General features: G+C 74.4%; 54 protein-coding genes (1 of these 54 running past the window's edge). 5 read left to right on the top strand and 49 right to left on the bottom strand.

The features are described from left to right. A protein-coding gene (locus IEW03_RS08990) for a proline--tRNA ligase (RefSeq protein ID WP_188523328.1) crosses the window boundary here: on the bottom strand, positions 1-626 show its start. The gene continues 1,177 nt to the left of window position 1, outside the view; only the first 626 of its 1,803 coding nucleotides appear in the window; the start codon lies at positions 624-626; its stop codon lies beyond the left edge, outside the window. A 107-nt stretch (positions 627-733) separates the two neighbouring features. Between IEW03_RS08990 and IEW03_RS08985 the strand changes: the two genes are divergently transcribed. Then, entirely contained in the window at positions 734-1,636 is a 903-nt protein-coding gene (locus IEW03_RS08985) for a DNA-formamidopyrimidine glycosylase family protein (RefSeq protein WP_188523327.1), read from the top strand. A gap of 6 nt (positions 1,637-1,642) precedes the next feature. Here the strand turns inward: IEW03_RS08985 and IEW03_RS08980 are convergent, their stop codons facing one another. The 6 genes from IEW03_RS08980 to dxr form a co-directional block, all read right to left on the bottom strand. Next, positions 1,643-2,833, bottom strand: coding sequence for a glycine C-acetyltransferase (locus IEW03_RS08980; protein ID WP_188523326.1), 1,191 nt, complete (start codon positions 2,831-2,833; stop codon positions 1,643-1,645). Continuing rightward, the gene (gene tdh, locus IEW03_RS08975) at positions 2,833-3,930 is read right to left on the bottom strand and encodes an L-threonine 3-dehydrogenase (protein WP_188523325.1); all 1,098 of its coding nucleotides are present in this window, start codon (positions 3,928-3,930) and stop codon (positions 2,833-2,835) included. Before tdh ends, IEW03_RS08980 begins: the two co-directional genes overlap by 1 nt. 91 nt (positions 3,931-4,021) lie before the next feature. Further along, positions 4,022-4,975, bottom strand: a complete 954-nt coding sequence (locus tag IEW03_RS08970) for a GNAT family N-acetyltransferase (RefSeq protein ID WP_188523324.1) — start codon at positions 4,973-4,975, stop codon at positions 4,022-4,024. A 143-nt stretch (positions 4,976-5,118) separates the two neighbouring features. Next, complete coding sequence (gene ispG / locus IEW03_RS08965; protein WP_188523479.1) at positions 5,119-6,261, bottom strand: flavodoxin-dependent (E)-4-hydroxy-3-methylbut-2-enyl-diphosphate synthase; 1,143 nt, start codon at positions 6,259-6,261, stop codon at positions 5,119-5,121. Positions 6,262-6,366: 105 nt separating this feature from the next. Beyond that, complete coding sequence (locus IEW03_RS08960) at positions 6,367-7,686, bottom strand: M50 family metallopeptidase (RefSeq protein ID WP_188523323.1); 1,320 nt, start codon at positions 7,684-7,686, stop codon at positions 6,367-6,369. A gap of 67 nt (positions 7,687-7,753) precedes the next feature. Continuing rightward, a complete protein-coding gene (gene dxr, locus IEW03_RS08955; RefSeq protein WP_188523322.1) occupies positions 7,754-8,944 on the bottom strand; it encodes a 1-deoxy-D-xylulose-5-phosphate reductoisomerase in 1,191 nt (396 codons plus the stop codon). Positions 8,945-9,097: 153 nt separating this feature from the next. Here dxr and IEW03_RS08950 point away from each other — a divergent pair, with 153 nt between their 5' ends. Continuing rightward, positions 9,098-9,904, top strand: coding sequence for a DUF8814 domain-containing protein (locus tag IEW03_RS08950; protein ID WP_188523321.1), 807 nt, complete (start codon positions 9,098-9,100; stop codon positions 9,902-9,904). Positions 9,905-9,917: 13 nt separating this feature from the next. Here the strand turns inward: IEW03_RS08950 and IEW03_RS08945 are convergent, their stop codons facing one another. Next, complete coding sequence (locus tag IEW03_RS08945; RefSeq protein WP_229737853.1) at positions 9,918-11,180, bottom strand: MFS transporter; 1,263 nt, start codon at positions 11,178-11,180, stop codon at positions 9,918-9,920. 124 nt (positions 11,181-11,304) lie between these two features. Between IEW03_RS08945 and IEW03_RS08940 the strand changes: the two genes are divergently transcribed. Next, complete coding sequence (locus tag IEW03_RS08940) at positions 11,305-11,697, top strand: MerR family transcriptional regulator (RefSeq protein ID WP_188523319.1); 393 nt, start codon at positions 11,305-11,307, stop codon at positions 11,695-11,697. A 16-nt stretch (positions 11,698-11,713) separates the two neighbouring features. Here the strand turns inward: IEW03_RS08940 and IEW03_RS08935 are convergent, their stop codons facing one another. The 7 genes from IEW03_RS08935 to rpsB all read right to left on the bottom strand — a co-directional run bounded on the left by IEW03_RS08935 (position 11,714) and on the right by rpsB (position 17,930). After that, complete coding sequence (locus IEW03_RS08935) at positions 11,714-12,265, bottom strand: DivIVA domain-containing protein (RefSeq protein WP_188523318.1); 552 nt, start codon at positions 12,263-12,265, stop codon at positions 11,714-11,716. Next, positions 12,262-13,461, bottom strand: a complete 1,200-nt coding sequence (rlmN, locus tag IEW03_RS08930; protein WP_462937367.1) for a dual-specificity RNA methyltransferase RlmN — start codon at positions 13,459-13,461, stop codon at positions 12,262-12,264. Before rlmN ends, IEW03_RS08935 begins: the two co-directional genes overlap by 4 nt. 22 nt (positions 13,462-13,483) lie before the next feature. Next, positions 13,484-14,374, bottom strand: a complete 891-nt coding sequence (locus IEW03_RS08925; protein ID WP_188523317.1) for a phosphatidate cytidylyltransferase — start codon at positions 14,372-14,374, stop codon at positions 13,484-13,486. After that, the gene (gene frr / locus IEW03_RS08920; RefSeq protein WP_188523316.1) at positions 14,374-14,931 is read right to left on the bottom strand and encodes a ribosome recycling factor; all 558 of its coding nucleotides are present in this window, start codon (positions 14,929-14,931) and stop codon (positions 14,374-14,376) included. Before frr ends, IEW03_RS08925 begins: the two co-directional genes overlap by 1 nt. A 111-nt stretch (positions 14,932-15,042) precedes the next feature. Continuing rightward, entirely contained in the window at positions 15,043-15,798 is a 756-nt protein-coding gene (gene pyrH, locus IEW03_RS08915; RefSeq protein ID WP_229737887.1) for a UMP kinase, read from the bottom strand. Positions 15,799-16,012: 214 nt separating this feature from the next. Continuing rightward, entirely contained in the window at positions 16,013-16,852 is an 840-nt protein-coding gene (tsf, locus tag IEW03_RS08910) for a translation elongation factor Ts (RefSeq protein WP_188523314.1), read from the bottom strand. Positions 16,853-16,958: 106 nt separating this feature from the next. Then, complete coding sequence (gene rpsB / locus IEW03_RS08905) at positions 16,959-17,930, bottom strand: 30S ribosomal protein S2 (protein ID WP_188523313.1); 972 nt, start codon at positions 17,928-17,930, stop codon at positions 16,959-16,961. A gap of 470 nt (positions 17,931-18,400) precedes the next feature. On the opposite strand from rpsB, the gene IEW03_RS08900 reads away from it, so the two are divergent. Beyond that, on the top strand, positions 18,401-19,003 hold the full coding sequence (locus IEW03_RS08900; RefSeq protein WP_188523312.1) for a murein hydrolase activator EnvC family protein: 603 nt from the start codon (positions 18,401-18,403) through the stop codon (positions 19,001-19,003). Positions 19,004-19,065: 62 nt separating this feature from the next. On the opposite strand, the gene IEW03_RS08895 is transcribed toward IEW03_RS08900, so the two are convergent. The 32 genes from IEW03_RS08895 to IEW03_RS08740 form a co-directional block, all read right to left on the bottom strand. Beyond that, on the bottom strand, positions 19,066-20,007 hold the full coding sequence (locus IEW03_RS08895) for a tyrosine recombinase XerC (RefSeq protein ID WP_188523311.1): 942 nt from the start codon (positions 20,005-20,007) through the stop codon (positions 19,066-19,068). A gap of 129 nt (positions 20,008-20,136) precedes the next feature. Further along, the gene (dprA, locus tag IEW03_RS08890; RefSeq protein ID WP_188523310.1) at positions 20,137-21,423 is read right to left on the bottom strand and encodes a DNA-processing protein DprA; all 1,287 of its coding nucleotides are present in this window, start codon (positions 21,421-21,423) and stop codon (positions 20,137-20,139) included. After that, a complete protein-coding gene (locus IEW03_RS08885; protein ID WP_188523309.1) occupies positions 21,416-22,954 on the bottom strand; it encodes a YifB family Mg chelatase-like AAA ATPase in 1,539 nt (512 codons plus the stop codon). Before IEW03_RS08885 ends, dprA begins: the two co-directional genes overlap by 8 nt. Further along, a complete protein-coding gene (locus IEW03_RS08880) occupies positions 22,954-23,325 on the bottom strand; it encodes a YraN family protein (RefSeq protein WP_188523308.1) in 372 nt (123 codons plus the stop codon). Before IEW03_RS08880 ends, IEW03_RS08885 begins: the two co-directional genes overlap by 1 nt. Before the next feature lie 144 nt (positions 23,326-23,469). After that, positions 23,470-23,769, bottom strand: a complete 300-nt coding sequence (locus IEW03_RS08875; protein WP_013838354.1) for a DUF2469 domain-containing protein — start codon at positions 23,767-23,769, stop codon at positions 23,470-23,472. Further along, entirely contained in the window at positions 23,766-24,536 is a 771-nt protein-coding gene (rnhB, locus tag IEW03_RS08870; protein ID WP_229737886.1) for a ribonuclease HII, read from the bottom strand. The genes IEW03_RS08875 and rnhB overlap by 4 nt, the downstream gene beginning before the upstream one ends. Before the next feature lie 122 nt (positions 24,537-24,658). Continuing rightward, on the bottom strand, positions 24,659-25,441 hold the full coding sequence (gene lepB / locus IEW03_RS08865) for a signal peptidase I (protein ID WP_229737852.1): 783 nt from the start codon (positions 25,439-25,441) through the stop codon (positions 24,659-24,661). A 196-nt stretch (positions 25,442-25,637) separates the two neighbouring features. Then, positions 25,638-25,997 (bottom strand): 50S ribosomal protein L19, encoded by a 360-nt coding sequence (rplS, locus tag IEW03_RS08860; protein ID WP_188523307.1) that lies wholly within the window; start codon positions 25,995-25,997, stop codon positions 25,638-25,640. 174 nt (positions 25,998-26,171) lie between these two features. Further along, on the bottom strand, positions 26,172-26,996 hold the full coding sequence (trmD, locus tag IEW03_RS08855; protein WP_188523306.1) for a tRNA (guanosine(37)-N1)-methyltransferase TrmD: 825 nt from the start codon (positions 26,994-26,996) through the stop codon (positions 26,172-26,174). A gap of 1 nt (position 26,997) precedes the next feature. After that, on the bottom strand, positions 26,998-27,579 hold the full coding sequence (gene rimM, locus IEW03_RS08850; protein ID WP_188523305.1) for a ribosome maturation factor RimM: 582 nt from the start codon (positions 27,577-27,579) through the stop codon (positions 26,998-27,000). A gap of 184 nt (positions 27,580-27,763) precedes the next feature. Continuing rightward, positions 27,764-28,003 carry an RNA-binding protein gene (locus tag IEW03_RS08845; RefSeq protein ID WP_188523304.1) on the bottom strand — a complete coding sequence of 80 codons (240 nt, stop codon included), beginning with the start codon at positions 28,001-28,003 and terminating at the stop codon, positions 27,764-27,766. Further along, positions 28,003-28,422 (bottom strand): 30S ribosomal protein S16, encoded by a 420-nt coding sequence (gene rpsP / locus IEW03_RS08840; RefSeq protein WP_188523303.1) that lies wholly within the window; start codon positions 28,420-28,422, stop codon positions 28,003-28,005. The genes IEW03_RS08845 and rpsP overlap by 1 nt, the downstream gene beginning before the upstream one ends. A gap of 262 nt (positions 28,423-28,684) precedes the next feature. Continuing rightward, positions 28,685-29,788: an amidohydrolase family protein gene (locus tag IEW03_RS08835; RefSeq protein WP_188523302.1), complete on the bottom strand. Its 1,104-nt coding sequence runs from the start codon at positions 29,786-29,788 to the stop codon at positions 28,685-28,687. A gap of 87 nt (positions 29,789-29,875) precedes the next feature. Then, on the bottom strand, positions 29,876-31,516 hold the full coding sequence (gene ffh / locus IEW03_RS08830; protein ID WP_188523301.1) for a signal recognition particle protein: 1,641 nt from the start codon (positions 31,514-31,516) through the stop codon (positions 29,876-29,878). A gap of 78 nt (positions 31,517-31,594) precedes the next feature. Beyond that, on the bottom strand, positions 31,595-33,454 hold the full coding sequence (locus tag IEW03_RS08825) for a [protein-PII] uridylyltransferase family protein (RefSeq protein WP_188523300.1): 1,860 nt from the start codon (positions 33,452-33,454) through the stop codon (positions 31,595-31,597). A gap of 1 nt (position 33,455) precedes the next feature. Then, positions 33,456-33,794: a P-II family nitrogen regulator gene (locus IEW03_RS08820; protein WP_188523299.1), complete on the bottom strand. Its 339-nt coding sequence runs from the start codon at positions 33,792-33,794 to the stop codon at positions 33,456-33,458. Then, positions 33,791-35,065, bottom strand: coding sequence for an ammonium transporter (locus IEW03_RS08815; protein ID WP_188523298.1), 1,275 nt, complete (start codon positions 35,063-35,065; stop codon positions 33,791-33,793). The genes IEW03_RS08820 and IEW03_RS08815 overlap by 4 nt, the downstream gene beginning before the upstream one ends. 188 nt (positions 35,066-35,253) lie before the next feature. Further along, entirely contained in the window at positions 35,254-36,411 is a 1,158-nt protein-coding gene (ftsY, locus tag IEW03_RS08810) for a signal recognition particle-docking protein FtsY (RefSeq protein ID WP_188523297.1), read from the bottom strand. A 63-nt stretch (positions 36,412-36,474) separates the two neighbouring features. Further along, positions 36,475-36,807: a hypothetical protein gene (locus IEW03_RS08805; RefSeq protein ID WP_188523296.1), complete on the bottom strand. Its 333-nt coding sequence runs from the start codon at positions 36,805-36,807 to the stop codon at positions 36,475-36,477. 10 nt (positions 36,808-36,817) lie between these two features. Continuing rightward, positions 36,818-40,390, bottom strand: coding sequence for a chromosome segregation protein SMC (smc, locus tag IEW03_RS08800; RefSeq protein ID WP_188523295.1), 3,573 nt, complete (start codon positions 40,388-40,390; stop codon positions 36,818-36,820). A gap of 119 nt (positions 40,391-40,509) precedes the next feature. Next, the gene (gene ndk / locus IEW03_RS08795; RefSeq protein WP_188523294.1) at positions 40,510-40,977 is read right to left on the bottom strand and encodes a nucleoside-diphosphate kinase; all 468 of its coding nucleotides are present in this window, start codon (positions 40,975-40,977) and stop codon (positions 40,510-40,512) included. Between the two features lie 124 nt (positions 40,978-41,101). After that, positions 41,102-42,082 (bottom strand): type IV toxin-antitoxin system AbiEi family antitoxin domain-containing protein, encoded by a 981-nt coding sequence (locus IEW03_RS08790; RefSeq protein WP_188523293.1) that lies wholly within the window; start codon positions 42,080-42,082, stop codon positions 41,102-41,104. 180 nt (positions 42,083-42,262) lie between these two features. Next, positions 42,263-42,703, bottom strand: coding sequence for a DUF4233 domain-containing protein (locus tag IEW03_RS08785; protein ID WP_188523292.1), 441 nt, complete (start codon positions 42,701-42,703; stop codon positions 42,263-42,265). After that, the gene (locus IEW03_RS08780; RefSeq protein ID WP_188523291.1) at positions 42,700-44,451 is read right to left on the bottom strand and encodes an MDR family MFS transporter; all 1,752 of its coding nucleotides are present in this window, start codon (positions 44,449-44,451) and stop codon (positions 42,700-42,702) included. Before IEW03_RS08780 ends, IEW03_RS08785 begins: the two co-directional genes overlap by 4 nt. A 97-nt stretch (positions 44,452-44,548) precedes the next feature. Next, positions 44,549-45,163 carry a TetR/AcrR family transcriptional regulator gene (locus tag IEW03_RS08775; RefSeq protein WP_188523290.1) on the bottom strand — a complete coding sequence of 205 codons (615 nt, stop codon included), beginning with the start codon at positions 45,161-45,163 and terminating at the stop codon, positions 44,549-44,551. Between the two features lie 90 nt (positions 45,164-45,253). Further along, positions 45,254-46,015: a dihydroxyacetone kinase phosphoryl donor subunit DhaM gene (gene dhaM / locus IEW03_RS08770; protein ID WP_188523289.1), complete on the bottom strand. Its 762-nt coding sequence runs from the start codon at positions 46,013-46,015 to the stop codon at positions 45,254-45,256. Then, positions 46,012-46,662: a dihydroxyacetone kinase subunit DhaL gene (dhaL, locus tag IEW03_RS08765; protein WP_188523288.1), complete on the bottom strand. Its 651-nt coding sequence runs from the start codon at positions 46,660-46,662 to the stop codon at positions 46,012-46,014. Before dhaL ends, dhaM begins: the two co-directional genes overlap by 4 nt. 54 nt (positions 46,663-46,716) lie before the next feature. Further along, the gene (gene dhaK / locus IEW03_RS08760) at positions 46,717-47,712 is read right to left on the bottom strand and encodes a dihydroxyacetone kinase subunit DhaK (RefSeq protein WP_188523287.1); all 996 of its coding nucleotides are present in this window, start codon (positions 47,710-47,712) and stop codon (positions 46,717-46,719) included. A gap of 127 nt (positions 47,713-47,839) precedes the next feature. Continuing rightward, the gene (locus tag IEW03_RS08755; protein WP_371870611.1) at positions 47,840-49,276 is read right to left on the bottom strand and encodes a bifunctional folylpolyglutamate synthase/dihydrofolate synthase; all 1,437 of its coding nucleotides are present in this window, start codon (positions 49,274-49,276) and stop codon (positions 47,840-47,842) included. 33 nt (positions 49,277-49,309) lie between these two features. Then, positions 49,310-49,525, bottom strand: a complete 216-nt coding sequence (locus tag IEW03_RS08750) for a nitroreductase/quinone reductase family protein (RefSeq protein ID WP_188523286.1) — start codon at positions 49,523-49,525, stop codon at positions 49,310-49,312. An 81-nt stretch (positions 49,526-49,606) separates the two neighbouring features. Beyond that, complete coding sequence (gene ileS / locus IEW03_RS08745) at positions 49,607-52,939, bottom strand: isoleucine--tRNA ligase (protein ID WP_188523285.1); 3,333 nt, start codon at positions 52,937-52,939, stop codon at positions 49,607-49,609. A gap of 297 nt (positions 52,940-53,236) precedes the next feature. Continuing rightward, positions 53,237-53,572: a YnfA family protein gene (locus IEW03_RS08740; protein ID WP_188523284.1), complete on the bottom strand. Its 336-nt coding sequence runs from the start codon at positions 53,570-53,572 to the stop codon at positions 53,237-53,239. Between the two features lie 85 nt (positions 53,573-53,657). Between IEW03_RS08740 and IEW03_RS08735 the strand changes: the two genes are divergently transcribed. Then, entirely contained in the window at positions 53,658-54,299 is a 642-nt protein-coding gene (locus tag IEW03_RS08735; RefSeq protein ID WP_188523283.1) for a LysE family translocator, read from the top strand. A gap of 86 nt (positions 54,300-54,385) precedes the next feature. Here IEW03_RS08735 and IEW03_RS08730 read toward each other — a convergent pair whose 3' ends face one another. Together IEW03_RS08730 and IEW03_RS08725 are read right to left on the bottom strand one after the other, a co-directional pair. After that, complete coding sequence (locus IEW03_RS08730) at positions 54,386-55,975, bottom strand: molybdopterin-dependent oxidoreductase (protein WP_188523282.1); 1,590 nt, start codon at positions 55,973-55,975, stop codon at positions 54,386-54,388. Between the two features lie 51 nt (positions 55,976-56,026). After that, complete coding sequence (locus tag IEW03_RS08725) at positions 56,027-56,725, bottom strand: winged helix-turn-helix transcriptional regulator (RefSeq protein ID WP_188523281.1); 699 nt, start codon at positions 56,723-56,725, stop codon at positions 56,027-56,029. Positions 56,726-56,820: the final 95 nt, after the last annotated feature.

The following is a 56,820-nucleotide window of genomic DNA, read 5'->3' as shown; positions in this document are numbered from 1 at the left end:
GAGACGATGACGTACTCGAAGCCCATGCGGTCGAAGATGCGCTGGTAGGCGGCGCGGTGCTTCGCGTAGCTGGCGTCCAGGCCGGCGTCGTCGACGTCGAAGGAGTACGAGTCCTTCATGATGAACTCGCGCCCGCGGATCAGGCCGGCGCGCGGCCGCGCCTCGTCGCGGTACTTGGTCTGGATCTGGTACAGCGACAGCGGCAGGTCCTTGTACGACGAGTACAGGTCCTTCACCAGGAGGGTGAACATCTCCTCGTGCGTGGGCGCGAGGAGGTAGTCGGCCTCCTTGCGGTCCTGCAGGCGGAAGAGGTTCGGCCCGTACTCGGTCCACCGGCCGGACTGCTCGTACGGCTCGCGCGGCAGCAGCGCCGGGAAGTGCACCTCCTGCGCGCCGATCGCGTCCATCTCCTCGCGGACGATCCGCTCGACCTTCGCCAGCACCCGCAGCCCCAGCGGCAACCAGGTGTAGATCCCCGGCGCGGCCCGCCGGATGTAGCCCGCGCGCACGAGCAGCCGGTGGCTGGCGACCTCGGCGTCGGCCGGGTCCTCGCGCAGCGTGCGCACGAAGAGGTGGGACAGGCGGAGCAGGTCGCCCTTGGGCTGACGGGCGGACGCGATCGACATGGGGGCCAGCCTAGCGGCGGCGCGCCACCCCTCCGCCCGCCGTGTCCGCACCGCGCGCGACCCCGGCCACGATGGCCGCGACGGCGGCCTGCTGGCACGATGACGACATGCCCGAGCTTCCCGAGGTCGAGGCGCTCGCCGGCTTCCTCGCCGAGCGGACGGCGGGGCGCGCCGTCGTCGCCGCCGACGTCGCCGCGATCGCCGCCCTGAAGACGTTCGACCCGCCCGTCACCGCCCTCGTCGGGTGCACGATCGCCGGCTGGACGCGCCACGGCAAGTGGCTGGACATGCGTGCCTCGCCGGCGGGCGGCGCCCCGGGCGACGACCTCCACCTGGTGTTCCACCTGTCCCGCGGCGGCTGGGTGCGGTGGAAGGAGCAGGCGCCGACCACGCCCGTGCGGCCGCGGATGGGCGGCGGGACGAAGGGCCCAGCGCTCGCGCTGCGCGTGCGGCTCGACGACGGGGCGGGCTTCGACCTCACGGAGGCGGGCACCCGCAAGCGGCTGGCCGTGCACGTGGTGCGCGACCCCGAGGAGATCGAGCAGGTCCGCACCCTCGGCGTCGACCCCCTCGCGGACGGCTTCGACGTCCCGGCGCTCGCCGGCCTCCTCGCGGCGAAGAACCAGCAGGTCAAGGGCCTGCTGCGCGACCAGCACGCGATCGCGGGGATCGGCAACGCCTACTCCGACGAGATCCTGCACGTCGCACGGTTCTCCCCGTTCAAGCTCACGCGGTCGTTCACCGACGCCGAGGTCGCCGCGCTGCACGACGCCACCGTGGCCACGCTGCGCGACGCCGTCGCGGCGGCCGCCGGCAAGCCCGCCGCCGAGCTCAAGGACGCGAAGCGGCGCGGCATGCGCGTGCACGGCCGCACCGGCGAGACCTGCCCGGTGTGCGGCGACGTCGTGCGCGAGGTGAGCTTCGCCGACCGCTCCCTGCAGTACTGCGCCACGTGCCAGACGGGCGGGCAGGTGCTCGCCGACCGGAGGATGTCGAAGCTGCTCAAGTAACGCCCGTCAGGCCGGCCCGACCGCCTCCCGCGACGCGACGAACGCGTCCACGCAGGCGCGGACCTGCTCGGGTGTGTGCGCCGCCGACAGCTGCACGCGGATGCGCGCCTTGCCGCGCGGCACCACCGGGAAGCTGAACGCGGTGACGTACACGCCCCGCTCCCCCATCGCGTCCGCCATCCTCGCCGCCAGCACGGCGTCGCCGAACATCACGGGCACGATCGGGTGCTCGCCGGGCAGCAGGTCGAAGCCCGCGTCGGTCATGAGCCGGCGGAACAGCGCGGCGTTCTCGGTCAGTCGGGCCCGCAGGTCCGCCGACCCCTCGACGAGGTCGAGCGCCACGAGGGTGCCCGCGACGATCGACGGCGCCAGCGTGTTCGAGAACAGGTACGGCCGCGCGCGCTGGCGCAGGAGGTCGACGATCTCGGCGTGCGCGGCGACGTAACCGCCCGAGGCCCCGCCCAGCGCCTTGCCGAACGTGCCCGTGAGGATGTCCACCCGGTCGGCCACGCCGCACAGCTCGGGCGTGCCCCGGCCGCTTTCGCCCATGAACCCGACCGCGTGCGAGTCGTCGACGAGGACGAGCGCCTCGAAGCGGTCGGCCAGGTCGCAGATCTCCGTGAGCGGGGCGAGGTAGCCGTCCATGGAGAAGACGCCGTCGGTGACGATGACGACGTGCCGCGCCCCGCCGTCGCGCGCCTCGACGAGCCGGGCCTCGAGGTCGGCCATGTCGCGGTTGCGGTAGCGGAACCGCGCCGCCTTGGACAGCCGGATGCCGTCGATGATCGAGGCGTGGTTGAGCTCGTCGGAGACGATCGCGTCCTGCGGGCCGAAGAGCGTCTCGAACACCCCGCCGTTGGCGTCGAAGCAGGAGGAGAAGAGGATCGAGTCGTCGGTGCCCAGGAAGCCGGCGAGCCGGCGCTCGAGCTCGCGGTGCTGGTCCTGCGTGCCGCAGATGAAGCGCACGCTCGCCAGCCCGTACCCCCAGGTGTCCAGGGCGTCACGCGCCGCGGCGACGATGCGCGGGTCGTCGGCCAGGCCGAGGTAGTTGTTGGCGCAGAAGTTGAGCAGCTCGGCGCCGTCGGCGCGGATGAGGGCGCCCTGCGGCCCGGCGATCCCCCGCTCGTGCTTGGTCAGCCCCGACCGCTCGATCTCGTCGAGCCGCTCGGCGACGTCCTGCTGGAAACGTCCGTACATCAGTGCGCCTTCTCTCCCTCGCCCGTCCCGGCGTCCGTTGCGGCCGGCCCGTCCGTCCAGTCCGTCCAGTCGAGCACGACCTTGCCGCCGTGGGCGGAGGCCGCCGCGGCGAACCCGTCCGCCCACCGGCTCGCCGGCAGGCGGTCGGTGACCACGGACGCGATGGCGGAGCGCAGGGTCTCGCTCGTGCGGAGCATCGCGTCCATCGCCTGCCACGTCTCGAACATCTCGCGGCCGTAGATCCCCTTGAGGGTGAGCATGTGCGTCACGACCGTGCCCCAGTCGACCGCGACCGGCTCCGACGGCAGACCCAGCATCGCGATGCGTCCGCCGTGGTTCATGTTCGCGATCATCTCGGGCAGCGCGCCCGGGGCGCCGCTCATCTCGAAGCCCACGTCGAAGCCCTCGCGCAGCCCCAGGTCGCGCTGCGACTGCGCGACGCGGCCCGTGCGCACGTCGACCGCCGCGTCCGCACCCATCGCCCGCGCCATCTCGAGCCGGTCGGGGCTGACGTCCGTCCCGACGACCAGGTGGGCGCCGGCGTGCCGGGCGACCGCGATCGCCATCAGGCCGATCGGCCCGCACCCCGAGACCAGCACGTCCTCGCCGATCACGGGGAACGCCAGCGCCGTGTGCACCGCGTTGCCCAGCGGGTCGAAGATCGCCGCGACGTCCAGGTCCACGTCCGAGTGGTGCACCCAGACGTTGGTGGCGGGGAGCACGATGAACTCCGCGAACGCCCCGTCCCGGTGCAGGCCCACGCCCTGCGTGCGGATGCACATCTGGCGGCGCCCCGCCCGGCAGTTGCGGCAGGTGCCGCAGACGATGTGCCCCTCGCCGGAGACGACGTCGCCCACGGCGACGTCCTGGACCATGGGCCCGACCTCCACGACCTCCCCGACGAACTCGTGGCCCGGCACCAGCGGCGTCGTGATCGTCTGGGCGGCCCAGTCGTCCCAGCGCTCGATGTGCAGGTCCGTGCCGCAGATGCCGGTGCGCAGCACCCGGATCTTCACCTCGCCGATGCCCGCGACAGGCTCGGGCCGGTCCACGAGCTCCAGCCCGGGCCCGGGGCCGGGCTTGAACAGCGCCTTCACTGTGCGTCCTTCGTCGGGTGCGTCCTCACGCGCCGTACCATCTCATGATCCGGACGGGACCGACGAACCGGCGCGCGCCTCGCCGGCCTGCTCAGAACAGGACGGTCGCGAACGTCCCGACCTGCTCGAAGCCCACCCGTCGGTACGTCGCCAGCGCCGGGGCGTTGTAGGCGTTGACGTACAGCGAGACCACCGGGGCGACGTCACGACGCGCCGCCGTCACCACGGCGGCCATCCCCGGCGCGGCCAGGCCGCGGCCGCGCAGCGCAGGAGCGACCCACACCCCCTGGACCTGGGCGACACCGCCGGCCACCGCGCCGAGCTCGGCCTTGAACGCCACCAGCGGGCCGCGCGACACCACCGGCGCGGGGACCGCGCGGCCCCGCGGCTCCAGGTGCACGAACGCGCGCCCCTCGGCCACCAGCGACCGCACCCGCAGCGCGTACGCACTGCCCGGGGTCGCCACCGGCGCGTAGCCGACCTCCTCCGCGAACATGCGCACGCAGGCGGGCAGCACGACGTCCAGGTCGTCCAGGGCGGCTCGCCGCACCTGCGGGTCGGGCGCCACGTCGGGATCACGGTCGATGGCCAGCGACGGCTGGTCGTCGCGCACCTCCCGGGCGGCCGGCCACACCGACGACAGGTGCTTCCACAGCGCGAGCGCCGCGGTGCGCTCCCCCACGATCGACGACGAGCGGCGGCCCTGCACCCGCGCCAGCCCCGCGAACGCCTCGATCGCATCCTCGGCGTCGCTGCCCGCCACCGTCCCGGGGACCACCGGCACCAGGTTGGCCCCCGACCAGCAGACCGCCTGCAGCGGCCCCTGCGCGGGGAAGCCCCACGCCTGCCCCCCGGCGGCGGCGAGGCCCGCCCGTGCGGCGAGCTCCAGCCGTGACGCGGCCAGCACCGCCGTCACCGGGTCCAGGGCACACACCCGCAGGGCCTCGGCGACGTCCTCCTCGGTGAGCACCCGGGCGCGGGGGCCGTCACGGCGCGGCAGGTCCGGGCGCCCACGCGCCCGCACCGCCGCCCGCCAGCCGCTCATCACGTCCCCTTCGCCGTCGTGCGCCGCCCCCGTGCCCGGGCGGTGTCGTGCGTCTCAGCCGGACCGTCTATCGGCCGAGCCTGCGGTTCCGCTGCGGGCGGGTGCCTCGTCCCTCGACCCCCACCCTGCGCTGCACCTCCGTCTCAGCGGACCGACACGACGGGGGCGCCCGCCTGGTCGTCGTTCTCCGGCGACGGCATCGTCTCGGCGATGCGCATGGCCTCCTCGATGAGGGTCTCGACGATCATCGCCTCCGGGACCGTCTTGATGACCTCGCCCTTGACGAAGATCTGGCCCTTGCCGTTGCCCGACGCCACGCCGAGGTCGGCCTCGCGCGCCTCGCCGGGGCCGTTGACGACGCAGCCCATGACCGCGACGCGCAGCGGCACCGTCATGCCCTCGAGCCCCGCGGTGACCTTCTCCGCCAGCGTGTAGACGTCCACCTGCGCCCGCCCGCACGACGGGCAGGAGACGATCTCCAGCTTGCGCGGCCGCAGGTTGAGCGCCTGCAGGATCTGCGTGCCGACCTTGACCTCCTCGACCGGCGGCGCCGACAGGGAGACGCGGATGGTGTCGCCGATCCCCTGGCTGAGCAGCGCACCGAAGGCCGTCGCGGACTTGATCGTCCCCTGGAACGCGGGCCCCGCCTCGGTGACGCCGAGGTGCAGCGGCCAGTCGCCCCGCTGGGACAGGAGCTCGTAGGCGCGGACCATGACGACCGGGTCGTTGTGCTTCACCGAGATCTTGAAGTCGTGGAAGTCGTGCTCCTCGAAGAGGCTCGCCTCCCACACGGCGGACTCGACCAGCGCCTCGGCCGTCGGCTTGCCGTACTTGGCCAGCAGCCGCTTGTCGAGGGAGCCGGCGTTGACGCCGATCCGCAGCGAGACCCCGGCGTCGGAGGCCGCCTTCGCGATCTCCTTGACCTGGTCGTCGAACTTGCGGATGTTGCCCGGGTTCACGCGCACGGCGGCACAGCCGGCGTCGATCGCGGCGAACACGTACTTGGGCTGGAAGTGGATGTCGGCGATCACCGGGATCTGCGACTTCGTGGCGATCGCGGGCAGCGCCTCGGCGTCGTCGATCGTCGGCACCGCGACGCGCACGATGTCGCAGCCCGCGGCGGTCAGCTCCGCGATCTGCTGAAGCGTCGCGTTGATGTCCGTCGTCGGGGTGGTCGTCATGGACTGGATGCTGATCGGCGCGTCACCGCCGACCGCGACCTTCCCCACCTGGATCTGGCGGGTCTTGCGGCGCGGGGCCAGCGTGGGCGCGGGCGGGGCAGGCATACCGAGGTTCACTGCAGTCACGGTGCCAGTATCGCGCGTCCGGCGGGGTGGTACGCACCCGGGCGCGTGCGAGAGCCCCCGGGCAGGTCGTTCAGCGCGGGACCGTCACATCAGCTGCACAGGATCGACGACGTCCGCGATCATCAGCAGCGCACCGGTCCCGATGAGCACGACGAACATCACGTACGCCACCGGCATCATCCGCGCGACGTCGGCGGGCGCGGGCCGGGGCAGGCCGCGCAGGCGCGCGAGCGTGCGCTTCAGCCCCTCGTAGAGGGCGTTGAGCACGTGCCCGCCGTCCAGCGGCAGCAACGGGATGAGGTTGAACACGAAGAGCGCCACGTTCAGCGAGGCGAGCAGGCTGAGCAGCACCTGCAGCGTGGCGACGACGGGCGCGTCCGCCGCGACGACGTCCACCGCGAGCCGCCCCACCCCGACGATGCTCACGACGCCGTCGGCGGACCGCTCCTCGTCGGTGAAGGCCTGGACGGCCGTCTGCGCGACCTGCACCGGCAGGGTGACGATGATCGCCGCCGTCCCCGACACCATCCGCCAGGTCTCCGACGGGACGCTGGACAGCGGCAGGGGCTCGTGCTCCTGGGTGGGCGTCATGCCGAGGAAGCCGGCGGTCTCCGTCACCGGTTCGCCGGCGGCGTCGGTCTCGGGGACGCCCTCGGCGTCGAGGACCGGCACCTGACGCTCCGCGGTCGTCACGGTCAGCGGGACCTGCTCGCCGTCGCGCTCGACGACGACCGGCACCTCGGTGTCCGGCGCGGCGGCGATCAGCCCCGACAGCTGGTCCCACGACGTGACGGCGGTGCCGTCCCACTCGACGATCTCGTCGCCCGCCTGCAGGCCGGCGACCTCGGCCGGCGACGGCGCGGCGTCCGCCCCGCAGACCGGCTCGCCCTCGGCCGTCGTGGACGTCGGGGTGCACTCGCTCACCGCGCCGACCGTCGTCGTGACGGCCGGCATCCCGATCCCGACGAGCACCACGAACGTCAGCACGACGGCGATGACCAGGTTCATCACCGGGCCGCCGAGCATCACCACGAGCTTCTTCGGCGTGGACAGGTGATAGAAGGCCCGCCCCTCCTCGCCCGGGCGGATCTCGCTCACCGACGCCTCCCGCGCGTCGGCGACCACCTGGCCGAAGAAGCCGCGCGCGGGACGTGCACCGGCCGGCGCGGGCGGCATCATGCCGACCATCCGCACGTAGCCGCCGAGCGGGATCGCCTTGACGCCGTACTCCGTCTCGCCCTTCTTGCGCGACCACAGCGTCGGCCCGAAACCGACCATGTACTCGCTCACGCGCACGCCGAACTTCTTGGCGGGCACCATGTGCCCGACCTCGTGCAGCGCGATCGAGACCACGATCCCGAGCAGGACCACGGCGATGCCGACGACGACGGAGAGAACGTCCACGGCCACGAGCCTAGGTCACCGGCACCACCGTCCGTACCCGCGCCGGGGCGCCCGTGTGCAGGGATCGTCAGGAGCGCGCGAGGATCTCGTCGGCGCGGGCCCGGGCCCACTCCTCGGCGCCCTCGACGGCCTCGAGCGTCACGTCGCCGGAGGCGACGCCCTCGTGCTCGCCCAGCACCCGCTCGACGGTCTCGACGATGTCGAGGAAGCCGATCCGCCCGGCCAGGAACGCCGCGACGCCCTGCTCGTTCGCCGCGTTGTACACCGCGGGGTGCGTCGCCGACGCCGCCGCTGCGGCGCGGGCCAGGCCGACGGCGGGGAACGTGGCCTCGTCGAGGGGCTCGAAGGTCCACGACGCCGCCTGCGTCCAGTCGCACGGCGGCGTGACGACGTCGAGCCGCTCGGGCCACGACAGCCCCAGCGCGATGGGGAGGCGCATGTCGGGCGGGGACGCCTGCGCGATGGTCGAGCCGTCGCGGAACTCGACCATCGAGTGGACCACGGACTGCGGGTGCACGACGACGGTGATGTCGTCCACCGGCACGTCGAACAGCAGGTGCGCCTCGATCAGCTCGAGGCCCTTGTTCATCAGCGAGGCCGAGTTCACGGTGACCACCGGCCCCATGGACCAGGTCGGGTGGGCCAGGGCCTGGTCGGCGGTGACGGTCTTGATCTCGTCGCGGCTGCGGCCGCGGAACGGCCCGCCGGACGCCGTGAGCACGATGCGGCGGACCTCGTCGCGCGCCCCGCCGCGCAGCGCCTGCGCGATCGCCGAGTGCTCCGAGTCCACGGGCACGATCTGGCCGGGCGCGGCCGTCGCCTTCACCAGCGCGCCGCCGACGACGAGCGACTCCTTGTTCGCGAGCGCCAGGCTCGAGCCGGCAGCCAGCGCGGCGAGCGTCGGGCGCAGCCCCACGGAGCCGGTGATGCCGTTGAGCACGACGTCGTCCCCGCGGCCGGCGAGCTCGGTCGCCGCGCCCGGGCCGGCGACGACCTCGACCGTCGCGGCGTCGGGGCCGAGCCGGGCGACGAGCGCGTCGCGCAGGGCCTCGACCCTGCTCTCGTCCGCCACGCCGACCGCACCCACCCCGAGGCGCGCGGCCTGCTCGGCCAGCAGCGTGACGTCTCCCCCGCCGGCGCTGATCGCCGTGACCCGGAACCGGCCCGGATGGGCCTCCACGACGTCGATCGCCTGAGTACCGATCGAACCGGTGGAGCCGAGGAGGGTGACCGTGCGGGGCGTCGTGGCGGCAGACATGGCGCCCATCCTCCCAGGTGCGCGCAGCTGGCCGGCCGCTCCGCGACACGCCGCGACATTGCCGGGATTTCACCCGCTCTGGTGCTTGACTTCCGAACGGCGGGCCTGATCGCCCGGTCGCGCCGACGTGTGATGCCGGTTACGTTCGCAAACATGCGTACTTATCGCGTGATAGTCGGCAAGCGTCCCGTGGCCGCTCTCGCCGGGATCGTCGCACTCGTGACGGGAGCGGTCGTCGGCCTGGCCGCACCGGCCGTCGCGGACGACGACGGCGAGACCCACCGGATCTTCGCGACCCGCGAGGGCCTGGTGGGCAAGCACACGGCCAACGGCCACAAGATCACCAAGCGGGACCACTTCGTGGCGCTCCCCTCCCGGCGCGCCCTCTCCGCCGAGGGATCGGGCGCCTTCAGCGTCCGGGTGTGCCGGGCCGACTCCACCCGCTGCGAGTACGCACCGGTGTGGGACGTCGGCCCGTGGAACACGACCGACGACTACTGGAGCGCCACGCGGCACGCCGCACGGGACCTGCCGAAGGGCACGCCGCAGGCCTCGGCCGCCTACCGGCTCGGCCACAACGGCGGGCGGGACCTCTTCGACCGGAAGGTCACGAACCCCGCCGGGATCGACCTCGCGGACGGCACCTTCCGGCAGGGTCTCGGGCTGCGGCACAACGCGTGGATCGACGTGACGTACCTGTGGCAGGGGTCCGCCCGCACCGGGATCGTCGTGACCGACGGCCGTACCCTCAACGTGCGCACCGGGCCCAGCGCGTCGCACGCGCGGGCCGGCCTCGCGGCCAACACCGCCCGGGTCCCGCTGCTGTGCCACGACCGCGGCCAGATGATCACCGGCAGCCGCGGCACGACGAACCTCTGGTACAAGATCGGCGCCGGCAACTGGGTGTCGGACGCCTACCTCAACACGGGGACCGGCGCCGCGGTCGCGCCCGCCTGCTGACCTCCGGGGACGCTCAGACCTCGGCGGACGACGGCTGGGCCGCCACGCCGTCGCCGGCGTGGCCCGCGGTGCCCGGCCTCGACCACGGGCGCGCACCCACCCACAGCGCGACCGCCGTCGCCCCGACCAGCACGGCGGCCGGCACGGGGAGCGCGCCGGCGCCGGCGTCCGCCACCACGAGGGACGCGGCCGCGGCCCCGACGGCGATCCCACCGTTGAACACCACCGGGATGAGCGCGCCCGCCGTCTCCCGCCGCGACGGTCCGCCCAGCCGCAGGATCAGGGTCTGCGCCAGCGGCGGCAGCGCGCCCGAGGCCACGCCCCAGGCCACCACCACCGCCGCGCCGAGCGCCGGGTGCACGTCGACCGCCACGAGGCCGAGCAGGGCCAGCGCGGTGCCTGCCGCGCTGAGGGCCAGCGCCGGCGCGGTGCGGGCCCCGAACTGGCCGGCGAGCACCACGCCGAGCGCCGACGCGAGCCCGAACACCAGGAGAAGAGCGCTCATGCCCCCGGGCAGGGCGGCCGCCGGCGCCTCCACGATCCGCGTGACGTAGGTGTATGCGCCGTAGTGGCCCACGAGCAGCACGCCGACGAGCACCGTCACCGTGATCATCGGGCCCGGTCCGGCAGGCCCCGCGGCCGGCCCGCTGCCCGCGCGAACGTCCGCGGCCCCGTCGCCGCCGGACCCCGGCGCGAGCTCCGGCCGGCGCGCGACGACGGACCGCACCAGGACGGCGACCACGAGCGTCAGGACGCCGAGGCCCGCGAACGCCGCACGCCAGCCCACGGCATCCGTGACCAGGCTCGCGAGCGGCGTGCCGAGCACCATCCCGAGCGTGGCCCCGCCGAGCACGACCGCGACGGAACGGGCCAGGAGGCGGTCCGGCACGAGGTCGGCCACGTGCGCGTTGGCGCTGGCCCACAGCAAGCCGACGGCCGCGGCGCCGAGGAGCCTCGCGCCGACCGTGACCCCGTACGACGGCGCCAGCGACGTCGCCAGGGACGACGCGGCCAGGACGACGAGCGCCGCGGCGATCACCGACCGCCGGTCCCGCCCGGACACGAGGCGCACCAGGGGGAAGCTCGCGACCACCACCACCGCGGCCCACACGGAGACGAGCAGCCCGGTGCGCGACTCGGCGACACCGAGACCGGCGCTCATCTGCGGCAGGACGGCCGTGGGGAGCATCTCCGCCGTGACCATGGTGAACGTGGCGGTGCCGAGCACCAGCAAGGACGGCCACGGGAGCGAGCCCGTCGAGGTTTCTGTCGTCATGCCGACGACGCTAGAGTTTGACATTGATGTCAATGTCAAGCGTGACCCACGTCACGTTGTCCACAGCACGGCCATGGACGGCAGGGGCACGGACGGCAGGTCACGCAACGGCGGGAGGCACGGGATGAAGATCGGCGAGGTCGCGCGGCGCACGGGCGTGGCGCCGAGGCTGGTGCGGTACTACGAGCAGCAGGGCCTGCTGGTCGCCGAGCGGGCCGCCAACGGCTACCGCACGTACTCCGAGGCGGACGTCGTGCGCGTGGACCGCGTCGCGGGCATGGTCCGGGCGGGCATGCCGACCCGGCTCATCAAGGTGCTCCTCGACATGGAGCAGGCGGCGGCCGAGGACCACCCCACGTGCCCGCGGACCGTCGCCGAGCTCCTCGCGTCCGAGCTGGGCGGCATCGAGGACCGCATCGCGTGCCTCACGCGCAGCCGCGACACCATCCGGGAGTTCCTGGAGCGCACGGAGCACGCCGCCCTGATCTCCGAGCGTGCCGCCACGGCGACGGGCTGACCGGCGCCGCAGCGTCTCACTCGACGCCGAGCAGCACCTCGGTCGCCCGGGCGAGGAACCGGTCGACGGACGCCTCGGCGTAGGCGTCGGCGCCCTTCGCGCGGCCGAACGTCGCCGAGCGGACCTCCGCGGCGGTGAGGGGCTCCTGCCGGTCGAAGTAGGCCACGAGCCGGTCGCACAGCGCGTCGACGTCGTCGACGTCGTACCCCTGCTTGCCACGCTCGGCGGGGGCGAACTTCTCCCCGTCCGGCCGGCCGAGGCGCCCGTAGAGGGTGCGCGCCCGGTCGGCCAGCGCCGCCATCCACGCGTCCTGGCCGTGCGCCGCCACGTACTCCGCGCGCTGGCGCGCGATGAACGCCGACTCGAGCCGGTCCAGGGCCTGGTCGACCTCGTGGGTGTCGTACCCGCGGCGCACCAGCTCGAAGGTCGCGGACTGGATGTCCGCGTGCGTCAGCGGCTCCGGGGTCCGGCCCTCGTAGGCCTGGCGGGCATGGTCGAAGAACTCGTCGACCTCGTCCTTCTCGTACCCGTTTCGCAGCGCGGAGACCGTGCTGAACAGGGAGCTCACTCGTCGTCCTCCTCGGCGGCCAGCTGCCCGCAGGCGCCGTCGATGTCGCTCCCGCGGGTGTCACGGATCGTGGTGGGGATACCGTGCCCGCGCAAGCGTGCCACAAACTCGTCCTCGACCGCACGGTCGCTCGCGGTCCAGATGGAGCCCGGCGTGGGGTTCAGGGGGATCGGGTTGACGTGCACCCAGCCCCGGCCGCGGGCGTTGAGCTTCTCGCCGAGCAGGTCGGCCCGCCAGCCGTGGTCGTTCATGTCCTTGATGAGCGCGTACTCGATCGAGACGCGGCGGCCCGTCACCTCGAAGTAGTGCCGCGCGGCGTCGAGCGCCTCGTCGACGCTCCACCGGGTGTTGATCGGCACCAGCTCGCTGCGCAGGTCGTCGTCCGGCGCGTGCAGGCTCAGGGCCAGGGTCACCGGGATGCCCAGGTCGGCGAGCTTGAGCATCGCCGGCACCAGGCCCACCGTGGACACCGTGATGTTGCGCGCCGACATCCCGAAGCCCTCGGGCTCGGGCGCCACCAGCGTCTTGACCGTCTCGATCACGGCGCGCGGGTTGGCCAGCGGCTCGCCCATGCCCATGAACACCAGGTTGTTCAGCCGCGCAGGGCCGCCGGGGATCTCCCCCGAGGCGAGCGAGCGGAACGCCGCCCGCACCTGCTCGAGGATCTCCGCCGTCGTGAGGTTGCGCGTCAGGCCGAGCTGACCGGTGGCGCAGAACGGGCAGGCCATGCCGCACCCGGCCTGCGACGACACGCACAGCGTGGTGCGGTTCGGGTAGCGCATGAGCACCGACTCGACCTTGGCGTCGTCGAAGAGGTGCCACAGCGTCTTGACCGTCGTGCCGCCGTCGGCCTCGAGCCGCCGCGTGGGCCGGATCAGGGGCGGGAACATCGTCGTGGCCAGGGCCTCGCGCGTCGCCTTCGGCAGGTCCGTCATCTGCTCGGGGTCGGACGTGTAGTGCTGGAAGTAGTGCGTCGCGAGCTGCTTGGCCCGGAACGGCTTCTCCCCCATCGCCTCCACCGACGCCACGCGCTCGGCGGACGTGAGGTCGGCGAAGTGCTTCGGCGGCTTGCCGCGGCGCTTGGGCGCCATCTGCAGCGGCATCGGCGCGGTCTGGTCGGACGGGCGTACGGCGGGGACGCCGAGGTCCGTCGCGCCGGGCGCCGGCGGGGCCGTGGAGGCGGGGCGTGCGGTCATGGGAGTTCCTTCAGGTGGTGGGTCAGGCGCTCGACGTCGCCATCGTGAGCACGAGGTACACGAACGGCGCCGTGACCACCAGCGAGTCGAGACGGTCCAGCACGCCCCCGTGGCCCGGGAGCAGCGAACCCATGTCCTTCAATTCTAGGTCGCGCTTGATGAGCGACTCGGCGAGGTCACCCACGGTGGCCGTCACGGCCGTGAGCAGCCCCAGCACGACACCGAGCAGCGGGCTCTCGTCGAGCACCAGCACGGCACCGGCCACACCCACCGCGGTGGTGAGCGCCAGCGACCCGGCGAGGCCCTCCCAGGTCTTCTTGGGGCTCACCGTCGGCGCCAGGGGATGGCGGCCGAACGTCACCCCCGCGATGTAGCCGCCCGTGTCGTTCGCGACGGCGAGCAGGATGAACAACGCCACGCGCAGCTCGCCCTGCGGGCCCGCCAGCAGCAGGATCACGAAGCCCGCGAGGAACGGCAGGTACGTCGCCGCGAAGACCCCGGCGGCCGCGTCCCGCAGCGCCTGCGGGCCCGTGCCGTCCAGCACCCGCCACACCACGACGGCGCCCACCGTGAGCACGAACGCGACGAGCAGCGCCTCCGGCCCGGCCGCGTACGCCGAGACCAGCATCCCCGCGCCGCCCACCAGCAGGGGCAGCAGCGGGATCCGGATGTCCCGGCGGGCGAACGCCTGGCGCAGCTCCCAGAGCGCAGCCCCGACGGCGACGACGGCCAGGGCCAGGAACGGCTCGGGCCGGAACCACAGGGACGCCGCGACCGCGCCGAGCAGGAGCACGCCCACGGCGATCGCGGCGGGAAGGTTACGACCCGCCCGCGACGGCGAGCCGGCCGACCCGCCAGGTTCCGGGTCCAGCGGACCCGGCCCCCCCGCCGGGTCGAACGATTGGTCCGTCATCAGACCTCGAGCAGCTCGCTCTCCTTGCTGGCGAGGAGCTGGTCGATGGCGTCGACCTGCTTCTTCGTCAGCGCCTCGAGCTCCTTCTCGGCCCGGGTGACCTCGTCCTCCCCGGCCTCCCCGTCCTTGACGATGCGGTCGAGCTCTTCCTTGGCCTTGCGGCGCACGTTGCGCACGGAGATGCGCGCGTCCTCCGCCTTGGTCTTGGCCATCTTCACGTAGTCGCGGCGGCGCTCCTCGGTCAGCGCCGGCATGATGATGCGGATCGCGTTGCCGTCGTTCGACGGGTTCACCCCGAGGTCCGACTCGCGGAGCGCCTTCTCGATCGTCGTCATCGAGCTCTTGTCGAACGGGGAGATGAGCACCGTGCGGGCGTCGGGGATGTTGAACGACGCGAGCTGCTGCAGCGGCGTCGGGGCCCCGTAGTAGTCCACGGTGATCTTCGAGAACATCCCCGAGTTCGCCCGGCCCGTGCGGATGCCCGCGAACTCTTCCTTGGCGACCTCGATCGCCCTGTCCATCTTCTCCTCGGCCTCGAGGAGGGTCTCGTCGATCACCCGGTGCTCCTTGTCTGGTCTGACGTCGTCTGGCGTCGGTGGTGGCGTGCGGTGGAGGTGCTGGCGGTGCCGGCCAGGTGGTGCGGCGTGCTGCGGGGCAGCACCCCGCGGTCAGCGGGTCGTGACCAGTGTGCCAATCTTCTCGCCCAGCAGGGCGCGGGTCACGTTACCCTCCTCCTCCAGGCCGAAGACGCGCATCCGCACGTCGTTGTCACGGCACAGGGACAGGGCGGTCGCGTCCATGACGTTCAGCCCGCGCACCAGCGCGTCCGTGTACGTGAGGTGCTCGAGACGCTCCGCGTCGGGGTCGGTGCGCGGGTCCGCGGTGTAGACCGCGTCCACGCCGTTCTTGCCCATGAGCACCTCGTCGCAGTGGGTCTCCAGCGCGCGCTGGACCGAGACGGTGTCGGTGGAGAAGTACGGCATCCCGGCGCCGGCGCCGAAGATCACGACGCGGCCCTTCTCCAGGTGGCGGATGGCCCGCAGCGGGATGTACGGCTCGGCGACCTGGCCCATCGTGATGGCGGTCTGCACGCGCGTCTTCACGCCGTCCTGCTCGAGGAAGTCCTGCAGCGCGAGGCAGTTCATCACCGTGCCGAGCATGCCCATGTAGTCGGCGCGCGCCCGGTCCAGCCCGGCGCGAGACAGCTCGGCGCCGCGGAAGAAGTTGCCGCCCCCCGAGACGATCGCGACCTGCACGCCCTGGCGCACGGCGTCGCCGATCTCCTGGGCGATCCGGCGCACGACGTCCGTCGCGAGACCGACGCTGCCTCCGCCGAACGTCTCCCCGGAGAGCTTGAGCAGGACGCGCCGCGTCCCGGCGGCCGGGACACCTGCGGCGTCGGCCGTGTCGGCAGTCTGGGTCAGGTTCGTGTCGGTCACGTGCGCCACCGTCCGTCTCGTGTGCCGGGTCGTGCCGTCGCCCGGGTCGGTCGTCGAAGTGCTCCCCGCGCATCCTGGCACCGGACGGCGGTTCCCGCTGCGGCAGCGGGGCGGAGCGGCGGCGGGTGCGCGCCCGCCGCGGATACGCTTCAGGCCCGGCCGCACCGCGCAGGGTGCGGCCGGGCCTGAACGAGGACTGTCAGCTGCCGACGCGGAACCGGACGAAGCCCTGCAGGGCGCCACCGGTCGCGGCGACGTGCTTGCCGACCGTCGTCTTGGTGTCCTTCGCCAGCGGCTGGTCCACCAGGACGGCCTCCTTGAAGAAGCCGTTCAGGCGACCCTCGACGATCTTCGGCAGCGCGGCCTCGGGCTTGCCCTCGGCGATCGACACCTCGCGGGCGATCTCGCGCTCCTTGGCGACCGTCTCGGCCGGGACGTCCTCACGCGTGAGGTACTTCGGCGCGAGCGCGGCGATGTGCTGCGCGACGTCCTTGGCCGCTGCCTCGCCGGCCTCGTCGGTGGCGACGAGCACACCGATCGACGGGGGCAGGTCCTTGGCCGTCTTGTGCAGGTACGACGTGACCTTCGGGCCCTCGACGCGCGCCACGCGGCGCAGCACGATCTTCTCGCCCATGGTCGCGCCCTGCGCCGCGATCAGGTCGGCCACGGTGCCCTCGCCGGCCGGAGCGGCCAGCGCGGAGTCCAGGTCGCCGGCGCCGGCGGCCGCGACGGCCTCCAGCACGGTGTTCGCCAGAGCGATGAAGTTCTCGTTCTTGACGACGAAGTCGGTCTCGGCGTTCAGCTCGACCATGGTCGCGACCTGGCCGGCCGCGGCGTCGGTCACCTTGACGGCGACGAGGCCCTCGGAGGTCGCGTTGCCCTCGCGCTTGGCCGCACGGGCGAGGCCCTTCTTGCGGATGATCTCGATGGCCTGGTCGGCGTTGCCGTCGGCCTCGTCGAGCGCCTTCTTGACGTCGAGCATGCCGGCACCGGTGCGCTCGCGCAGCGCCTTGATGTCGGCGGCGGTGTAGTTCGCCATGGTGGGGGTGTCCTCCGTGGTGGTCGGATCCGCGGCGCCCTGGGGCGCCGGGAAAGGTGCGGGCGGGGCGGCGGGCCGGGGTCGGTCGACCCCGGCCCGCGTCACCTCACTCGGACTTCGGCTCGGCCTCGGCGGCCGCGTCGACGGCGGGGGCGGCGTCCGCACCCGGCGCGACGGCACCCTCGGCGCCCTCGGCGCCCGAGGCACCCTCGGTCGGCGCGGCGTTGCCCTTGGCGGGCGCCTCCGCAGCCGCCTCGGCGGGCGTCTCCACGGCGGCCTCGGCCGGAGCCGCCGCAGCGGCCTCGCCCTCGGCGCCCGCGAGGAGCTCGCGCTCCCACTCGGCCAGCGGCTCGGCCTCGGCCTGCTCGGCCTCGCCCTTCTTGCCGGAGTGGCGCTGCATGAGGCCGTCCGCCGCGGCGTCGGCGATCACGCGGGTGAGCAGCGTGACGGAGCGGATCGCGTCGTCGTTGCCCGGGATGGCGTAATCGACCTGGTCGGGGTCGCAGTTGGTGTCGAGGATCGCGACGACCGGGATGCCCAGCTTGCGGGCCTCGTCGACGGCGAGGTGCTCCTTGTTGGTGTCGACGATCCAGACCGCGGACGGCGTCTTGGCCATGTCGCGGATGCCGCCGAGCGTGCGCGAGAGCTTGTCCTTCTCGCGGCGCAGGACGAGCAGCTCCTTCTTCGTCAGGTTGGAGCCGGCGACGTCGTCGAAGTCGATCTCCTCGAGCTCCTTGAGGCGCTGGAGACGCTTGTGCACCGTGGTGAAGTTGGTGAGCATGCCACCGAGCCAGCGGTGGTTGACGTACGGCATGCCGACACGGGCGGCCTGCTCGGCGACCGGCTCCTGCGCCTGCTTCTTCGTGCCGACGAACAGGATGCTGCCGCCGTGGGCGACGGTCTGGCTGACGAACTCGTAGGCACGGTCGATGTACGACAGCGACTGCTGGAGGTCGACGATGTAGATGCCGTTGCGCTCCGTGAAGATGAAACGCTTCATCTTCGGGTTCCAACGACGGGTCTGGTGCCCGAAGTGGACACCGCTCTCGAGGAGCTGGCGCATGGTCACGACGGCCATGTGACGTCCTTTCGCCGCGTGCCCGGGATCCACCCGCCTGCACGCGCGTCAGGCGACCGGCCTCGCTGCTGCGTGGTCCGGTCGCGGTACTCGGTTGTCGGTGGCGGGCATCTGACCCGGCACCCCTGGCGTCACGCCGGGTCGGCACCGTCCTGGCCACCTTGCTGGCCACCGGGACGGACCGCTGCCGACGCGGCCGCACCTGCACCACGGGATCGCGAGGATCGCGGGGTAACAGGCGCGTTCGTGACGCGCGATGTCGACCGGCGACGCCGCCCGGAAGGCGGCACGAGCCGATCGCAGCGCCCAGTCTACCCGACGCCTGCCGCGCACCGCGGCGCCGGGACGTGCCGTCGGCCACGTCCCGCCCCACCGCCCCGAACCTGTCCCCCGCCCGGCCCCGGACCGTCCGGTCCACAGCCCGCCGGCCCGGCCGCACGGCCCCGCCCGGCCGGTGCGACGCTCCTGCCATGAGGACCGGAGCACGTCCCCGAGCAGCATCCCCCGGTCTGCCCGGCCGGCCGGGCAGACCGGGCCGAACCGGCCGACGCGCCGTCACGGTCGCCCTCTCGATCGTCGCGCTGCTCGGTGCCGGGAACGCCGTCGCCGACCGCGGCGACGGCGCCCCGCCGGGGGCCGGGCCGTCCGCCGGATGGGTGCGTCCCGTCGCCGGTGCCGTGGTCCGCCCCTTCGACCCGCCTGCCGAGGAGTGGGCGGCCGGCCACCGCGGCGTCGACCTCGCGGCCACCACGGGCGCCGCCGTCCGCGCACCGGCCCGCGGCTCCGTGGCGTTCGCCGGAGCGGTGGCCGGCAAGCCGGTCGTCGTCGTCGCGCACGACGACGGCCTGCGATCGACCTTCGAGCCCGCGGTCGCCGCGGTGCCCCGCGGCTCCGCCGTGGCGACGGGCGACGTGGTCGCGCGGGTGGCGCCCACGGGCGGCCGGCCCGGATCGGGCGAGCACTGCGCGGCGGCCGGCTGCCTGCACTGGGGCGTGCTGCGGGGCGAGACCTACCTCGACCCGCTGCTCCTGCTCGGCGAGGACGTGCCCATCGTCCTGCTGCCCGCAGGCTGACGTCCGGCAGGGCCTCCGGACGGCAGCCTGCGGGCGCCGGTCGTACCGGGAGGCCTGCGGGGTCAGGCGCGCGGGAACGCCTGCACGAAGACCTTGCGCAGACGCTCGCCGTCCACGTGCGTGTACCGCTGGGTGGTGCCGAGGTCGGAGTGCCCCAGCACCTCCTGCACCGAGCGCAGGTCGGAGCCGCCCTGCAGCAGGTGGGTGGCGGCGGAGTGCCGCAGCGCGTGCGGCGCCACGTCGTCGACGCCGGCACGCGCGGCCAGCACGTGCACCGCCTCGCGCACCTGCCGTTGCCCCCAGCGGCCACCGCGGTCGCCGAGGAACAGGGCCGCCCCGCTGGCCGGCCGGACCAGCGCGGGGCGTCCGCCGGCGAGCCACGACTCGACCGCCCGGGACGCCGGTACCCCGAAGGGCACCACCCGCTCCTTGCCCCCCTTGCCGAGCACCCGGACCAGCCGCTCCGCCAGGTCGACGTCGCCCACGTCCACCTGGGCCAGCTCGCCCACGCGGATCCCGGTGCCGTACAGGAGCTCGGCCGCCGCCCAGGAGCGCAGCGCGGCGGGGCGGGCCGCGGGGTCCGCGGCCCCGGCGTCGTCCCGTGCCGCGTCCAGCATCGTCGCCGCCGCGTCGGGGCTCAGCACCACCGGGAGCGTGCGCGAGAGCTTCGGGCTCGCGAGCCGCCCCGACGGGTCCGTCGGCACGAGCCCGGCACGGTGCGCCCAGCGCAGGAACGCCCGCGCCGACGCACCGCGGCGCGCCACGGTCGAACGAGCCAGGCCGCGCTCGCTCTGCGCCGCGAGCCAGCCGCGGAGCGTGCTGACGTCGATCGCCGCGAGGGTGGTGGCCCCGTGCCGCACCGCGTAGCGCAGCAGCGACGTCACGTCTGCACGGTAGGCCCGGCGCGTGTGCGCCGAGTTCCCGCGCTGGACGTCCAGGTGCTCGGCGAACCTCTCCACGGCGGTGGCGAGCTCCGTGGGCAACGGCGGGAGATCGAGGTCCATGTCGGCAGTCTTGCCCCGTGCGCCGCGCCACGGGCCGAGGCACGTCGGCGTGGTGCGAGTCCGCGCGACGTCCGGCGCCCGCCGGGCTTCCGCGGTGCGCCCTGACAGCCTTCGCCCCAGGTCACCGCCTCAGCGACGGGCGGGCGGGCGACGCCACGACGCCCCCTCCCGCTCCGCGAGCCCGTGCTGCTCGAGGACCCCGAGGCCCGCGAGCGTCTCGCGCACCGACAGCCCGGCGGCGCGGCTCACCGACTCCAGCGCCGCCGAGGCCCGGACGGGCAGGGCGTCCCACACGAGCCGCGCGGGGTCACCGAGGGCCGCGGCACGGTCCGCCGTCGCGCGCCGCGCGGCAGCCACGGGTCCGAGGCCCGGATCGCGAGGGCCGGGGCCGTCAGACTCCGCGCCGTCCGGTCGGACGCCGATCGCCGAGGCGAGCTCGAGCACCTCGTCCGCGTCCGTCACGCACACCGCGCGACCGTCGCGAAGCAGCATGTGGCAGCCGGTCGACGTCGCCGAGGTCACCGGGCCGGGCACCGCCCCGAGGGGGCGGAACAGGTCGGTGGCGTGCCGCGCGGTGGACAGGGCACCGGACCGCCACGCCGCCTCGACCACCACCGTGGCGCGCGAGACCGCGGCGATGATGCGGTTGCGCGCGAGGAACCGCTGCTTGTACGGAGCCGACCCGGGCGGCACCTCGCTCACGAGGGCGCCTCCGTCGTCGGCGATCCGGCGCAGCAGGTCCTGGTTGCCGGGCGGGTACAGCCGGTCGACGCCCCCGGCGAGCACCGCGACCGTCGGCCCTCCCGCGGCGACGGCGCCCCGGTGGGCCGCGGCGTCGATGCCGTAGGCACCCCCGGACACGACGCCGGCCCCACGGTCGACGAGCCCCGCCGACACGTCCGCCGCGACGTGCTCGCCGTACCCGGTCGACGCCCGCGCGCCCACCACGGCCACCGACCCCGCCGTCAGGTCCGCGAGGTCTCCGCTCCCCCGCACCCACAGCGCGAACGGCGCTGCGGTGTCGAGGTCGGCGAGCCCCGCCGGCCACCCGTCGTCCTCGGGGAGGACCAGCGTGCCGCCGAGGCGTTCGAGGACGCGCAGCTCGCGGCGCGGGTCGAGCCGTTCGAGGCGCGGCGCCCACCGGGCGACCGCGTCGAGGAGCCTCGTGGTCGCGACGGACGTGCCGAGGTCGGCGAGCGCGCCGCCGCACAGCCCGCGGGCCGGGTCGCGGACCGCGTCGAGCACCCAGGCGAGCGCGCCGGGGGCGCCCAGCTGCGCGACCAGCGCGCCCGCGACCAGGTCGCCGGGCTCGGCGAGACGGCTCCACGCGGCGGCCGCCAGCCGCGGGTCGGCGACGTCGAACGGCAGGTCGACCCGTGTGCCCGCGGCCGGCAGGTCGAAGAGCGGCTCAGCCATGGTTCCCCCGCGTGCGCAGGGCGACGGCCGCGGCAACGTCGGTGGAGTCGGGCACGGTGCGCCCGCCGAGGTCCGCCAACGTCCAGGCCACGCGGAGCACCCGGTCGGCGCCACGGAGCGTCAGGGTGCCGCGGTCGATCATCTGCTCGACCTGGCCCAGCACCCGTCTCTCCGGCCCGAGGCGCTCACGCAACCAGCTGCCCGGCACCTCCGCGTTGGTCGTCCAGCCCGTCCCCGACAGGCGTTCGCGGGCGGCGCCGCGGGCGGCCGCCACCCGGGCGGCGACGCGGGCCGAACCCTCCCCGGACGTCCCCGACAGCCGGTCCGCGCGCGTCACGGGCGCCACCTCGACCTGCAGGTCCACCCGGTCCAGCAGCGGCCCCGACAGGCGCCCGAAGTAGCGCCGCTTCGCCGTCGGGGTGCACGAGCAGTCGAAACCCTTGTTCAGGGACGCCATCCCGCACGGACACGGGTTGGCGGTCAGCACGAGCTGGAAGCGGGCCGGGTACCGGGCCGCGCCGCCCGAGCGGTGCAGCACCAGCTCGCCCGCCTCCAGCGGCTGCCGCAGCGTCTCCAGGACACGCGACGGGAACTCCGGCGCCTCGTCCAGCATCAGGACGCCCCGATGGGCGCGGGACACGGCCCCGGGGCGGGCGACCTGGCTGCCGCCGCCCACGATCGCCGCCGGCGTCGCCGTGTGGTGCGGGTCCTCGAACGGCGGCCGGGTGACCAGCCCGTCGCCCGGGTCGAAGGTCCCGGCCACCGAGTGCACGGACGTGACCTCCACCGCCTCGGCCGCCGTGAGGTCCGGCAGGATCCCCGGCAGCCGGGCGGCGAGCATGGTCTTGCCGGCGCCGGGCGGCCCGACGAGCAGCAGGTGGTGCCCGCCGGCGGCGGCGACCTCCAGCGCCATCCGGGCCTGCGCCTGCCCCACGACGTCGGCGAGATCACCCGCGACACGTCGCGCCACGGGCTGGCGCACCGGGCGGACCGCCTCGACGTCCGGCACGTGCTCCAGCTCGCCACCGTGCAGCAGCACGACCTCCGCGAGGCTCGCCGCGCCCTGCACCCGCACGCCCGGGACGAGGCGCGCCTCCGCGGCGTCCCCGGCGGGCACCACGACGTCGCGATACCCGGCAGCGACCGCCGCCGCGACGGCGGGAAGCACTCCCCGCACGGGCTGCAGCCGCCCGTCCAGACCGAGCTCGCCCAGGTGGACGACCCGTTCCAGCCCGGCAGCGGGCACCACGCGGCTCCCCGCGAGCACGGCGACGGCCACGGCGAGGTCGAACGACGACCCCGCCTTGCGCAGCGACGCCGGCGAGAGGTTGACCGTGATCTTGCGGTTCGGCCACGGGATCCCGGTGGACAGCACGGCGGCGCGCACGCGCTCGCGCGACTCGTGCAGCGCCGTGTCCGGCAGGCCCACGAGCGTGAACCCCGGCACCGAGGCGGCCAGCTGGGCCTGCACCTCGACGACGTGCCCGGCCAGGCCGGCCAGGGCGACCGCCGCCGTCGTGCCGAGCCCCATCAGAGCACCCCGACCAGGTGCTCGACCTGGGCGGCCCCGGCGCGCGGGAGCACCACCGCGACGACGTCCACGCGCACCTCGGCGAACCGCGGACCGCCCGGCCGGGCGCCGTGCACCGCGAGCCACTCGCCCGTCAGCCGCCGGATCCGCCCGAGCTTGGCGGCGGTGACCGCCTCGGCCGGGTGCCCGAAGGCGGTGCCGCGCCTGGTCTTCACCTCCACCGCGACGAGCACGTCGCCGTCCCGCGCGAGCAGGTCGAGCTCCCCGCCGCTGCCGCGCCAGTTGCGGTCCAGCACCTGGAGCCCCTGCTGCTCGAGATGGCGCGCGGCCACCCGTTCCCCGTACCGTCCGACGGCGTCCTTCGCTCGCACCGAACCACCTCCGCGAGCGAGCCTGCCGCGGCGCGGGCCGTCGCCGGCGGCGGCGAGGACCTGCTGTGGACGGCGCGCGAGGCCGGTGGGCTGGGGACGGGCTCGGGGCCCGCGGTCACCGTCCGGCGGAGTCCAGGGCCGGCGTCAGAGCGCGAGCTCGGCCTTGGCCAGCTCCTCGACGTTGACGTCCTTGAACGTCACCACGCGCACCGACTTCACGAAGCGGGCGGAGCGGTAGACGTCCCACACCCACGCGTCGGCGAGGCGCAGCTCGAAGTACACCTCACCGGCGGCGGACCGGACCTGCAGGTCGACCTGGTTGGCGAGATAGAACCGGCGCTCGGTCTCCACCACGTAGGAGAAGAGACCCACCACGTCCCGGTACTCGCGGTAGAGCGCGAGCTCCATCTCGGTCTCGTAGTTCTCGAGGTCTTCAGCGCTCACCCGGTCATCATCCCATCGAGCGCGAGCGTCGGGGCGGACGCCTCCGAGGCCTCGGTCGTCTCCTGCGCCTCCTCGGCGGTCGCGGCCGCCTGCGGGTCCTCCGCCAGGACGCGCAGGTTCCAGGAGCGCCGGTGCTGTGGCGACGCGCCGTGACGCCGCAGCGCGTCGAGGTGCGCCGGCGCCGAGTAGCCCTTGTTCTGGTCCCAGGCGTACATCGGGTACTGCCGGGCGAGCCGGACCAGCAGGCCGTCCCGCTCGACCTTGGCCAGCACGCTGGCGGCCGCCACCGACGAGCACTGCAGGTCGGCCTTGACCATCGTCCGGACGGCCGGGTCCGGCACGTCCGGGCCGAGCGCCGGGTCGGACGCCGTCGCCTCGAACAGGTCGACGTCACCCCGGCTCAACCAGTCGTGCGACCCGTCCAGCAGCACCACGTCGACGTCCCCGCAGCTGCGCCGGACCTGCGCGAGGGCGCGCCGGCCGGCCAGCCGCAGCGCCGCGACGATGCCGTGCGCGTCGATCTCCGCCGGGCCGGCGTGGCCGACCGCCCAGGCGACGGACCACCGCTGGACCTGCGGCACCAGAGCCGTCCGGGCCGACGGCGTGAGCAGCTTGGAGTCCGTGAGCCCCTGCGGCGCGGTCCGCGTCGCCGCGTCGACGACCACCACGCCCACGCTCACCGGGCCCGCGAGCGAGCCGCGACCGACCTCGTCCATACCGGCCACGAGGCGCGCGCCGCCGGTCAGCAGGGAACGCTCCTGGCGCAGGGTGGGGCTGCGACGGGCCTTGCCGGTTCCCCGTGCGGCGGCGCCGTTCGACGCGGTGCCGCCGACGGCACCTGCCCGGCGCCGCGGCGGCGTCGGGCGACGCACGGTCTGGGGCAACGAGGTCACGGCTCGGGAACCTCCGCGAAGACGTCTCCGGGGTTGCGCAGCAGGGTCATGTCGGACAGCGGCCACACGACGGCGAACGTCGAGCCGACGACGTTGTCGATCGGCACGAAGCCGCCCCCCGGGTTGCCGGTGTTGTACCGCGAGTCCTTCGAGTTCTGCCGGTTGTCGCCCATGACGAACAGCATGCCCTCCGGCACCACCACGTCGAACGGGTCCTGGCTCGGGACGGAACCGGGCCGGATGTACGGCTCCTCGTCGATCGGCTCACCGTTGACCGCGACCCGGCCCTCGTCGTCGCAGCACGTGACGTGGTCGCCCGGCGTGCCGATGACCCGCTTGATGAGGTGGTCGCCCGTCTCGGCGGGCATCAGCCCCACGAACGTGAGCACGTTCGCCACGGCCTGGCCGGCCGGCGTGCGCTCCGGGGGCTCGTACGGGGGCAGCCAGCCGCCCGGGTCCTTGAACACCACGATGTCGCCGCGGTTGACGTCGAGCACGTCGGGGACCAGGCGGGAGACCATCACACGGTCGCCGATCTCCAGCGTGTCCTCCATGGAGCCGCTGGGGATGAAGAACGCCTGCACGAGCAGGGTCTTGATGAGCCAGGACAGGACGAGGGCGCTCACGACGATGATCGCCGTCTCGCGGAGCAGGCCGAGCCCGCGCCGGCCCGGCGACGGCTCCGAGGCGGTGCTGGCGGCGACGTCCGGTACGCCCGCGAACGCGGGAGCCTCGTGCTGCGACGGACGGGGCTCGTGCGCGCTGGGTCGATCGGTCACGGGGTCGGAGTCTGCCACGTGCCCACTCTGTCACCCGCGCGTGTCCACCGCGAAACCCGCCGCGACGACCCCGACGCAGCGGCCTCGACGCCACGACCCCGAGGACGACGACGGGCGGCCCCTGCCGTGCAGGGACCGCCCGTCGTGGTGCGGAGCGAGGTGCCGGGGCCCGGCCGTGCCGGGCTCCGGCGCGACGTCACTTGGCCGTCGGCGTCTCCCGCTTCTCGCGGATCTTCGCCTTCTTGCCGCGCAGGTTGCGCAGGTAGTACAGCTTCGCGCGGCGCACGACGCCGCGCGAGACCAGCTCGATGGACTCGAGCGTCGGGGCGTGCAGGGGGAACGTGCGCTCCACGCCGACGCCGAAGCTGATCTTGCGGACGGTGAACGTCTCGCGGACGCCGCCGCCCTGACGCGCGATGACGACACCCTGGAACGCCTGGACGCGCGAGCGGTTGCCCTCGACGACCTTCACGTTGACCTTGACGGTGTCACCGGCGCGGAAGTCCGGGATGTCGGAGCGCAGCGATGCTGCGTCGACGGAGTCGAGCGTGTGCATGGTCTTCTCCCCGCCCTGCCACAGGTCAGGAGCAAGCTCGTGGCCCGCGCAGGCGCGGGTCCGGTTCACATTCGGTCGAGACGGTGTGCCGGTGCTTCGGCCGGGCTGGTCGCGGTGACGTCCCCTGTGGCAGAGATCCCGCGGATGGCGCCCGACCGGCGACACACCGAGGGACTATTCTGCCACAGGCCGCAGCCGGCCGTCGTCCACGCGCCAGCCGAGCTCGGCGAGCACGGCCAGGTCGGCCTTGTCGAGCCCGTCGACGTCGAGCTCCGCGACCATGTCGGGACGCCGCGCGGCGGTGCGCGCGAGGGCCTGGTCGCGGCGCCACCGCTCGATCCTCGCGTGGTGCCCCGACAGGAGCACCTCGGGCACCTCGTGCCCCTCCCACAGGGGCGGCTTGGTGTACACGGGGTACTCCAGCAGGCCGGCGGACCCGTGCGACTCCTCCACCAGCGAGTGCGGGTTGCCGACCACGCCCGGCAGCAGCCGCCCGAACGCCTCGATCATCACGAGGGCGGCCACCTCGCCGCCGTTGAGCACGTAGTCGCCGATCGACAGCTCGCTCACCCGGTGCCCGGCCGCGCGGGCGTGCTCGGCGACCCGCGCGTCGATGCCCTCGTAGCGGCCGCACGCCACGACGACGTGCGACTCCGTGGCGAGCGCCTCGGCGTGCCGCTGCGTGAAGACCTCGCCCGACGGCGTCGGCACCACGAGGTGCGCAGGCTCGACGTGCGCCGGCTCGCGATCCGCGTGCCCGCCGTCCGGAGCCGCCGGCAGGAGGTCGTCGAGCGCCCGGCCCCACACGTCCGGGCGCATGACCATCCCGGCTCCGCCGCCGAAGGGGGTGTCGTCGACGGTGCGGTGCCGGTCGGTGGTCCAGTCGCGCAGGTCGTGCACGCGCAGGTCGAGCAGCCCGGAGCGCCGCGCCTTGCCCACGAGGGACAGGTCCAGCGCGGCGAGGTAGTCCGGGAAGATCGTCACGACGTCGACGCGCACGTCACTCCTCGCCCGGAGCGTCGGCGTCCGCCCTGCCCGCGTCGTCAGGCCGGTCGACGACGACGGCGTCGGCGTCGCGCGCCAGCAGGCCGCCCGGGGGCGTCAGCACCACGCGACCCGCCGGGACGTCCACGACCGGGACGATCGCGTGCACGAACGGCACCAGCGTCCGCACCTCCCCCGTGGGCAGCGGCTCGGCGACCACGAGCGCGTCGTGCGCCGGCAGGTGCTCCAGGGTGACGACCTCGCCGACGACGGTGCCGTCCTCCAGCTCGACCCGCAGGCCCTGCAGCTCGTGCGGGTACCAGGCGTCGTCCTCGGCCGAGTCGTCCGCCTCGACGACGAGCTCGACGCCCCGCAGCGGCTCCGCAGCCGTCCTGTCCGACGCCTCGGCGAACGTCACCAGCCATCGATCCTGGTGGACGCGCGACCCCGTGACCGTCAGGGGGCCCGTCGCCGGCGGGTCGGTCTGCAGGACGGTCCCCGTCGCGAGCCGCTCCTCAGGCGTGTCTGTGCGCAGGTCGAGCGCGACCTCGCCGCGGAGCCCGTGCGCACGCCCGATGCGGGCCACCACCAGCTGCATGTCGTCTCCTTCTCGTCCCGCCTCGGGCAGGACCACCTCGTGGGTTCGGTCGACCTCTCCCGCTGCCGGTCCCAGCATGCCCGCCCGGAACCCTCCGGACGCGACGAGGCCCGGTCCCCCGGTCGTGGTGACCGGTGGGGACCGGGCCTCGTCGTAGGCCTTGTGACGGGGTGCCCGACGGCCGTCAGCGCCGGTCGACGTCCACGACGTCGACCCGCACCGGGCCGTCGGTGGCGAGCGCACCGACGACGGTGCGCAGCGCCTTTGCCGTCCGACCACCGCGGCCGATCACACGGCCGAGGTCGTCAGGGTGCACCCGCACCTCGAGCAGGTCGCCCCGGCGCTGCGTCCGTGCGTTCACCCGGACGTCGTCCGGGTTGTCCACGATGCCGCGCACCAGGTGCTCGAGGGCCTCGGCGAGCATCAGGCCCCGGCCTCGGCCTCGTCGGCCTCGGCGGCCGGCTTCTCGGTCTTCTTCTCGGCGGCCTTGGCCTTGACCTTCTCGGCCTCGGCGGCGACAGCCTCGACCGCGGCGGCGTTGTCCGCCTTGACGGTCTTGGTCCTCAGGGTGCCCTCGGCGCCCGGGAGACCCTTGAACTTCTGCCAGTCACCGGTGATCTTCAGGAGCGCGGCAACCTGCTCGGTCGGCTGCGCGCCGACGCCGAGCCAGTACTGCGCACGCTCGGACTTGATCTCGATGAACGACGGCTCCTCGGTCGGGTGGTACTTCCCGATCTCCTCGATGACCCGACCATCGCGCTTGGCGCGCGAGTCGGCCACGACGACACGGTAGTACGGGGCCCGGATCTTGCCGAGACGCTTCAGACGAATCTTGACGGCCACTTAGTGGTGTCTCCTGGTTCTGGTGGGATGACCGAACGCGCCGCCGGGTGGGGTCCTGGCGGCCGGGTGGTCAGGACGCGGCCTGTGCAGGTGAGAGGGGCCTGGACACGCCGAGTACCCGGACATTGTGCCAGACGCGGACCCCGACCCCCAACCCGGACCCACCTCCGGCTCAGCCGAGCTCACCGTCGGCCGGGCGTGCGGTTCCGCAGCGGGCGCGTGCCTCGTTCCTCGGCCCCCACCCTGCGCTGCGGCCTCCGGCTCAGCCGAGGACCACCTGGCCGCGCAGCACGACCGCGGTCGGGTGCCGGAGCACCTCGATGTCCTCGCGCGGGTCGGCGGGGTACACGACGAGGTCCGCGCTGGAGCCGTCGACGACGTCGCCGAAACCGAGGAACTCCCGGGCCCGCCAGCTCGCCATCGCGACGACGTCGGGCGCCGGGATCCCGGCGGCGACCAGCTCGGCGCACTCGTCGGCCACCCGCCCGTGACCGAGCGTCCCGCCCGCGTCGGTGCCGACCAGCAGCGGGACGCCGGCGTCGTACAGGGCCCGGACCTGTTCGTGGCGACGGGCGTGCATGCGCCGCATCCGCTCGGCGTAGCGGGGGTACCGGCCGTCCGCCTGCCCGGCGATCTCCTCGAACCGCGCCACCTGCAGCAGCGTGGGCGTGACCGGGATCCCCCGGGCGGCGACCTCGTCCATGAGCTCGGCCGGGATACCCGTGCCGTGCTCGATGCCGTCCACCCCGGCGGCGAGCAGGTCCCCCACGACCTCCTCGGAGAAGGCGTGCACCGTGACCCGCGCCGCCTCCGCGTGCGCGGCGGCGACGGCGTCGGCCAACACGTCGCGCGGCCACAGCGGCCCCAGGTCCCCCGCCTCGCGGTCGATCCAGTCGCCCACGAGCTTGACCCAGCCGTCCGAGTCGCGCGCCTGCGTGCGCGCGGCGCCCGGCAGGTCGGCGACGTCGTCCAGCTCGAGGCCGAAGTGGCGCAGGTACCGCCGGGAGCGGGCCAGGTGCCGGCCCGCGCGGACCAGCCGGGGCAGGTCGGCCCGGTCGTGCACCCAGCGGGTGTCGAGCGGCGAGCCGGCGTCGCGCACGAGGAGGACGCCCGCGTCGCGGTCGGTGAGAGCCTGCGCGACCGCGGTCTCCTGGTCGACCGCTCCCCCGGCGTCGAGCCCGACGTGGCAGTGCACGTCGACCAGGCCGGGCAGCACCCAGCCGGAGAGCTCTCGGGTGGCGCTGCCCTGGGGGGCGCCGCGGGTGAGGCTGACCCGGCCCTCGCGCACCCAGAGCTCGCCCACCTCGCGCTCGTCGCCGAGGAGGACGTGGCCGCTCACGTGCAGCGGGACGTGCGGGACTGACATGGGACCGAGAGTACCGTCGGCGGACCCGGCGGCCCGTCGGCCGTCCGGGCGGCTCTCCTCAGCCCTCTCGCCCGGGCGGGCGAGGGGTCAGCGGCCGCCGAGCAGCTTGTCGAAGCCGGCGGGCAGCTGCAGGTTCGCCAGGTCCTCCTCGGACGGCTGCTCCTGGTCCGCGCCCCCGACGCCGAAGGCCGACCCCGCGGGGGCCTTGCTCCCCCCGCCGCCGAGCGCGCGCTGCATCGCCTCGCGCTCCTGCTGGGCGCGCTTCGCGGGGTTGCCCGACTTGCCCTTCTTCTTCTTGGCAGGCGGCTGCTTGCCGCGCGCCTTCTTGCCGCCACCCGGCATCCCCGGCATGCCGGGCATCCCGCCGGGCATGCCGGGCATCCCGGGCGCGCCGCCGCCCTTGCTCATCTGGCGCATCATCTTCTGCGCCTGGGTGAACCGGTCGAGCAGGCCGTTGACGGCGGTGGTCGTCTGGCCCGAACCGCGCGCGATACGCGCCCGGCGCGAGCCGTTGATGATCTTCGGGTTCTCGCGCTCCGCCGGCGTCATCGACTGGATGATCGCCTGGACGCGGTCGACCTCGCGCTCGTCGAAGTTCTCGAGCTGGTCGCGCATCTGCGCCATGCCCGGCAGCATGCCGAGCATCTTCTTCATCGAGCCGAGCTTCTTCATCTGCTGCATCTGCACCAGGAAGTCGGACAGCGTGAAGTCCTCGCCCGCGCTGACCTTGGCCGCCATCTTCTCGGCCTCTTCGGCGTCGAAGGCCCGCTCGGCCTGCTCGATGAGGGTGAGCACGTCACCCATGTCGAGGATGCGCGACGCCATCCGGTCGGGGTGGAAGACCTCGAAGTCGGTGAGCTTCTCGCCCGTGGAGGCGAACATGATCGGCCGCCCGGTGACCCGGGCCACCGACAGCGCGGCACCGCCGCGCGCGTCGCCGTCGAGCTTCGAGAGCACGACGCCGGTGAAGTCGACGCCGTCGAGGAACGCCTGGGCCGTGGCGACGGCGTCCTGGCCGATCATCGCGTCGATGACGAACAGGACCTCGTCGGGCGTCACGGCGTCGCGGATGTCCGCGGCCTGCTGCATGAGCACCTGGTCCACGCCGAGGCGGCCCGCGGTGTCGACGATGACGACGTCGTGCTGCTTGGCACGCGCCTCGGCGACGCCGTCGCGCGCCACGCCCACCGGGTCGCCGATGAGCGTGTCCGTCTCGGCGTCGGACCCGCTGGTGTTCCCCGGGTGCGGCGCGAAGACCGGCACGCCCGCGCGCTCGGCCACGACGGACAGCTGGGTGACGGCGTTGGGGCGCTGCAGGTCGGCAGCGACGAGCAGCGGGGTGTGCCCCTGCTCCTTGAGCGCGAGCGCCAGCTTGCCGGCGAGGGTCGTCTTGCCGGCACCCTGCAGACCCGCGAGCATGATGACCGTCGGCGGCGTCTTGGCGAGCTGCAGCGCGCGCGTCTCGCCGCCGAGGATCCCCACGAGCTCGTCGTTGACGATCTTCACGACCTGCTGCGCCGGGTTCAGCGCGCCCGACACCTCGGCCGAGAGCGCGCGCTCGCGCACCGAGGCGGTGAACTCGCGCACCACGGGCACGGCGACGTCGGCGTCCAGGAGGGCGCGGCGGATCTCCCGCACGGTCGCGTCGATGTCCGCCTCGGAGAGCCGTCCCCTGCCGCGCAGGTTCTTGAACGTCGAGGTGAGCCGGTCCGACAGGGAGTTGAACACCAGGCAGGTCCTTCAGGTCGATGTCCGCACAGTGATGCCCGCGTCGAGGTGCCGCGAGACGTGTTGCGGTCACCCAGCCTACCGGCCGGCGGGCGTGGCCCCCTCCGCGGCCAGCGCCGCGCGGCCCCGGGCGGTGAGGTCGTCGACCAGGCCGGCCCGCCACGCCGTCCACCCGCTCGGCCCGAGGGACGACGCGTCCGCCTCGGTGATCACCCGCAGCGCCTCGAGCAGGTCGGCCCGGCGCCCGACGGCGTCGAGCAGCTCGCCGAGCGTCTCCGGGGCCGCGGGGTCCGCCGTGGTCGCGAGCCGCGCCAGGGTCAGGTGATGACGCACGAGCAGGCCGACGTCCGCCGCGACGCCCGCGTCGAAGCCGAGCCGCCCCACGACCTGCGGCGCCACCCGGGCGCCCTCCGTGCTGTGGTCGGCCTCGAGCGCCCCGCGGCGCTTGCCGACGTCGTGCAGCAGCGCACCCAGCAGCACCGGCACGGACGGCGCCGCCGTCGCCCCGGGCGTCGCGGCCACCCGCCGGCGCACGCCCGCCGCGCGCGCCGCCGTCTCCACGAGGTGCCGGTCGACCGTGTGCCGGTGGATGGCCGCCCGCTGGGGCTTGTTCCGCACCGCCGCCCACGCCGGGATCCACGTGGTCACGACGCCGGCCAGGTCCAGCGCCTCCCAGACCGGGACCTGCGCGGGCCCGGCGCCGAGCAGCGCGAGCAGCGCCGCACGGGCTGCCGCCGGCCACGGCTCGGGCGGCGGCGGGCACTGCGCGAGGGAGCGCACCGTCACCGGGGAGAGCGCCAGCCCGGTGCGCGCCGCGGTGGACGCCGCCCGCAGGGCCAGCAGCGGGTCGGTGGCCGGCTCGACGCCCACGGCCAGCACCAGCTCGCCGTCGTGCTCCACGAGCCCCTCGCCCACCGATCGCAGCCGCGGTGCCGCACGCCTGCCACGCACGAGGACGGGACCGCGCGCCGGCGGGCGCTGCAGGGTCCGCAGCGCCCGGCGTGCCGTCGCGTCCAGCGCGTAGGAGATCTCCCGCCCCGCGGCCGCGAGCCCGGCCAGCAGCTCGTCCGGGTCGTCGTGGCCGCACCGGGCCGCGACCTCGTCCAGGTCGGCCAGCAGCAGTCGCGTCGTGCGCCGCCGCGTCACGACCTGGAGCGTGTCGCGCACGTCGAGCAGGTGCGCGGACGCCTGGTCGACACCCCCGTGCGGGCGGTCGGTGAGCCAGGTCGCCGCGAGCGCGGTGAGCAGCACCGCGTCGCGGACCCCGCCGCGGGCCTCCTTGAGGTCGGGCTCGATCAGGTAGGCCAGCTCGCCCGCCCGCTCGGCGCGCTGTCGCGCGCTCGCCAGCAGCTCGGGCAGCCGGCGGCGCGACGCGGAGCGCCAGTCGGTGAGGATGGCGGACGCCGCGCGGTGCACGACGACCGCGTCCCCGGCGACGGGACGCACGTCCAGCCAGCCCACCGCGGCGGGCAGGTCCCTCGACGCCAGCTGCCGCGTCTGACCCAGGGTCCGTACGGCGTGGTCGAGGTGGACACCCGAGTCCCAGAGCGGGTACCAGAGCCGCTCCGCGACCCGGGCGACCTCTGCGGGCCGGTGGGTGCGCCCGTCGTGCACCAGCACCAGGTCGAGGTCCGACGCCGGGCCGAGCTCGGCGCGCCCCAGGCTCCCCACCGCCGCGAGCGCCATCCCCGCCGGGTCGACGTCGGCGGTCGCCGCCGCGTACAGGGCGGCGAGCCGGTCGGTGACGATCTGCTGGAGCGCAGCGCGGCGTGCGACCCCCGAGCGTCCCGGGCCCGTCAGTGCGGCGGCGGCATCGAGCAGGTCGGAGCGCAGGTCGCCGACCGGGCCCCGCGCCCCGTGCGGGGTGCGGGGCCCGGTCGGTGCCGACGGAGACGCCGACGACGACGCCGGCGGAGGGACCGGCGGGTGCTGCGGCAACTCAGAGCGCCGCGTCGCCGTGCTCGCCGGTGCGCACCCGCACGACGTCGTCGAGCGACGTGGTCCACACCTTGCCGTCGCCGATGCGCCCCGTCTGGGCCGCGGTGACCACCACGTCCACGACCGTGGCCGCGTCGTCGTCGCCGACGAGGACCTCGACGCGGACCTTCGGCACCAGGTCGACGGTGTACTCCGCGCCGCGGTAGACCTCCGTGTGCCCCTTCTGGCGGCCGTAGCCGCTGGCCTCGCTGACCGTCATGCCGCGGATCCCCGCGGCCTCGAGGGCCGACTTCACGTCGTCCAGGCGGTGGGGCTGGATGACTCCGGTGACGAGCTTCATGCGCGGATCTCCTTAGCGACAGAACCCTGCTGGATCGTCTCGTAGGCCGTCTCGCTGTGCACCGCGAGGTCGATGCCCGCGACCTCGGCCTCCTCGGAGACCCGCCAGCCCATGACCGCCTTGAGGGCGATCGCGATGACGTAGGTGACGACCGCGGAGAACACGACCGCGACGACGGCGATGATCACCTGCACGGCGAGCTGGTTCAGCCCGCCGCCGTAGAACAGGCCGGTCTCGGTGGCGAGGAAGCCGATGGCCACGGTGCCCCAGAGACCGGAGACGAGGTGCACGCCGACGACGTCGAGCGAGTCGTCGTAGCCGAACCGGTACTTGAGCCCCACCGCGAAGGCGGACAGCACCCCGGCGCCCGCGCCGACGGCGATCGAGCCGACAGGGCTGACGGAGCCGGCCGCCGGCGTGATCGCGACGAGGCCCGCCACGACGCCCGAGGCGGCGCCCAGCGAGGTCGCCGAGCCGTCGCGCAGCTTCTCCACGACCAGCCAACCGAGCACCGCGGCCGCCGTCGCCACGGTCGTGTTCACCCAGGCCAGCCCGGCGAAGCCGTCAGCCGTGAACGCGGAGCCGCCGTTGAAGCCGAACCAGCCGAACCACAGCAGGGCCGCCCCGAGCATCACCAGGGGCAGGTTGTGCGGGCGCATCGGCTCCGCGCCGAAGCCCTTGCGCCGGCCGACGACCAGGGCCAGCACCAGCGCCGCGACACCCGCGTTGATGTGCACCACCGTGCCGCCGGCGAAGTCGATCGGCGTGGCGATGGACGCGAACGGCCCGTCGCCCGACAGGAGCCCGCCGCCCCAGACCATGTGCGCCATCGGGAAGTAGCACAGCGTCACCCACAGGGCCACGAAGACCATCCAGGTGCCGAACCGCGCACGGTCGGCGATCGCGCCCGAGATCAGGGCGACCGTGATGATCGCGAAGGTCGCCTGGAAGCCGACGCCGACGATCCCCGGCACACCGAAGTCGTCGATCAGGAACTCGCCCGACGCGTCGTAGATCGCGCCCGACAGGCCGAACTGGTCGAACGGGTTGCCGACGATCCCGCCGACGTCCGCGCCGTAGGACATCGACCAGCCCCACAGCACGTAGACCACGCCGACGACGGCCATCGCGCCGAACGACATCATCATCATGTTGAGGACCGACTTGCCGCGCACCATCCCGCCGTAGAAGAGCGCCAGTCCCGGGGTCATCAGGAGCACGAGGGATGCCGACATCAGCATCCACGCGGTCGCTCCGGTGTCCAGCTCCATGAGTTGTCCCTCCCTCGCCGGCCGGGCGGCCGGGTCGGGACAACCGTCGGCGAGCGGGGTTTCCCCTGGACGCGACTCCTGTGACGCCCGTGTGACAAGAGCCGCGCGGGCGTAAACATCAGGTTTCGCGGGCTCACCTCCGGCTCAGCCGAGCTCTCTGTCGGCCGAGCCTGCGGCTCCGCTCCGGCTCAGCCGAGGAGCCCGTCCACGAACTGCTCCGCGTCGAACGGCGCCAGGTCGTCGGGGCCCTCACCCAGGCCGACGAGCTTGACCGGCACGCCGAGCTCGCGCTGCACCGCCACGACGATCCCGCCCTTGGCGGTGCCGTCGAGCTTGGTGAGCACGATGCCGGTGACGCCCGCGACCTCGCCGAACACGCGCGCCTGGTTGAGCCCGTTCTGCCCGGTCGTGGCGTCGAGGACGAGGAGCACCTCGGACAGCGGCGCCTCGCGCGTCACGACTCGGGTGATCTTGCCCAGCTCGTCCATGAGCCCGGCCTTGTTCTGCAGCCGGCCGGCCGTGTCGACGAGCACGACGTCCGTGCCGTCCACGCGCCCCTTCTTCACGGCGTCGAAGGCGACCGACGCGGGGTCGGCGCCGTCGCGGTCCGAGCGGACCGTCTCGACGCCCACGCGCGCGCCCCAGGTCTGCAGCTGGTCGGCGGCCGCCGCGCGGAAGGTGTCCGCGGCGCCGAGCACCACCGACCGGTCCTCGGCGACCAGCACCCGCGCGAGCTTGCCGACGGTCGTCGTCTTGCCGGTGCCGTTCACGCCCACGACGAGCACGACCGCGGGCAGGCGGGTGCCGTCGTCGGCGAGCGGCCCGTGCGTGGCGACCTCGCGGTCGAGGGTCGGGTCGACGATCTTCAGCAGCTCCTCGCGCAGCAGCTGACGCACGGAGTCCGCGTCGCGCACGCCCAGCACGCGCACCCGGGTGCGCAGCGACTCCATCAGCTCGCCCGCGGGGCCGGCCCCGATGTCGGCCAGCAGCAGGGTCTCCTCGAGCTCGTCCCAGTCGTCCTCGGTGAGGTGGTCCCGGGAGAGCACGCTCAGCAGGCGGGCGCCGAGCGGGGAGCCGGAGCGCGCGAGCCGGTCGCGCAGCCGCACCAGGCGGCCCGCGGCGGGGGCCGGGGTCTCGACGACCGGTGCGGGCGGCGCGGCGACGGTCGCGTCGTCGGCAGGTACGGCGACGGGCGGCGCCTCGGCAGGGGGCTCCTCGACGGCGGGAGCGGGCGCCTGGGGTGCCGCGCCGCCGCGCCGGCGGGAGCGCGGGACGAGCAGGGCGGCGCCGCCGCCCACGACGACGAGGACGCCGAGCAGGATCCAGAGCCAGAGCAGATCAGTCACGCGCACAGTCTTCCAGAGACCGTGGGCGCGCCCGCCCCGACGACGGAGCCGTCGGCGCGGCCGTCACTCGGGCTTGTGCACCGTCCCCACGTGCAGCGTGGTGCGCGCCTGCTGCCGCGCGCGGTGCAGCACGTCCGAGAGCTCCTCGGCGTCGACGTACCCGGGCGCGGACTCGATCGTGGCGGCGAAGAAGTCGTCCATGTCCGTGTCCACCGGGTCGCCGGGCTCGGCGCGCCGGTCCCGGCGGCGCAGCCCGGAGGTGAAGTCACGGACGAACCGGCGCAGGCCGGGGGGCTCGTCGGTGCTGGGATCACGACGCTCCATCACGTTGGCCACCAGGAAGACTGCGCCCGCGAGGACGAGGGATCCGAGGACCCAGACGACGAACGTGATCATGTCGCTATTCTCACAAGACTTCGGCGCTCTCGCGCATTCGTTGGGAGATGACGGTCGTCACACCGTCGCCGCGCATCGTCACGCCGTACAGCGCGTCGGCGACCTCCATGGTGCGCTTCTGGTGCGTGATGACGATGAGCTGGGAGTCCTCCTGCAGCTCGCGGAAGATCTCGAGCAGCCGGCCGAGGTTCACGTCGTCGAGCGCGGCCTCGACCTCGTCCATCACGTAGAACGGGCTCGGGCGCGCCTTGAAGATCGACACGAGGAAGGCGACCGCCGTCAGGGAGCGCTCGCCGCCCGACAGCAGCGACAGCCGCTTGACCTTCTTTCCGGCGGGCCGGGCCTCGACCTCGATGCCGGTGGCGAGCAGGTCGGCGGGGTCGGTGAGCACGAGCCGCCCCTCGCCGCCCGGGAACAACCGGCCGAACACCCGCTCGAACTGCTCCGCCGTGTCGCGGTACGCCTCCGCGAAGACCTGCTGCACCCGCTCGTCGATCTCCGCCACGATCTGCAGCAGGTCCTCCCGGGACTTCTTGAGGTCGGCCAGCTGCTCCGTGAGGAACTGATGACGCTCCTCCAGGGCGGCGAACTCCTCCAGCGCCAGCGGGTTGACGGTGCCGATGCGGGCGAGGGCCCGCTCCGCGGTCTGGAGCCGCCTGGCCTGCTCCTCGCGCACGTACGGCACCGGGTCGGGGTCCGGGTCGTCGTCGGCGGCGTCCTCCGGCCGCGGCACCGGCACCTCGCGGTGCGGCCCGAACTCCTCCACCAGCGCCTCGGGGTCGGTGCCGAGCTCGTCGACCGCACGGGTGCGCAGCTGCTCCAGGCGCGCCTCCTGCTGCGCGCGCGCCACCTCGTCACGGTGCGCGACGTCGGTGAGGTCGCGCAGCTCGCCCGTCAGTCGCTCCGCCCCGGCCCGGACCTCGTCGACCTCCGCCTGCCGGGCGGTGCGGTCGGCCTCCGCGGCGGCCCGTTCCGTCCGTGCACGCTCGACCGAGCGCGCGAGCACCTCGAGCGCCGCGCCGGCGTCGTCGCGCACCGACGCCGCCACCCGGGCCTCGGCGGCACGGTGCCGCGCCCGCCGCTCCGCCTTCTCCCGGGCCGCGCGCTCCTGCTCCGCCGCCCGGGCCAGCCCCTGGGCCCGCCCCGAGACGGCACGTGCCCGCTCCTCGCAGGTGCGCAGCTCCAGCCGCGCCTCCGTCTCCCGCGACCGGGCCTCGGACGCCGCGGCCTGCGCGGCGTCCCGCTCGGTCTGGGCGGCCGCCAGCTGCTCCTCGGACTGGGCGGGCTCGGTCTCGGCCACCTCGAGCCGACGGGTCAGCGCCGCCAGCTCCGCCTCGTCGGTCTCGCGCCGTTCGGCCGCCTGCGCCAGGGCGGCGCGGTGGCGCTCGGCCTCGGCCGTCGCCGCCCGGTGCGCGGCCCCCAGCGTGCCGAGCTGCTCGGCGACCGCGGCGAGCGCCGCGTCCGACTCGTGCAGCCGGGCCAGGGCGCCGTCGTGCGACGCCTGCGCCGCGGTGAGCCGCTCGCGCGCACCGACCAGCTCGAACCGGGAGCGCTCGCCGCGGGCCGTCGCGTCCTCCAGCCCAGCGCGCGCCTCCTCGAGGGCCGAGGTGAGGTGCAGCACGCTCGGGGCCGCCGCGGAACCGCCCCATGCCCGCCCGGCTCCCAGCAGGTCCCCCGCCCTGGTCACCGCGACCACGCCCGGGGCGTCGTGCACCAGCGCGCGCGCCTGCGCCAGGTCGTCGACCACGACGACGTCCCGCAGCAGCGTGCGCAGGGGCGCCGCCGCCGGGCCCGCGACCGTCACGACGTCCGTCGCGCGACGGGCGCCGTCGGGGAGCCCTGCGGCGGTCGCGCCCGGCTCGGAGGCCTCCGGCGACCCGCCCACGACGAGCCCCGCCCGTCCGGCGTCGTCGTCGCGCAGGCGCCGCAGCGCGTCGACCGCCGCGTCGACGTCGGCCACCGCGACCGCGTCCGCCACCGGCCCGAGGGCCGCGGCCACCGCGTCCTCGTACCCCGCCTCCACCCCGAGCAGGGCGGCCACCGAGCCGAGCACGCCGTGCTGCTCGCCGGCGAGGAGCGCCCCCGCGCCGTCCTTGCGGTCGAGGCTCAGCTCGAGCGCCTCGACGCGCGCGCTCCAGGTGGCGCGGTCGCCGTCCGCCGCCGCGGAGTCCTCCGTCAGCCGCTCCACCGCGGCCTGCGCGTCCGCGAGCTCCGCCGACGCCGCCTCGTGCCGGGCGTCGAGGTCCTCCTCGCCCTCCTCCGCACCGACGACCTGCACCTCGAGCGCGCTGAACTCGCGCGACGCCTCCGCGGCGCGCCGCTCGGCCTCGTCGAGGACCGCGCGGAGGCGCTCGAGCTCGGCGTCGGCGGCCTCCACGCGGCTGCGTCGCGCGCCGACCTGCCCGGACAGCCGCGCGAGCCCCTCGCGACGGTCGGCGGCTCCCCGGTGGAGGGTGGCGAGCTCGCGCTCGGCCCCGTCCGCGGCCTCCTCGGCCGCGCTGCGCGCCGCGGTCGCGTCGGCCAGCGCCGCGCGCGCCCGCTCGACCTCACGGGTCAGCTCCGCCTCGGACGCCCGGGCCCGCTCCGCCTGCGCCTCCAGCTCCGCCGGGTCCTGGCCGCGCTGCTCCGGCTCCGCGGTCCCCAGCAGGCGCACCCGCTCGTCGGCCAGGCGGGCGAGCCCCTGCAGCCGCTCGCGCACCGCGCCGAGCGCGTGGAACGCGTCCCCGGCGCGACCGGACGTCGCCGTGGCCTCCGCCGCGGCGACCTCGAGCCGCGCCAGCTGCTCGCGCGCCAGCCCCAGCTCCCGCTCGGTCTCCTGCTGCCGCTCGCGCAGCGCGGCCTCGTCAGCCTTCTCCTGCGCGAGCTGGGCGGTGAGCTGGGCGAGGTCGTCGGCCAGGAGGCGCGACCTCGCGTCGCGCAGCTCGACCTGGACGGTGCGCGCCTTGCGTGCCGCCGCCGCCTGGCGGCCCAGCGGGCCGAGCTGGCGCCGCAGCTCGGCCGTGAGGTCGGTGAGGCGTGCGAGGTTGCCCGCCATCGCGTCGAGCTTGCGCAGCGCCTTCTCCTTGCGCTTGCGATGCTTGAGGACTCCCGCGGCCTCCTCGATGAAGCCGCGCCGGTCCTCCGGCGTCGCGCGCAGCACCTGGTCCAATTGGCCCTGGCCCACGACGACGTGCATCTCGCGCCCGATGCCGGAGTCGCTGAGCAGCTCCTGGATGTCGAGGAGCCGGCACGAGCTGCCGTTGATCGCGTACTCGGACCCACCGCTGCGGAACAGCGTGCGGGTGATCGTGACCTCGGTGTAGTCGATCGGGAGGGCGCCGTCGGTGTTGTCGATCGTCAGGGAGACCTCGGCCCGGCCGAGCGGCGGCCGCCCCGACGTGCCCGCGAAGATGACGTCCTCCATCTTGCCGCCGCGCAGCGACTTCGCGCCCTGCTCCCCCATCACCCACGACAGGGCGTCGACGACGTTCGACTTGCCGGAGCCGTTGGGACCCACGACGCACGTGATGCCCGGCTCGAGGCTCAGCGTCGTCGCCGAGGCGAACGACTTGAAGCCCCGGAGCGTGAGCGTCTTGAGGTGCACGCGGCGAGCCTAACCGCCGGACGCCCGGATTCCGCGGACCTGGGCCGGAGCGCACGAAGGCGGCACCCCCGGGGAGGGTGCCGCCTGTCGTCGGGGCGCCGGTGCGGTGCCGGGCCGCCTCAGAGGCCGGGGAACCAGAGCCCGATCTCGCGGGCGGCGGACTCGGGAGAGTCCGACCCGTGCACGAGGTTCTGCTGGACCTTCAGGCCCCAGTCACGACCCAGGTCGCCGCGGATCGTGCCCGGCGCCGCCTCGGTGGGGTTGGTCGCCCCGGCGAGCGAGCGGAACCCGGGGATCACGCCCTGGCCCTCGGCCACGACCGCGAGCGTCGGGCCGGACAGCATGAACTCCACGAGGGGGGCGTAGAACGGCTTGCCCTCGTGCTCGGCGTAGTGCGCCGCGAGCAGCTCGGTGGTGGCCTGCTTCAGCTCCACGGCGGCGAGCGTGTAGCCCTTGGCCTCGATGCGCCGCAGCACCTCGCCGGACAGGCCGCGGCGGACGCCGTCGGGCTTCACGAGCACGAGGGTGCGCTCGACGTCGTGCTGGTCGGGCGCGGCGGGCATGGCGGTCTGTGCTGCGTCGGTCATGCCCCGAAGCCTATCGGCGCCGAGCCGCTGCCCCGGCCCTCCTTCGAGAACGTCCTCGTGGACGAAACTCGGCCGAGTTTCGTCCACGAGGACGTTCTGGAAGGAGGACGGCGGGCAGACACGATCAGGCGACGTCCCGTTGCCGCCACCCGAGGCGGACGAGAAGATCCGCCATCCGGTCGCCGACCCTCCCGGGCACCCGGAGCTCTGCCCAGGTGGCCCGCTGGATCAGCACGCCGCCCTCCGCCACCAGGCGGTTCTGGCGCCTGCGGTCCTCCAGGAGCGCCTCCGGGGCGGAGTGCACGCCGACGCCGTCGACCTCGAGCAGCACCCACCGCCCGTCGGGCAGCGACCACGCCAGGTCGCTCCGCCCGAGGAATCGGCCGTCCGGGTCCTCGACGACGTGCTGCAGGTCGTCAGGGGGTACACCGGCGTCCAGGCAGTCCAGCCTGGCGAACGTCTCGAGCGGCGACTCCGCGCGCCCGTCCGTCAGCCGCCACCAGCCGTGCGTCCGTTCGACGCCCCGCCGACCCCGCGCGAGGTCGTGCGCCGCCTCGACCTCGGCACGGGCGATCAGGTCCTGGTGGACGGCGTTGTCGAGCACCGCGACCGCGTGCCGACGGTCGAGGGTCGGCACGGCCTGTCCGAGTGCGTGCACCACGGCCGCCACGCGACCGCCGGACGCCTCGACGACCCCGACTGCCGGGTCGAGCTGCCGGACGACGATCCCGTCGCGAGCGCGCCGATGGTGGCCCCCGGCCACCATGACCTCGGGCCGGACGACGAGCGGCAGGCCCTGCACGCCGTGGAGCGCCAGGGCGGCCTGCCCCACGGCGACCGCCGTCGGCCCGTGCGCGAGCAGGCCGATCCATGCCGCCCGCCGACGACGGTGGTCGAGTGCGTCAGGCTTCGGACGGTCCGCCGCGGGGACGGGGTCCGTGTCGTAGACGCCGGTCGTCACCCGCACCCACCGGCCCTGACCGACCATGCGCGCCTGCCACCGCGGGTCGACGCCGCACGCGTCGGCCTGCGCGGCGGACACCAGGTCCTCCTGCCGGCGCGCGAGCCCGAGGACCTCCTCGGGGATCTTCTTCAGCGGTCGCACGCCGCGCAGTCCAGCAGCCCGCGCCCCCGCGGTGTTGCCCGTAGCCCTGGTCTGTGGACACGTCCGGCCGCGGACGACCTGGGGACGACGTCGCCTCGACGCAGGCTCCGGATGTACGAGAACGTCCTCGTGGACGAAACTCGGGCAAGTTTCGTCCACGAGGACGTTCTCGAAGGGGGGTCAGGCGTTCGGGGCCGTCTCCGGGTGCTCGGCGTCGTACGCGGCGCGCTCCCGGTCGATGCGGGATCCCAGCCGCAGGGACACCACCCACATCGCGACGAAGATCCCGCTGACGATGAACATCATCGGCAGCAGCAGCCCCATCGCGAGGACCGGCACCTGCACGGCCGTCCCGGCGACGTAGCCCATGGGCGTGCCCATCATGCGCGACAGCACCAGGAGCACCAGGAACAGCACCCCGACGACCGTCCACAGCGCCACGGTCGAGGGGATGACCAGCGGGCCGCGCTCGTACCCGGAGTTGCGCAGGCCGTACAGGGCGAACCCGGCGAACAGCACCACGAACGCCTCCAGCTGCAGGATCGTCGAGGTGAACTGCACCTGGGCCGGCTTGCGCGGCTTGATCGTGTCCCCCGGGCGGGGGCGGTCGTTCTTGCTCACGACCCCACGATATCCGCGCGCTCGCGCTCCGGGTGCCCGTCGTCGTCCGGCGTCGTGCTGCCGTCGTCGGACGGCGTGCCGGCGACGCGGCTCCCCACGCGGTCGATGCCGCCGTCGATGCCGCCGTCGAAGCCGCCGTCGACGCTCACGACGCCGTCGCCCGCCGCCGGGGCCTTGGCCGGGTCGGCGACCGCCTCGCCGCGCGCCACCATGCCGGCGACGTCGGAGAGCTTGATCACCGGCAGGAAGACCGCGAGCACGAGGCCGACCGCCACGAGCGGCACGAGGTACCAGAACGAGGGGGCGAGCGAGTCGGCGTACGCGTCGATCACGCCCGACTTGAACGGCTCGGGCAGCTGCTGGACCGCGGCTGGCGTGAGGCTCGCCTCGGACCCGGCTCCCCCGCCGGGTGCCCCGGCGAAGACACCCTGGAGGTTGTCGGTGAGCCGCGTGGTGAAGATCGTCGTGAACAGGGCGGAGCCCACGGCCGCGCCGATCTCGCGGAAGAAGTTGTTCGCGCTGGTCGCGGTGCCGAGCTCGTGCGGGTCGACGGCGTTCTGCACGGCGAGCACGATCGTCTGCATCACGAGGCCCATGCCGGCGCCGAGCGTGAAGATCATGGCACCGAACAACCACATCGACATGTCGCCGGACAGCGTGGTCAGCCAGACCATCGCCAGGCCGACCACGACCAGCCCGACCACCGGGTACGCCTTGTAGCGGCCGGTCTTGGAGATCGCGATGCCCGAGACGATGGACGTGAGCATCATGCCCGCCATCATCGGCAGCATCAGCCAGCCGGACTCCGTCACGCCGGCGCCCGTGGACATCTGCAGGAACGTCGGGATCATCGCCATGGCGGAGAACATGCCCATGCCCAGGACGAGACCGATGAGGGTCGTGATCGTGAACGTGCGGTTGGTGAACAGCCGCAGCGGGATCAGCGGCTCCTTGGCGCGGGTCTCGGCCACGATGAACGCCGCCACGGAGGCGAGCGTGAGGACGGCGAGACCGGACAGGCGCCAGTTCGACCAGTCGTACCCGGCGGAGGACAGCGACTCCCAGCTGGTGAGCAGCACGATGCCCGTGGTCGCGACGGCCATCGTGACGATGCCCGCCCAGTCGACGGGTCGCGACGACCGGTGCGACGGCAGCCTGAGCGCGAACCAGGCGATGGCGAACGCGGCGATGCCGATCGGGATGTTGAGCCAGAAGGCCCAGCGCCAGCCCGGGCCCTCGGTGAGCCAGCCGCCCATGAGCGGGCCGAGCACCGCGGAGATGCCGAAGAGCGCGCCGAGCGGGCCCATGTACTTGCCGCGCTCGGACGCCGGGACGATGTCGGCGATGATCGACTGCGACAGGATCATCAGGCCGCCGCCGCCGAGGCCCTGCACCGCCCGCCACAGGACGAGGGTGAGCATCGAGTCGGCGAACCCGGCGCCGGCGGAGGCGAGGGTGAACAGGCCGATCGCGACGAGGAACGGCCAGCGCCGCCCGTAAAGGTCGCCGAACTTGCCGTAGAGCGGCATGCCGATGGCGACGGCCAGGATGTAGGCCGTGATGACCCACCCCTGGTGCTCGACGCCGTTCAGCTCGCCGACGATGGTGGGCATCGCGGTGCCGACGATCGTCTGGTCGAGGGAGGACAGGAACATGGACGCCATCAGGGCGCCGAAGATCAGCCAGACGGTGCGCTGCGTCAGGACGACGAGCGGCTTGTCCGGCGCGACGGGGGCGGCGTGACTCATGGGGGCACCTCGGATCGGTGGCGCACGCGGCGCCGGGGTCTGACGGGGGTGGGACGGACGGGACGAACGGGCGGGCGGCGCGGCGGGCGCCGCCACGTCACGCCGTGAGGACGGCGCCGAGCTGTTCGACGACGGGCGACACGTGGTCGCCGACGTCGCCGGTGTGGCCCGAGCGGTCCCAGGAGTCCATCGCCGCCCGCGCGACGACGAACACGACCATGGCGCACACGTCGGCGTGCGCCGGCAGGGGCCGCGTCTCGTGGCGCCGCTCGAACAGGGCGGTGACCTGGGACTTGTGCCGCTCGAACCAGGCGAAGTGCCGGCCGAGCAGCCGCGGCTCGAGCTGGAGGATCTCCAGCGTCTGCTCGGCGCGGTGCTGCCCCGCGCCGGCCAGGGCCGCCAGCAGGGCACGCACGAGCACCTCGACGTCGGAGATCAGGCGACCGGTGGGACCGCCGGCGGCGAAGCCCTCCCGGACCTCGGCGCCCAGCTCGAACGCGCCCTGGCCGAGCACCGCGTCGTCCTTGGACTCGAAGTAGTTGAAGAACGTCCGCGGAGAGATGGCTGCCGCCTCGGCGATCTCCTCGACCGTGACCGCGTCCAACCCTCGGTCGAGCACCAGGCGCTGCGCGGCGTCGACGATCGCCTCGGCCCGCGCGCGCTTCTTGCGCTCACGCAGGCCGACGCCATCCGGGGAGGTCGACGCGGTCACCGGACAATAATGCACCCTGTGCAATTTTGCACCAAGTGCAAATATGGGTGAGCGTCGTCACACGTCCGCCGCCCGGGGGCGGCCGCGGGCTCAGGCCTCGCCGAACCCGCCGTCGATCAGGCCGACGACGGTGGCCACGGCCGTCTCGGCGCCGGGGCCCTGCGCGGTGACCTCGAGCTCAGTGCCCGCGGCGGTGCCCAGCGCCATCAGCTGCAGCACGCTCGTCGCGTCCACGCCCTGGATCCGCACGGGGATCCCGAACGACGCGGCCGTGCGGGCCACGAGCGCCGCCGGGCGGGCGTGCAGCCCCAGCGGGTTGCGGACCACGGTGCGCGCCGTCGCCACGTCGCTGCCGCGCAGCGGCGCGCCGACCGTGCCCACGAGCTCCCCCGCCACGACCGTCCCCGCCGGGCCCGCGTCCGGCGACGGGCCCGCCTCGACCAGCTCGACGACCGGGCGCGGGCCGATCGACGTCACCGCGCCCTCCGCGGACGCCACGACCGCGTCCAGGCCCGCGCCCTGCTGGGCGGTGACCGCCGCCGCCACCGCGCCCTCCACGAAGGGGGCGGACGCGAGGCGCACGCGCGGGGGGAGGTCGTCGTCCAGCTCGAGCGCCGACTCGACCGTGAGGACGGCCGAGCCCAGGTCGGCGAGCACGACCACGCCGGCGGCGCCGTCGGCGAGGAGGTCGGTCAGGGCCTCCGTCACCTTCTCGAGCGACGTCCCCAGGCCGCCGTCGACGTCGCCCGCCGCGTTCGCGACGACGACGTCGGGGGCCATCTCGTGCGCCAGCTCCGCCGTCCCGTCGGCCAGGCGCGCGGAGTGGGAGACCAGCAGGAGCGCGACGCTCATCGGTCCGGTCCCGCCAGCGCGGCGTCCCGGGCCGCGCCGAGCACGAGCGCCGTCGACCGGGCCCCCGGGTCCTCGTGGCCCGCGCTGCGTTCCCCCAGGTAGGACGCCCGGCCCTTGGTCGCGACCATCGGCACCGTGGCCCGCGCCCCGGCCTCGGCCGCGTCGGCGGCCGCCGCCAGCACCTCCACGGGGTCCTGCCCGGCCGCGGCGGCCGCTGTCGCCGCCTCCACCGCCGGGGTGAGGGCGTCGACCATCGTCTTCTCGCCCGGCTCCGCGCGGCCCCGCGACGTCACGCCCTCCAGCGCCGCCTCCAGCAGCACCACGACGCCCGACGTGTCGACCTCGGGCCGGGCCGAGCGCTTGGCCGCCCGGAGGAACGCCGTGCCGTACAGCGGCCCGGACGCGCCGCCGACCTTCGACATGAGGGTCGTCGCCACGAGCTTCAGGACGTCGCCGACCTCGGTGCGCTCGGCCGCGTCCGGCTCGTCGAGCTTGGCCACGACGGCCTGGAAGCCGCGGTGCAGGTTCTCGCCGTGGTCGCCGTCGCCGATCTGGCGGTCGAGCTCGGTGAGCTCGTCCTTCGCCTCGGCCACGACCTCGGCCGTGCGTCGCACCCAGCGCTCCGCCCACACCACGTCGAGCCCCATGACCGCACGCCTCCCCATCTTTCGACAGTCGTCACGAGCGCCGCCGGGCGCTCCTCACCAGTGCAACGCCGCGGTGGCCACCGGCGCGTCCCACAGCTGCTCCAGCTCGTCGTCCAGCCGGAGCACCGTCACGGACGCGCCCTGCATCTCCAACGACGTCACGTAGTTGCCCACGAGCGACCGGGAGACGGAGACGCCGTGCTCCTCGAGCAGCCCGCGCGCTCGACCATAGACGACATAGAGCTCGGACAGCGGGGTCCCGCCCATCCCGTTGACGAGCAGCAGCACCCGCTCCCCCGCGGCCAGCCCCAGGTCCTCGACGACGGGGTCCAGCAGGCGCTGCGTGATCTCCGCGGCCGGGGCCATCCGGATGCGGTGGCGCCCGGGCTCCCCGTGGATGCCGATGCCGATCTCCGCCTCGTCGTCGGCGAGGTCGAAGCTCGGCCGGCCCACGTGCGGGACGGTGCAGGCGGTGAGCGCCACCCCCATCGAGCGGACGTTCGCCACGACCCGCTCGGCGACGGCCGCGACCCCGGCCAGGTCGTCCCCGCGGTCGGCGGCCGCCCCGGCGATCTTCTCCACGAGCACGGTGCCCGCGACGCCGCGCCGGCCCGCCGTGTACAGCGAGTCCTCGACCGCGACGTCGTCGTTGACGAGCACGCTGGTCACCTCGACGCCCTCGGCCTCGGCCAGCTCCACGGCCGTCTCGAAGTTCAGCACGTCGCCGGTGTAGTTCTTGACGATCGTCAGGACGCCGGCGCCGCCGTCGGCCGCCTGGATCGCCGGCAGGATCTGGTCGGGCGTGGGCGAGGTGAACACGGCGCCCGGCACGGCCGCGTCGAGCATCCCGGCGCCGACGAACCCGGCGTGCAGCGGCTCGTGGCCCGAGCCCCCGCCGCTGACCAGGCCGACCTTGCCCCGGACCGGCCCGCCGGCCCGGGTGACGTGGACGGGATCGGGGTGCACCTCGACCAGGTCACCGTGCGCGAGGGCGAACCCGGCGAGCGAGTCGACCACCGCGTCCGCGGGGTCGTCCAACAGCTTCTTCATGACGTGCCTCCCTGTCCTCCGGGGCGCAGCGAGCCCCGCCCGCGACGTCCTCGGCACGGACGGGACCGACGGCCTGGCACCATCCAACACCGCGCCGCCGGACCACGCACGGTCCTCGGGCCGGTTCTCACCCCCGCCCGAGGAGCGACCGCGCGTCGGCCACCGTGATCACCGAGCCGGTCACCACGACCCCCCGGCCGGTGCCGACCCCGACCTGGTCGTCACGCTCGGCCAGGTCGGCGGCGAGCTGCAGGGCCTCGTCCAGGCGCACGCTCGTGTGCACGCGGTCCGCGCCGAAGATCTCCCGGGCGATCTCGGCCACGTCCTCCGGGTCCGCCGACCGCTCCGACGAGTTGCGGGTGAGCACCACGTGGGCGAACGCCGGCTCGAGCGTGGCGAGCAGGCCCTCGACGTCCTTGTCGGCCATCACGCCGACGACGCCGACCACGGTGCGCAGGTCGAACGCCTCCCCCAGCGCGTCCACCAGCGACTGCGCGCCGTGGGGGTTGTGCGCGGCGTCGACCAGCACCGTCGGGCTGGACCGCACCAGCTCGAGGCGGCCGGGCACCGCGACGTCGGCGAACGCCGTCTCCACCACCCCGCCGTCGAGCGCCCGCCCGCCGAGCAGCTGCTCGACGGCGGCCAGGGCGAGGAGCGCGTTGTGCGCCTGGTGCTCGCCGTGCAGCGGCACGAAGACCTCCGTGTACAGCCCGGCCGGGGTGCGCAGGTTCACGAGCTGGCCGCCCACCGCGACGTGGCGCGCCGCGACGTCGGCGTCGACCCCTTCGCGCACCGCGTGGGCCCCGGTCTCGGCGACCCGCTCGCGCAGGAGCTCGTCGACCACCGGGTGCTGCTCGGCGCTCACGACGGTGGCGCCGTCCTTGACGATGCCCACCTTCTCGGCGGCGATCTCGGCGAGCGTCGACCCCAGCCACCGCTCGTGGTCGATGGCGACGGGCGTGAGGACGGCGATCTCGCCGTCGACGACGTTCGTCGAGTCCCAGCGCCCGCCCATGCCGACCTCGATCACGGCGACGTCGACGGGCGCGTCCGCGAACGCGGCGATCCCCATGACCGTCAGCACCTCGAAGAAGCTCAGGCGCGGGCCTCCGGCCTCCTGCGACTCGCGGTCCACCACGCCGACGTACGGCGCGACGTCCTCGAAGACCTCCACGAAGCGGGCCGCGCTGAGCGGCTCGCCGTCCACCTGGATGCGCTCGGTGACGCTCGACAGGTGCGGGGACGTGAACAGGCCGGTGCGCAGGCCGTGCTCGCGCACGAGCCGCTCCGTCATGCGCGCCGTCGAGGACTTCCCGTTGGTCCCGGTGAGGTGGATGGTCCGGAACGCGCGCTGCGGGTCGCCGAGCAGCTCGAGCACCCGCTGCACGCGGTCGAGCGTCGGGTCGATGTCGTGCTCGGGCGCCCGCGACATGATCTCGGCGTAGACCTCGCGCAGCGACTCGGCGGCGAGGGCGTCCTCCGCCGCCTGCCGGGCGGCCTTGCGGTCCTGCGCGCGGGCCTTGCGGTCGGTGGGGCGGGGCTTCTTCTGGGGGTCGGGGCTCACGCTCCGAGGATAGGTGCTGCGGGAGCGGCCGCCTCAGCGGGTCTCGAGCACCACGACCGGGGTCTCGCGGGCGCGGTGGGCCGCGAACCGGTCGATCTCGCCCCAGCCCTGGTGCCGGCCGACGAGGGTCCACAGCCGCTCCCGCTCGGCGCCCGTCGCCTCCGCCGCGCGGACGGGCCGGGTGCCGTCGACGGTGTCGACCTCGGCCTCCGGGTGCGCCTCGTCGAGGTGGGCCGGGCTCGCGTCCATGGCGTCCTCCCGCACGGTCCGAGCCGCTGCGGCTGCGGACGTTCGGGACCAGCGTGCCACCGGCGGTCGCCCGGCGGAACGTCAGCCGGCGCGGTTCACCCGCACCGCCCGCACGCCGTCCGCGCCCGACACCGTGAGGGACACCGCGAGCGTCTCGCGCGCGATGAGCTCCCGGTGGGCCTCGACCGCCGCGACGTGCTCGGCCGGGACGTCGAGCTCCAGGTCGATCCGGTCGCTCACCTCGAGGCCGGCGGCCTTGCGCGCGTCCTGCACGTCGCGCACGACGTCGCGGGCGTAACCCTCGGCGCGCAGAGCGTCGTCGAGCGCCAGGTCGAGGACGACGAACCCGCCGCCGGGCAGCACGGACGCGGCCACGTCCTCGCCCGCCTCGTCGCCCACGACCGTGGTGAGCTCGTACTCGGCGTCGAGCAGGGGCTCGTCGCCGCCGTCCGTGGTCACGACCACCGAGCCGTCGGCGTCCTTGCGCCACGCCCCCGCCTTGGCGGCCTTGATGACCGCCTGGACGCCGCGGCCCAGCCGCGGCCCGGCGGCGCGGGCGTTGACCGCCAGGCGCTCGGTGATGCCGAACCGGGCGGACGCGTCGGCGTCGGCGGGCACGAGGTCGACGGACTTGACGTTGAGCTCGCTCGTCAGCAGGCCGACGTAGTCCGCGAGCGCCACCGGGTCCGGGACCGCCACGGTGAGCCGCGCCAGCGGCTGGCGCACCCGGAGCTGGTGCGCCTTGCGCAGCGCGAGCGCGCTGGAGACGACGGCACGCACCTCGTCCATCGCCGCGACCAGCGCGTCGTCGCGCACGAGGGCGGCGTCCACCGCGCCGTCGGCCCCGCCGTCGGACGCCACGGGCCAGTCCGCCAGGTGCACCGAGCGCCCGCCGGTGAGGCCGCGCCAGACCTCCTCGGTGAGGAGCGGCGCGAGCGGGGCCATGACGCGCGTCAGCACCTCGAGCGCGGTGTACAGCGTGTCGAAGGCGTCGGCGTCCTCGTCCCAGAAGCGGTCGCGCTGGGTGCGCACGTACCAGTTGGTGAGGACGTCGAGGTGCTCGCGCACGGCCTCGCACGCGCCGGCGATGTCGTAGGCGTCGAGCTGCGCGGTGACCGTCGCGACGAGGTCGTGCGTGCGCGCCAGCAGGTAGCGGTCGAGGGCCGGCAGGCCCGGCACCCGCTCCGCGGTGACGGGCTTCGCGACGTAGCCGTTGCCGTCGGCCGCGCTGTTCGCGTACAGGGTGAAGAAGTAGTACGTGCTCCACAGCGGCAGCAGCACCTGGCGCACCGCGTCGCGGATGCCCTCCTCGGTGACGACGAGGTTGCCGCCGCGCAGGATCGGGCTGGCCATGAGGAACCACCGCATGGCGTCCGAGCCGTCGCGGTCGAAGACCTCGCGCACGTCGGGGTAGTTGCGCAGCGACTTGCTCATCTTGCGGCCGTCGGAACCCAGCACGATGCCGTGCGAGACGGCGGTGCGGAACGCCGGGCGGTCGAACAGCGCCGTGGCGAGCACGTGCAGGGTGTAGAACCAGCCGCGGGTCTGGCCGATGTACTCGACGATGAAGTCGCCCGGGTAGTGGTTCTCGAACCACTCGGTGTTCTCGAACGGATAGTGCACCTGGGCGTACGGCATGGAGCCGGAGTCCACCCACACGTCCATGACGTCCTCGACGCGGCGCATCGTGGACTTCCCGGTGGGGTCGTCGGGGTTGGGCCGGGTGAGCTGGTCGACGAACGGGCGGTGCAGGTCGGGCTCGCCGTCCGCGTTGCGCGGCAGGCGGCCGAAGTCGCGCTCGATCTCCGCCAGGGAGCCGTAGACGTCGATGCGCGGGTGCGCCGGGTCGTCCGACTTCCACACGGGCACGGGCGAGCCCCAGAACCGGTTGCGGGTGATCGACCAGTCGCGGGCGTTCTCCAGCCACTTGCCGAACTGGCCGTGCTGGATGTGCTCCGGGGTCCAGGAGATCTGCTCGTTGAGCTCGAGCATCCGCTCCTTGATCTTGGTGACCTCGACGAACCAGGAGGACACGCCCATGTACATGAGCGGCTGCCGGCAGCGCCAGCAGTGCGGGTAGGAGTGCGCGTACGACTCGCGGCGCAGCAGCACGGTGCCGCCGGTGACCGAGCCGGCGTCGGCCTCCCCGCGGGTGCGGGCCTTGAGGTGGTCGATGATCGGCAGGTTCGCGTCGAAGACCTGCAGCCCCGCGTACTCGTCGACGGGGTGCGTGAACTTCCCGTCCGCGCCCACGGGCATGACGGAGGCGACGCCCTCGCGGTCGCAGACGATCTTGTCGTCCTCGCCGAACGCGCCGGCGGAGTGCACCAGGCCGGTGCCGTCCGTCGTCGTGACGAAGTCCGCCTCGACCACGCGGTGCGCGCGCTCGCGGCCCTCGTAGTACGTGAACGGCGGGGTGTAGGCGGTCTGCAGCAGCTCGCGGCCGGTCAGCCGGCCGACGACGCGCGGCGCGTCGGCGCCGTCGTCGGTGAGCTCGCGGGCGAACGCGTCGACGCGAGCCTCGGCCAGGACGTAGCGCTGCGGGCTGCCGGTGAACGACGACTCGACCACCACGTAGTCGATGTCCGGGCCCACCATGACGAGCAGGTTGGACGGCAGCGTCCACGGCGTCGTCGTCCAGACGAGCAGCTTGTCCCCGGGGCGCACGGCGTCCTGGCCCGCCGGCACGGTCGTGACGTCGAAGCCCACCGTCACCGCCGGGTCCTGGCGCTGCTGGTAGACGTCGTCGTCCATGCGCAGCTCGTGGTTGCTCAGCGGCGTCTGGTCGTTCCAGCAGTACGGCAGCACGCGGAAGTCCTCGTACACGAGGCCGTTGTCGTAGAGCTTCTTGAAGCCCCACAGCACCGACTCCATGTAGGTGACGTTGAGCGTCTTGTAGTCGTGGTCGAAGTCCACCCAGCGCGCCTGGCGGGTGACGTAGTCGCGCCACTCGGAGGTGTACCTGAGCACCGACGAGCGGCAGGCGTCGTTGAACTTCTCGATGCCCAGCTCGAGGATCTCGTCCTTCGTCTTGATGCCGAGCTGGCTCATCGCCTCGAGCTCGGCGGGCAGGCCGTGGGTGTCCCAGCCGAACCGGCGCTCGACGTGCTTGCCGCGCATCGTCTGGTAGCGCGGCACCACGTCCTTGGCGTAGCCGGTGAGCAGGTGGCCGTAGTGCGGCAGGCCGTTGGCGAACGGCGGGCCGTCGTAGAAGACGAACTCGTTGCTGCCGTCCTCGCCCGCCGGGTTCTTGTCGACCGAGGCCTGGAACGTGCCGTCGACGGCCCAGAAGTCCAGCACCTCGCGCTCGACGGCCGGCAGGTCCGGGGAGGCGGGCACGCCGGCGATGCCGAAGGCGGCGCCGGGCCGGGCTGCCTGCTGCGGGTCGGACGAGCGGTGCTGCGGATAGGCCATGGGTGGGGCTCCTGTGCGGGCGGTGGTACGGGTCGGCTGGTGACGGTCGTGCTGCCGTGCGAGGACGACTCCCCCGCCCCGATGGGCGCGGTCACCGCGGTACCACCCCGCTTGCGGACCCGGTCGTGCGTGGGTCCGCCGCTCGTCGAAGGCTGTGACGGGCCTCCCCGTCCGGTTCTACTGGGGCCGACGTGCGGCCGGTTCTTCCGGAGGCTCGCCGGTGATGGCCGGGTCGACGCCTGTGGGTCCATGGTAGCCAGCCCGCGCAAGCCTGCGCCCCGGCGCGTCGCGGGCCCGTCAGTCGGCGCGCGGCGCGTACATGATGACGGCCACCCCGGCCAGGCAGATCAGCGCGCCGAGCACGTCCCAGCGGTCGGGGCGGAAGCCGTCGACGACCATGCCCCACGCGAGCGAGCCGGCGACGAAGACCCCGCCGTAGGCGGCCAGGATGCGCCCGAAGCTGGCGTCCGGCTGGAGGGTCGCGAAGAACCCGTACAGCCCCAGCGCGATCACGCCGGCGCCGATCCAGACCCATCCCCTGTGCTCGCGGACGCCCTGCCACACGAGCCACGCCCCGCCGATCTCGAAGAGCGCCGCGGCGACGAACAGCGCGATCGACCGGAGGACGGTCATGGCGTGCGCCGGGCCGGTCCGGGTGTCGTCATGCCAGCACCGTAGCCGCGCGACCCGGCCACGGCGCAGCGGCTACGGTGCCGGCATGACGGTGACCTCCGCCCTGCTGTCGTTCGCGCTCGTCGCCGGCCTGCTGACCCTGGTGCCCGGCCTGGACACGGCGCTGGTCCTGCGCAGCACGGTGACCCGCTCGCGCTCGCACGGCATGGCTGCCATCGCGGGGATCCAGGTCGGCACGCTCGTGTGGGGCGCCGCCGCGGCCGGTGGCGCCGCCGCGCTGCTCGCCGCGAGCCAGACGGCCTACCGCGTGCTGACCGTCCTCGGCGCGGCGTACATGGTGTGGCTGGGGGTCTCGATGATCCGCTCGTCGTTCCGCCGCCGTCCGGACGAGCCCGCCGACGCCGACCTGCCGCTGCCCACCGGCGGCCGGTGGCGTGACTTCGCCCTGGGCCTGAGCACCAACCTCATGAACCCCAAGGTCGGGGTCTTCTACGTCGCCGCCATCCCCCAGTTCGTGCCCGACGGCGTGAACCCGCTCGTGATGGGCGTGCTGCTGGCGCTCGTGCACTGCGTGCTCGGCACCGCCTGGCTGTCGCTCGTCGTGCTCGGCGCCGGCTGGGCGGGCCCGCGGCTCCGCCGCTCGAACGCCGTGCGCTGGGTCGACCGCGTCACCGGCGGCGTGCTGGTCCTGCTCGGGGCCAGGCTGGCGACGACCGCCCGCTGGTGACGCGGCGCCGCCCCGGCCTCTCCGCCCCGCCCCGGCTCGGCTCGGCTCGGCTCGGCTCGGCTCGGCTCGGCTCGGCTCGGCTCGGCTCACTGGATCGTCAGCTCGATGGTGTGCCACCCGGTCGAGCCGTCCGGGGCGGGCGGCGCCTGCTCGGAGACCTGGACGTTCCCGTCGGCGTCGGTGGCGCGGACGGCCACGAGGTGGTCGCCCGGCGTCGCGTCCCAGTCGAGGCGCCACTGGCGCCAGGTGTCCGGGCCGACGGTGTCGGCGAGCTCGGCCGCGGTCCAGTCGCCGTCGTCCACCTGGACCTCCACCCCGGCGACGCCGGTGTGCTGCGCCCACGCGACGCCGGCGAGGGTGACGGTCCCGGCGGGCAGGTCGTCGCCCGGGCGCGGGACGTCGATGCGCGAGGAGAGCTTGACCGGCCCCCGCGCGGACCAGCCCCGCGGCGTCCAGTACGCCTCGTCGTCGGCGAACCGGGTGACCTTCAGCTCGGTGACCCACTTGGTCGCGGACACGTACCCGTACAGGCCGGGCACCACCAGCCGGGCCGGGAACCCGTGCTCGGGCGGCAGGGGCTCGCCGTTCATCCCGACCGCGAGCAGGCACTGCCGGTCGGCCTCCTGGAGGATCTCGAGCGGGGTGCCCGCCGTGAACCCGTCCGTGCTGCGCGAGAGCACCATGTCCGCGCCGGCCTGCGGCCTCGCGCGGGCCAGCAGGTCGCGGACCGGGTAGCCGAGCCACAGCGCGTTGCCGACGAGGTCTCCCCCGACCTCGTTGGACACGCAGGCGAGGGTCACGTGGTGCTCCTCGAGCGGCAGCGCGAGCAGGTCGTCCCACGTGATCGTGAACGGCTCGTCGACCAGACCCGTCACGGTGAGCGACCAGTCCTGCGGCGCCACCTGCGGCACGATCAGCGCGGTGTCGATGCGGTAGAAGCTCTCGTTCGGCGTGACGTACGGGGCCAGGCCGTCGACGCCGAGCTCCGCCCCGGCGGGCACCGGCGGCGCCGCCCGCGCCGGCGCGGGCAGCCGGATCGACTCCCGGACGGCCTGGACGGCGCGGCTCCCCGCGGACACGGCCCGCGACGCGGCGAGCGCGACGAGCCCGCCCGCCGCGGTCAGCCCGGTCCACAGCAGGAAGCCCCGGCGGTCGGGGCCCGACGCCGGGGCTCCCGGCAGCGGCGGGGCGCCCGGCGACGCCGGCACCCGGGCGACCAGCGCGCGCAGCAGCGCGACCGCGACGCCCACCCCGACCAGGGCGGGCAGCGCCCACAGCACCGTGGCCTCGGGCCGCAGCCCGGCGACGACGGCGGCGAGGACGCCGACCGCGGCCAGCAGGGCGGCGCCCCACGGCGGACGACGACGCTGCAGGACGCCGACGAGGGCCGCCCCCGCGAGCGCCACCACCCCGATCGTGCCCAGCAGCACGGCCTTGTCCGCGGTCCCGAACCAGGAGATCGCCAGGTCCTTGAGCCACCCGGGGACCGCGTCGACGACGGCCGCACCGGCCGCGAGCACCGGGCTGGAGGCCGGGTCGACGAACGCCGCGACCAGCTCGGCCACCGCCAGCCCGGCGCCCGTGGCGACGACGCCCGCGAGCGCCGCCCACCGTCCCGCGTGCGGCCGCCCCGCGCCCGTGCGCGGAGTGCTGCCCGGCTCCGTCGTCGTGGTCATGCCTTCAGGGTCCCACCGTGTCCCACCGTGTCCCGCCGTGCGGACCGGACCTCACGACCCGACGCCCACCTCGCCCTCGACCGGCCGGGGCACGGCGGCGAACACCGACTGGCCCAGCCACCGCGGCACCTGGCGGCGCGCCTCCGCGTCGCCGTCGAGCAGGACGTCGCCGCGGCGCAGCGCCCCCGCCCATGTCAGGTCGCCGCGCCACAGCCGCGTGAGGGCCCGCAGCGGCGTCGTCACGACCACCTTCGCCTCGAAGCCCGGGTCGTAGTCGCACACCTCGGCCTCGCCGTCGCGCACCACGATCCACCACCGCGCCACGCGCGGCGCGACGTCGGTGAGGACGAACGCGACGACCGTGCGCTCGCGGGGCCAGGCCGCGACGTCGACGGTGCGCCGCATGTCCCACAGCAGCAGGTGGGGGTCGAGGTCCGCCTCGCCGAGGTCACCGACCCAGCGCGTGCCCCACGCCCCGAGCGCCTCGACGACCGGTCGCAGCTCCTCCCCGGCCGGAGTGAGCCGGTACCGGGCGCGGCCCTCGACGCCGGTGCGGCGCACGATCCCGGCGTGCTCCAGGGTGTGCAGCCGCTTCGACAGCAGGGTGGGCGACATCCGCGGGTTGCCCCGCCGCAGCTCGTTGAAGCGGGTGCTGCCCGCCAGCAGCTCGCGCACGACGAGCAGCGTCCACCGCTCGTCGAGCACCTCCATCGCCTTCGCGACCGGGCAGAACTGGCCGTAGCCCGTCATGACACCAGTGAACGCCCGCGGGGACGCCGGCCGCCAGTACAGATCCAGGACTTCGCCCGGTCCAGATCCGGCACTGGAGCGGACGGCGCCCGCGC

Source organism: Isoptericola cucumis (assembly GCF_014635665.1).
GTDB classification, from domain to species: Bacteria; Actinomycetota; Actinomycetes; order Actinomycetales; family Cellulomonadaceae; genus Isoptericola; species Isoptericola cucumis.
This window is presented reverse-complemented; position numbering and strand designations above follow the sequence as displayed.

What these genes read in the sequence shown, in the direction of transcription:
- IEW03_RS08985 (WP_188523327.1), top strand. Translation starts at nt 734, where the DNA reads ATGCCCGAGCTTCCCGAGGTCGAGGCGCTCGCCGGCTTCCTCGCCGAG.
- IEW03_RS08980 (WP_188523326.1), bottom strand. Translation starts at nt 2,833, where the DNA reads ATGTACGGACGTTTCCAGCAGGACGTCGCCGAGCGGCTCGACGAGATC.
- IEW03_RS08970 (WP_188523324.1), bottom strand. Translation starts at nt 4,975, where the DNA reads ATGAGCGGCTGGCGGGCGGCGGTGCGGGCGCGTGGGCGCCCGGACCTG.
- ispG (WP_188523479.1), bottom strand. Translation starts at nt 6,261, where the DNA reads ATGCCTGCCCCGCCCGCGCCCACGCTGGCCCCGCGCCGCAAGACCCGC.
- dxr (WP_188523322.1), bottom strand. Translation starts at nt 8,944, where the DNA reads ATGTCTGCCGCCACGACGCCCCGCACGGTCACCCTCCTCGGCTCCACC.
- IEW03_RS08950 (WP_188523321.1), top strand. Translation starts at nt 9,098, where the DNA reads ATGCGTACTTATCGCGTGATAGTCGGCAAGCGTCCCGTGGCCGCTCTC.
- IEW03_RS08945 (WP_229737853.1), bottom strand. Translation starts at nt 11,180, where the DNA reads ATGACGACAGAAACCTCGACGGGCTCGCTCCCGTGGCCGTCCTTGCTG.
- IEW03_RS08940 (WP_188523319.1), top strand. Translation starts at nt 11,305, where the DNA reads ATGAAGATCGGCGAGGTCGCGCGGCGCACGGGCGTGGCGCCGAGGCTG.
- rlmN (WP_462937367.1), bottom strand. Translation starts at nt 13,461, where the DNA reads ATGACCGCACGCCCCGCCTCCACGGCCCCGCCGGCGCCCGGCGCGACG.
- IEW03_RS08925 (WP_188523317.1), bottom strand. Translation starts at nt 14,374, where the DNA reads ATGACGGACCAATCGTTCGACCCGGCGGGGGGGCCGGGTCCGCTGGAC.
- tsf (WP_188523314.1), bottom strand. Translation starts at nt 16,852, where the DNA reads ATGGCGAACTACACCGCCGCCGACATCAAGGCGCTGCGCGAGCGCACC.
- rpsB (WP_188523313.1), bottom strand. Translation starts at nt 17,930, where the DNA reads ATGGCCGTCGTGACCATGCGCCAGCTCCTCGAGAGCGGTGTCCACTTC.
- IEW03_RS08900 (WP_188523312.1), top strand. Translation starts at nt 18,401, where the DNA reads ATGAGGACCGGAGCACGTCCCCGAGCAGCATCCCCCGGTCTGCCCGGC.
- IEW03_RS08895 (WP_188523311.1), bottom strand. Translation starts at nt 20,007, where the DNA reads ATGGACCTCGATCTCCCGCCGTTGCCCACGGAGCTCGCCACCGCCGTG.
- dprA (WP_188523310.1), bottom strand. Translation starts at nt 21,423, where the DNA reads ATGGCTGAGCCGCTCTTCGACCTGCCGGCCGCGGGCACACGGGTCGAC.
- IEW03_RS08885 (WP_188523309.1), bottom strand. Translation starts at nt 22,954, where the DNA reads ATGGGGCTCGGCACGACGGCGGCGGTCGCCCTGGCCGGCCTGGCCGGG.
- rplS (WP_188523307.1), bottom strand. Translation starts at nt 25,997, where the DNA reads ATGCACACGCTCGACTCCGTCGACGCAGCATCGCTGCGCTCCGACATC.
- rimM (WP_188523305.1), bottom strand. Translation starts at nt 27,579, where the DNA reads ATGCAGCTGGTGGTGGCCCGCATCGGGCGTGCGCACGGGCTCCGCGGC.
- IEW03_RS08845 (WP_188523304.1), bottom strand. Translation starts at nt 28,003, where the DNA reads ATGCTCGCCGAGGCCCTCGAGCACCTGGTGCGCGGCATCGTGGACAAC.
- IEW03_RS08835 (WP_188523302.1), bottom strand. Translation starts at nt 29,788, where the DNA reads ATGTCAGTCCCGCACGTCCCGCTGCACGTGAGCGGCCACGTCCTCCTC.
- IEW03_RS08820 (WP_188523299.1), bottom strand. Translation starts at nt 33,794, where the DNA reads ATGAAGCTCGTCACCGGAGTCATCCAGCCCCACCGCCTGGACGACGTG.
- IEW03_RS08815 (WP_188523298.1), bottom strand. Translation starts at nt 35,065, where the DNA reads ATGGAGCTGGACACCGGAGCGACCGCGTGGATGCTGATGTCGGCATCC.
- IEW03_RS08805 (WP_188523296.1), bottom strand. Translation starts at nt 36,807, where the DNA reads ATGATCACGTTCGTCGTCTGGGTCCTCGGATCCCTCGTCCTCGCGGGC.
- ndk (WP_188523294.1), bottom strand. Translation starts at nt 40,977, where the DNA reads ATGACCGACGCAGCACAGACCGCCATGCCCGCCGCGCCCGACCAGCAC.
- IEW03_RS08780 (WP_188523291.1), bottom strand. Translation starts at nt 44,451, where the DNA reads ATGAGTCACGCCGCCCCCGTCGCGCCGGACAAGCCGCTCGTCGTCCTG.
- dhaM (WP_188523289.1), bottom strand. Translation starts at nt 46,015, where the DNA reads ATGAGCGTCGCGCTCCTGCTGGTCTCCCACTCCGCGCGCCTGGCCGAC.
- dhaL (WP_188523288.1), bottom strand. Translation starts at nt 46,662, where the DNA reads ATGGGGCTCGACGTGGTGTGGGCGGAGCGCTGGGTGCGACGCACGGCC.
- dhaK (WP_188523287.1), bottom strand. Translation starts at nt 47,712, where the DNA reads ATGAAGAAGCTGTTGGACGACCCCGCGGACGCGGTGGTCGACTCGCTC.
- IEW03_RS08750 (WP_188523286.1), bottom strand. Translation starts at nt 49,525, where the DNA reads ATGGACGCGAGCCCGGCCCACCTCGACGAGGCGCACCCGGAGGCCGAG.
- ileS (WP_188523285.1), bottom strand. Translation starts at nt 52,939, where the DNA reads ATGGCCTATCCGCAGCACCGCTCGTCCGACCCGCAGCAGGCAGCCCGG.
- IEW03_RS08740 (WP_188523284.1), bottom strand. Translation starts at nt 53,572, where the DNA reads ATGACCGTCCTCCGGTCGATCGCGCTGTTCGTCGCCGCGGCGCTCTTC.
- IEW03_RS08735 (WP_188523283.1), top strand. Translation starts at nt 53,658, where the DNA reads ATGACGGTGACCTCCGCCCTGCTGTCGTTCGCGCTCGTCGCCGGCCTG.
- IEW03_RS08730 (WP_188523282.1), bottom strand. Translation starts at nt 55,975, where the DNA reads ATGACCACGACGACGGAGCCGGGCAGCACTCCGCGCACGGGCGCGGGG.
- IEW03_RS08725 (WP_188523281.1), bottom strand. Translation starts at nt 56,725, where the DNA reads ATGACGGGCTACGGCCAGTTCTGCCCGGTCGCGAAGGCGATGGAGGTG.